We start from the raw sequence: 51183 nt of genomic DNA on the forward strand, positions 1-51183 counted from the left end.
TGACTTGCGGGAATGGCGAGGCCAGGTGCGTGAACAGGCTGCCAGCCTGGTTCGTCGGCAATTCCTGCTGCATGGTGCGGCGCGTGGGCGTGAATTGCGTGAGCAGACCATGCGGCAAGTGTCGTTTCGGGATCTACGTGAGTTTCGAGAAGTCAAAACGCTGGTTCGCAAGATGGCCCGACGATTGGCCAGCGCTCATCAGCGCCGTTTGAAAATTGCCAAACGGGGTCAGCTGGATGCCCGCCGTACCCTGGGGCGCAGCATTCGGCATGATGGCGTGCCGGCCACTCTGGTGTGGCGGCGTCGGCCTCCGCACAAGAGTCGGGTGATGGTGATTTGTGATGTGTCCAGTTCGGTAAGTGAGGCTGCTCGCTTTCTGCTCCAGTTTCTTTATGCGCTGAATGATGTCTTGCCGCGAGTGCGCAGCTTTGCGTTTGCGTCGCGCTTTGATGAAATCAGTGAAGACTTCCAGCGTTACTCGCCGGATGTGGCGGTGGCCAGGGTGCTGGATCGTCTCTCCGGTAGTGGTACCGATTACGGGGAAATGCTGGAGGGGTTCCTGGGGCTGTGCGAGGGGCAGCTGGATCGCCATACCACGGTGATTATCCTCGGTGATGCGCGTAATAATTATTTGCCTGAGCGGGCAGAGCTGCTGGGGCAGGTGCGCCGCAGGGTAAAACAGATCTGGTGGCTGAATCCGGAATCCCGCAACCAGTGGAATAGTGGTGATGCGGTCATGGCCAGTTATTTGCCGCATTGCCGTGTGGCCCGCCGGTGCGCCAACCTCAATGATCTGGAGCGTGTGGTAGATGGGCTGCTGGGTAGTTTGCGCGCCGAGTAACGTCTGTGATCACGCGCTGCGGCCGCCAGGCAGGCGTATATCCGGGTCTCGCAACACTTGCTTGAGGGTGCGCATCAGCCGTTCACTGTTAATCGGTTTCGCCAGGTGTCCGACCATGCCCGCATCGTGGCAAGCTTGAATCTTGTCGGGTACCGCGTGCGCAGTGAGCGCGATGATGGGCACTCGTGTCAGTCGACCCTCTTTTTGCAGTTTGATGATGGAACGGGAGGTTTCGAAACCGTCCATTTCCGGCATCTCGCAATCCATCAAAATTAAATCAAAGGGGTCTCTGGCAGAGAGCAATACCGCAATCGCCTCCATGCCGCTTTCGGCAACTTCTGTGGTATAGCCAAGCTTTTTGCACAGCCCTTCCGCCACCATCAGATTGATATGGTTGTCATCGACAATCAGCAGCTTGCCGCCCGAACGGGTAATGTCGGGAATGTCGCTACTGTTTTGCAGGTGGGCGCTGGCTTCGGTCTTTGGTAACGGGAGTCTGAACCAGAAACGGGACCCTTCATTACGGCGGCTATGGACGCCAATCTCACCGCCCATGATTTCCACCAACTGTTTACAGATGGCGAGCCCGAGGCCGGTGCCGCCGTAGCGGCGGCTGGTGGAGCTATCCCCCTGTTGGAAGTGATCAAACAGATTGGTTTGTTGTTCCGGGGTAATGCCGATGCCGGTATCCACTATCTCGAAGAACACATAGTCGGCATTGTCAGGGTCCCGTTGGGCCGTCAACGTGATGCTGCCGTTATCGGTGAACTTGACGGCGTTGCTGACCAGATTGACCAGGATCTGCCGTAGACGCACCTGATCGCCGATGCAGTAGTTGCCGAGGTTTTCATTCAGCTTGCTGGTGAGCACATTGGAATGCACTCGCGCTTTGTGCTGAAACAATGCCAGCGCATCGTTGATTAGTCCATGCAGGTCAAACCGGGCTTGTTCAATGGGCATCTTGCCGGCTTCGATCCGGGAATAATCGAGAATGTCGTTGATGAGGTTAAGCAGGCTGTTCCCGGATTGTTCAATGATATTCAGGTTGTGCTGTTGTTCATCATTCAGTGGTGAAGTCTTGAGCATGTCTACGGTGCCGATGATGCCATTGAGTGGCGTGCGGATCTCGTGGCTCATCACGGCCAGGAATTCACTGCGTGCGCTGAGTGCGCTGTTCAGTTCCCGGGTGCGCTCCTCCACTCGCTGCTCCAGGGCTTCTGTGGCTTCGCGCTGGATGCGCGCATTTTCGCTTTTCAGAACGGTCATCCGGTGTGCCAGCGCAAAGGACAGTAAAACGGCTTCAAGGAAAATGCCCAGCGGCATGGCGTTTTCCATCAGCCAGCCGCCGTCCACCAGCTGGAACGATTTCAGAATGTACAGGCTGGTGGCAATGGCCACAGACAGGAACGCCAGCAGGAAATAGCGGGCCGGGCTGTACCCCTTGAATACCAGCCACAGGGCTAACACGATCATGACAAACGGCCAGGGAAGAATGCCGATGGTGGTGGCCTGGATGCTGTAGTGAAAGCTAAGGAAAGTGAAAGGAATGGCCATGAAGGTGATGGCCGTAACCCCGGTGATCCAGCGGCTTACCCTGGGTAGACGGGTCCGCAATTCCAGAAAATACAGTACAAACAACAATGAAAATGTCAGTGTCAGCAGATTGAGAACCGGCAGCGAGTAGTGATTCCAGATCGGGGAATCCGGCCAGAGCCATTGGTAGCTGAGTCCCTCTCGAGTGAAGAGATTGAGCCCAAAAGTGCCGAGGTAGAGTACATAGAGCAAATAGCTGGGCTCGCGGATGGAAAGGAAAATCAGCAAATTGAAAAGGCACATGGCGATGATGGCGCCGTAGTAGATGCCATACATAATGGAGAACTGATTGTCCTGGCGACTGAATGCGACGGGTGTCTGGATGCTGACTGGCATCTCGATGACATTGTCGCCCTGGGCGCGCATCAGCAGGTAGCTGCGCTCCCGGAGCGGGAAGCTTTGCAGGCTGATCAGGTGATAATGACGGAATTCCCGTTGTTGGAACGGAATGCGGTCACCCATGCGTTGGTGATCAATCGCGTTACCCTCCCGATCGAACAGATAGATATCCAGATAATCCAGATGCGGGCGGCCAATGCGCAGGAACCAGTAGGGAAAGCGGGTTTCGTTGTCTACGGTGATCAGGAACCATTGCAGGCCGTTCTGGAAGCCCAGTGCAGGATAGGTGCTATCCAGTGATGTTCCTGCGCCGTTGCGCAAGGCGTGCAGGGCCGACGTTGGCGTCAAGCTGTGCTCGGGGTCGGCAAGCCAGCGCATCCCGGGGCCCCCCTGATACTCCTGCTGATCCTCTTTCAGGGTAAGGCTGTGGCCAAGCAGGGGCAGTAAAAGTGCCATCAGCATGAAACCGATGGGCAAGACGCGTCCCTTTGTCATTCCCGATCCTGTTATTTGCTGTTATCTGGATCTGTTCAGGGGCCTTGATGTGAGCGGCGTTGAGTCACTCTCTGCCCTGATCCTCTCTAATTTTACAGAATTTACCGGAATAACTGGAACATTGCTTCTGACCGGGTCTCGAAATAGGTGACTTAACGGAAAAGGAGTCTGAAATGAAAGTTATCATGCGCGGAGCGCTTTTGCTGTCCTGTTCACTGTTTGTCACCCAGGGAGCCTGGGCCGCGGGGCCTTACATCGGCGGCAACTACAGTCAGATCCAGTATGACAACGAAGAGTTTGATACCGACACCCTCAAAATTGACGCCGCCACGCTGAATGCGGGGCTGGAGCTGACAGAGTTTTTCGCCATCGAGGCGCGAGGTGGTGTGGGCCTGGATGAAGATTCCCAGGGAATCGCCGATTTCGAGCTGGATCATCTGTATGGCGGCTATCTGAAGCTGGGCTTGCCAATCAGTGAGACCGTGCGGCCCTATGTCATTGGTGGTTATACCAAGGCGAAAGGGACCGTGTCCGTGGATGGCGATATTGCCGGCGTCAGTTATTCCTACAGCGACTCTGAGAACTTTGAAGATGAGTCCTATGGTGCTGGCCTGGACATGAATATTACCGATACGCTTGGCGCGAATCTGGAATATATGCGCTATATCGATACCGATGAGGAAGAGATTTCCGGTATCAGTGTCGGGTTGCGCTCGGCATTCTGAGTGATTTCCCGCCAGGAGGGCGACAAGGTTGGACGCGCCTGGCGGGAACGCCTTCTTGCGTGACGTCAGGCGGTTGCGGCCTGAGATTCATTCAGCGCTTTTTCCAGGTTGGGGAGGAAGGCCGCGTTGACCCCCAGGTTCATCAAGGTCCAGTAGTGGCCGCTGACGACACGTTCTATCAGCAAGGAGCGCGGCGAGGGCTGAAACTTCATCATTTGTTCCAGCGGCGTTTTGCGGACCTGCTTCATGATGTCGGTATGCAGGCAGGAATTGCCAAAATCGTAGGGTTCACTGGAGAAGGCGCGCAGCAGTAACTCAATCCAGGTGGCATAAAACTGGTCGCTGACCTGGCTGTCCTGTTTGCGGGCTCCCAGCGTTTTCAGCAGGTTGTCCAGTTGTAGCCAGTTTTGCTGCAGTGCAGCCTCAACAATGTCGCGCAGCAGGTTGGCATCTTCACTGGGGAGTCGCTTTACGGCGCCAAAGTCATACATCACGATACTGCCATCCGGGCGGAAGGCGAAATTGCCAGGGTGCGGATCGCAGTGCACGGTGCGGTAGCGGAAAATCTGTTCGCCAATGGCATCAAACAGACGCTCGCCAAGCAGGTTGCGGGTGGTCTGGTCAAAGCCATTCTCATCGTTGACCTGCTCCAGCGGGGTGCCGGATTCCAGGCTCAGGGTCAGCACCTTTTCGCTGGATAAATCTTCGTAAACTGCAGGAATCACCAACCAGGGTTGATGTTGGTGAAACGTTTTGAACTGATTGAGATTGATCGCTTCCTGGTGATAGTTCAGCTCTTCTTCCAATTGGTTGCGAATCTCGCGAAAAACGCCGTCCAGAGCAGCTTCATCCACCTTGAGCAGGCTGCCAAGACGCAGGATGCGACGCAGATGTTTCATGTCGGAATCAATGGATTCCTTGACTGCCGGGTACTGTATCTTGACCACCACTGGATCGCCGTCATGGGTGGTTGCCCGGTGTACCTGGCCAATGGAGGCGGCAGCAAACGGTGTCTCTTCAAAGTCGGCGAACCGTTCGCTGATCGCGCCACCCAGCTCTCGTTCAAGCTGCCTGCGAATGACATGGAAAGGCATGGGAGCGGAGGCGTTTTGCAGCACTTTTAATTGGTCGCTGATTTCTTTCGGCAGGATATCCTGCATCTGCGATGCAATTTGCCCTACCTTCATCACCGCACCCTTCATCTCGCCGAGGGTGGCGGCGACTTCCTTGCCGATGTGTTGCATCAGCTTTTCCCGGTCTGCCGCCTTGGCGCTCTCAGACTGGAACAGGCCTTTCACCTGATGGCCTGCTACCCGAGTGGCAATGGATGTGGTCATGCCCGTCAGGCGGAAAAGACGTCCGGTGGTGGTGGTTGGGCGTTTGCGACGGCGCTGCTCTGCCATGATGTCTCTCGTAGCGATTTTATGTTGGCGTTGCTTGTCTTGGTCTTGTTATAGACCATAACTTAGCGCCGATGGGTGAAGGCTGTACAGGGTTGGACGGGCCAGATCTGGCAGGAGTGGCAGGTAACAGCGGACCGAAGGGAGAGGTGTGCTGGCGAATTGCCGCCGTGAATGGCGCAAAAGAAAGGGGCCAAGAAGGCCCCTAAAAGGAGAGTAACAACAAAAAAGGGTTCAGAATCAGCTACGGTTCTGACCGGCAGAAACCAGTTCATTGAACAGTTTCTCGCCTTCTTCACGTGCAGTGACAACGGCACCAAAGCCTGCCAGCACGAATTCGTTAGTGGCTTCGGCTTTCTCGCCACGCTCTTTCTTGCCTGCTTCTACCAGCTTTTCGTAGAAAGCTTGACGCTTCTCGGGAGCGCTCTCCAGCAGCTCGCGAGCGGCCAGCAGGGCACCACGGCCAGCCAGCAGGGCTTTCGGCTTGCTTTCAGCTTCTTCGCCGAAAGCTTCAGTGCCGCTGGCGACATACTTGTTCAGCAGCTCTTCAGAGTTCTCTTCGGCCTTGTCATAGGCACCCAGGCCTGCCAGGTACAGTTTGTTGCCCAGTTCCTTGGCACGGTTAACCAGAGATTCGCTTTGTTCGCGCAGATCTTTCAGCTCGCCCATGATTCATGCATCCTTAAAATTTGTCCGGTGTAAGAAAAGGTGCAGCCGTTAGTGCGACCGCGTAGGGCAAAGAGTAAGAGGGAATGCGCGCGCGAGAGCTCTTGTTTGTCAGACAATTATACAGCCGGCTTATGGTTGTCATGGTTCAAGGTGTGATATCGATCAAAGTCAGTAAGCGAAGCTACGCATAGTCGTGATTTCTTCTCATGCGTAAACTGACCAGAAAGAACTGAGCTATCATTGAAAGTCTTCTGACCCTTCCCGGTGAGGGGGCTGTCTGAAGGTATCTCCGTATAACAGAGAGACAGGAATGATCGAAAAATTCATTGCCAAGGTTCCCTCGCGCATCTGGGCGGAAGGCCGTCCGGGAAAATCGAGGCTGTGGGAAGCCGAATTCAACGTGGCCTCCTGGGTGAGAGTGGCGGGGGCGCCGGGTCAGGTGCAGCTGGTGGTGCGCTACATGGATAAGGACAAGGAGCGTGCGGTACTAGTGGATACTGCTGACGTAAAAGGTGAGGGCAGTGCCCTGCTATCCGGTTCTATTCTGTTGAAGCTGAGTGCCGAGGTGGAGCAGGTTCAGGTTTCCCTGCGTTTGGCGGATCCTGCCATGACCTTTGTGGTGGAAGAATTGTTCATGCAGCGTCGTGGCTCTTCCCTGGGGGCGTCGGACAAGCTCATCTCCAACTTCTGAAGATGATCGGGTCAGCCCTGCTGGCAATATTGCTTTTCATCGGCCTGCCCGGCTGCGTGCTTGGCGGGCTTTGCTGTTTTCTGCGTCTCCGTCCCGCAGCTAACCGGGGCATCCAGGAGGGATTCCGGCCACTGTTGAAAATCCAGTCCGGTCAGCCGGTTGAGGTTTTCCAGTGCCGTGTCCGGTCGCAGTTTGCTTAGTGTCAATATCTTGCTCATGGCTTGATCCCCGCGTGTCTGCTTAGACAAAAGCGAGAACTGTGCCAGTCTTGCTTGTTTTGTTTCTTTTTTATAATCAATAACTTGGGTTTTGGCTGCCGGACGGGGTCTTCCGCAAGGGGCGGTGTCCGGCAGCATGTGACAATTTTTGTAACCCGGTTGTCAGTCCAGGAAAAAGTCCGGCAGGAGTTGGTTGTCTTCCAGATTAGGGTCTACCCGGTAGCCACTGAAGTCGCTGACGCCCGTGTCGCGAAGGATTTCTTCATCCACGAAAAACTGGCCGCTGGCGGCGGCAACAGGGCGGGTCAGGATCGCGTAGGCGGCGTCTGCCATGATGGAGGGCTGGCGGGCGGCCTGCACGGCAGGGACGCCGCCAAGCTGGTTCTGTACGGCAGCGGTATTGATGACCGTCTTGGGCCACAGTGCATTCACCGCCACCTTGCCTTTGTATTCGTCAGCCATCCCCAGCACACAGAGGCTCATGCCATATTTAGCCATGGTGTAGGCCACATGACGGCCAAACCAGTGAGGGGCCATGTTGAGAGGCGGAGCCAGATTGAGAATGTGCGGGTTCTCAGCCTTTCGGAGGTGAGGCAGGCACAGTTTGCTGGCCATGAAGGTGCCCCGGCTGTTGATCTGGTGCATCAGGTCATAGGACTTCATGCTGGTGGATTCGGTGCCGGTCAGGGAAATGGCACTGGCGTTGTTGACCAGAATGTCGATGCCGCCGAAGGCTTCAAGGGTTTTGTCCACTGCCGCCTGTAACTGATCCTCATGGCGGATATCGCCGACACAGACCAGCGGGTTGCCTCCGGCCTCCCGGATCTCCTCTGCTGCCGTATAGATGGTGCCGGGCAGTTTGGGGTGAGGTTCTGTGGTCTTGGCGAACAGGGTGATATTGGCGCCATCACGGGCGGCTCTAAGGGCGATAGCTTTACCGATTCCCCGGCTGGCGCCGGTAATGAACAGGGTCTTGTTGTGTAGTGTGTTAGTCATGGTGCTCTCCCGAAATCAGGCTGCAAACCTACCAAGCGCTTGGTTTATTGGCAATAGCGACCGCTACAAGTGTCCCATGGTCACTTGTCACATACTGAGCGGCAGGCTAAGGTGTCATGCTCGGTCATTTGAGGCCATGGCCGCCATAATCAGGATAACAGCGATGACAATATTGAAGATGGATCCGGCAGAGTATTCTGTCTCTGCGGAATATCTGTCCCTGATGCTGGACGTGCTGGCGCGTCGCGGTATTGCCAGCGAAGAATTGCTTGTGGGTACGCAGATTGAATCGGGTTGCTGGCGAGATCCCAAGGCACGCGTATCAGCCCAGGATTTTGAGCGCGTGGCTCGACGCGCTATCCGTATGACCGGTGAGCCCTGGATTGGCTGGGAGCTGGGGGCATCCATGACGCTCTCGTCCCATGGCTTTCTCGGCTATGCGGCCATGAGCAGCGCCACTCTGGGAGAGGCGCTGGAGCTGGCGGTGAAATATTTCCGTACCCGCAGCACCATGGTGCAGCTGGAAACCTTCAAGGATGGCGATATGGCGGTGCTGCAGGTGAATGAGCTGCTATCGCTGGGAGAGCTGACGCCATTGACCATGGAAAGCCTGTTTTCCAGCTTCCACTTTATGGGGCAGAAGTTGCTGCCGGGAATGGAGGTGTTGGGCGAACTGCGTTTCTCCTATCCCGAGCCGGACTATTTTGAACGCATGCGGCCGCTGATGCCGGTGCCGGTCTATTTCGATTGTGCCTACAACCAGATGCGTTTTCCGGTTGAGCGTATGGACTTTACACTGCAGTTTGCGGATCCGCGGCTGGCAAAAATGGCGGCGGATCAGTGCGAGCAGGAGATGGCAACGATCAAGGCGCCACCTGCATTGTTAGGCCAGGTGCGCCGTATCATTCTGGCCGGTGGAGGCCGCTTCCCCAGTGTGGAAGAGGTGGCCAGCGATCTGCACATGTCGTCACGAACCCTCAAGCGCAAGCTGCAGCAGCTGGGTACCAGCTATCAGGAGATCCTGGATGGCCTGCGCAAGGGATTGGCAGTGGAGTTCCTCACCCAGTCCGACCATACGGTAGATGAAATTGCCATGTCGCTGGGTTATTCGGATGCATCCAATTTTGCCCGTGCCTTCCGGCGCTGGACCAGTCGCAGCCCCTCGGATTATCGGACCTAGGACGCCAGCAGATGAACGCCAGACGATGTCTGGCGTCTGATCTCTGGCAGCGTATTCCTGGCAGGACGCTGCCTGCCCACTTATGGAGAAAATGATGGCGACACTGCACCCCCGCCTGGCAGCGGATACCCGTGCGCTTGGCGAGACGGATCTTTGCTGGTTGCGATGGATGAACGACCAGCGTTTTGCCTGGCTTATCGTTGTGCCCAAACGTGATGGGCTGCGTGAATGGCATCACCTGCCCGTTGATGAGCAGGTCCAGTTGCTGACCCAGGTGAATGCCCTGGCGGGCCAGCTGGAAACCATCACCGGGGCCGACAAGATCAATATCGGCGCGCTGGGCAATATGGTGCCCCAGCTACACATCCACGTGATCGCCCGTTTCGAAGGCGACCCCTGCTGGCCGGGTCCTGTCTGGGGGCAGGGGCAGCCGCAGCCATGGCCGGAGGATGCGCAACCCGACTGGCTCGGCCAGCTGGATCTGGCGCTGCTGGAGGGCGCGTGAGCGGCCTGCTGCCGGTTTCAGTGCAGTGTCCCTGCTGCTGGGAAACCATCGAGGTTTTGATTGATGGCTCGGTGGAAGAGCAGGAGTATGTGGAGGATTGTCAGGTGTGTTGTCGGCCGTTGTTATTTACTGTGCAGGTGCCGTTTGGCAGTGATGAGCCGGTGGTAGATGTGCGGCCGGAGAATGACTAGCTACAAGCTACAACGCGTCATCTTCCCGGGATTTGTAGAAACGATGTTCGCCGCGCACCAAGGTTTGCGTCGCGGCGCCACAGCGGTGAGTCAATGCAAGCCGTTCCCCGCGTTGTGGCTTGGAGCTTGAAGCTTGTAGCTACTTTTTCCGGTCGATGTGGCCCAGATCCCGCTCAGGAAACAGCGCATCCCGCACCCGCCGCTTTAGCTCGGTGATTTCCGGAAAGCCGCCATCCTCTTTGCGCTCCCAGATGCACAGCTCGTTGGCGGTGATGCGGAACACGCCGCCGGTACCGGGCTGCAGGGCAACCTCGTCCAGTTCATCGCTGAAGGTGTTCAGCAATTCCTGAGCGTACCAACCGCTTCTCAGCAGCCAGTTGCACTGGCTGCAATAGAGGATGGTGACTTTTTTCATCTGTTCAGGCCGGATCGTTGCCGAGCAGGAAGTCCTGCATTTTCGGGTCTTCCAGCATGCGGGTGATCGCACCGCTGAGGATCTCGTTGATCATTTCCTGATTGCGATTGGCCGTCGGGGTGAGGGGCAGGTCGTGCTTGACGCTGCTCTTGTAGGTGCCTGTGTAAGAGGTATCAGGGCGGCTGGCTTCGCCAGCGAGAATCAGTGAGATGGTGACAGAGTTCACCACAGAGCCTTGTTCCGGCACATAATCCAGCTGCTCAAGCCGGACTTCAAGGCGGGTGGCGTCCGCTTCAGGGTTGAAGGCGTTATAGCCCTGCTCCTGGAGTCCCTTGCGAACGGCGTCCTCGATTGCCGCTTTGACGTCGTTGGCAGGTTGTACCAGAGACGTTTCCTTGTAAACGCCGCCCCGGGTACCAAAGGCCAGCTGGTCACGGGAGTCTACAGCGAGTACCTGTACGGGTTGGTTCTGGCCAATGTTGGTGGTTTTTACATTGGCAACTGGCTGGATGTTGATGGACTGAGGGCTGAGTGCGCAACCGGCAAAGGTGGCGCTCAGGGTCAGCAGCAGGGCAGCACGCAGCATGGTGTCTCCTTGGTTGTTCGCGATATTGTCGAAAGTTCAGTAGGTGCGTTTGAGCGATTCTTCGGCAAGCCTGATGAGGGCTTCCTTGTAGGGAGAGCTCGGCACGTCGGCAATCGCATTCAGGGCCAGCCGGGTGTGCTCGGCGGCCTTGTCCACTGTGTATTGAAGACCGCCGCTGGCGCGAACAGTTTCAACAATTTCCTGCAGGTGATCGAGTCCGCCACTGCGAATGGCATCCTTGATCAGCTTCGCCTGGGCTTCGGAACCATTGGCGATGGTATGGATCAGCGGCAGGGTGGGCTTACCTTCGGCCAGGTCGTCGCCTACGTTCTTGCCCAGTTCGCTGGCGTCACCCTGATAGTCCAGCACGTCATCGATAAGCTGGAAAGCGATGCCCAGATGGCGGCCATAATCCGCAAAAGCGCCGGTGAAATCCTGATCATCGGTAAGACCAAGCACGGCACCGGTTTCCGCTGCGGACTCGAACATTTTCGCTGTTTTGTGATGGATCACCCGCATGTAGTTCTCTTCCGTGGTGTTGGGGTCACGCACGTTGATCAGCTGCAGTACCTCCCCTTCGGAGATGGTATTGGTGCTCTGGGAGAAGATATCCAGTAGGCGCGGATGGCGCAGGGCGACCATCAGCTGCAGGGCGCGGGAAATCAGGAAATCGCCCACCAGTACGCTGGCTGCGTTGCCCCACACGGCATTCACGGTGGGGCGGCCCCGGCGCAGATTGGACTCATCCACCACATCGTCATGGAGCAGGGTGGCGGTGTGCAGATACTCGATGATGGCTGCCACATCCACATGGCGATCGCCCTCATAGCCAGAGGCGCGGGCGCACAGGATGGCGAGCAGGGGGCGTAGGCGTTTGCCTCCAGACTGCACAATGTAGTCACCGACTTCACGAATCAGGGGGACATTGGAGTCGAGATGGTGGGTGATAAAGGTGTCTACGGCAGCAAAATCCTGCTCAACCGGGGCATAAATAGCCTTGAAATCCATGTACTTGAGTCCAGGCGGAATGAAGGTGGCGCAACAGCCGGCAATGCTAACAGGGGGGGGCTGGCAGTCAATGTATTCTGGTCCATTGTCATTATCTGATGTCAAAGCCGCGCGAACTCTGGGTTTGGAAGGGGAAATATCCCGCATAACGCATTGCGCAAGGTGGTTATTTGCCGTACACTTCGCGGCCCGATTTAACCCTCTGCCTGGCTTGCAAGTGGTTAACACCCGGAAACGGGTAGCGCCCGCCTGAGTGGAGTCGTGCTGGAGCACAGTGATGTACGCAGTAATCAAAACTGGTGGCAAACAATATCGCGTTGAAGAAGGCGACGTTGTACGCATCGAGAAAATTGAAGTAGCAACCGGCGAATCTGTGGATTTCGACCAGGTGCTGCTGGTATCCAACGGCGACGACGTTAAAGTCGGTCAGCCGATTGTGGATGGTGCCAAAGTGACCGCTGAAGTACTGGAACAGGGTCGTCACAAGAAAGTGAAGATCGTCAAGTTCCGTCGTCGCAAGCACTTCCGCAAGCAGCAGGGCCACCGTCAGTGGTACACTGCTATCAAAATCACCGGGATCCAGGGCTGATCCTTAGACACACATTCAAGAGGATTAAGACATGGCGCATAAAAAAGCCGGTGGTAGTACTCGTAACGGTCGCGATTCGCAGAGTAAGCGCCTTGGCGTTAAGCGTTTCGGCGGCCAGCTGGTAAATGCAGGCGAAATCATCGTTCGTCAGCGCGGCACCAAGTTTCACGCTGGTGTGAATGCCGGTATGGGTAAAGACCACACCATCTTCGCTACCGAAACTGGTCGTGTGAAGTTTGAGGTTAAAGGTCCGCTGAGCCGTCAGTACGTGGTTATCGAGCCTGTGGCCTGATCCATCTGGATCATCAAAAAGCCCCGCGAGGCTCTGCCCGCGGGGTTTTTTTGTATTTGAAACCGGGCTTTTGAGTCAGGTTTCGGTTGTCCCCAAAGTGAATGCATTGCCGTAGAATGGCACCGACCCGAAAGAGAGTTCTTTTCCATGCAATTTGTCGACGAAGCTACCATTGAAGTGCATGCCGGTAAGGGTGGCGATGGCTGCCTGAGTTTCCGTCGTGAAAAGTACGTGGAATTTGGAGGTCCTGACGGTGGTGACGGTGGTGCAGGCGGCAGCGTTTTTTTTCAGGCGGACAGCAACCTGAATACCCTGGTGGACTATCGTTACGAGCGTATTTTCAAGGCGCGCAACGGGGAAGGCGGCCGTGGCCGTCAGATGACGGGTAAATCGGCTGACGATGTCATCCTGCTGGTGCCGGTGGGTACTACAGTCATTGATGTGGATACCGATGAGGTGCTGGCGGATCTTACCGAAGCCGACAAGCCTGTGATGATTGCCCGTGCGGGCCGTGGTGGTCTGGGTAATATCCACTTCAAAAGCAGCACCAACCAGGCGCCGCGCAAGACCACCAAGGGCAAGCCGGGTGAGTCCCGTCGTTTGCGTTTGGAGCTCAAGGTGCTGGCAGATGTGGGGCTGCTGGGCATGCCGAATGCGGGCAAGAGCACCCTGATTCGTGCAATTTCTGCGGCCAAGCCGAAAGTGGCAGATTATCCCTTTACTACTCTGGTGCCGAACCTGGGGGTGGTGAAGGCGGATCGTCATCGCAGCTTTGTGGTGGCCGATATCCCGGGGCTGATTGAAGGCGCCGCCGAAGGGGCGGGTCTGGGGATTCGCTTCCTCAAGCATCTGGCCCGCACCCGGCTGTTGCTGCATGTGGTGGATTTGGCGCCCATGGATGAAAGCGATCCGGCGGACCATATTGATGCTATTGCGGACGAGCTGGACCGTTTCTCGCCGGCCCTGGCCGAGCAGGAGCGCTGGTTGGTCTTCAACAAGATTGATTTGCTGGCGGATGACGAAGCTCAAGCCAAAATCGATGCCATTGTGGAGGAGCTGGGCTGGCAAGGGCCGGTTTACGGCATTTCTGCTGCGGCAGGCGTGGGCTGCGAAGAGCTGGTTTATGCCCTGATGAATGCCATTGAAGATCGTCGTCGCCTGGAGCAGGAAGATCCTGAGTATGCCGCAGCTCAGCAGGAGCTTCGTCATCGCCTGGAAGAAGAGGCTCGTGAAAAGGTGCAGGAGCTCAAGGCGGAAGCGCGGCGTGCCCGGGACAATGACCGGGACGACGACGATGACGACCATGATGTGGAGATCGTCTACGAGCAATAGGCAGATTCAAGTTGCAAGTAACAGGTGGCAACAGGGCTGTTCTCTCCCTGTGCCTTGTTCGCTGCGGCTTTGTGGCTTTTCCTTGTAACTTGAAACTTTCAACTTGTAACTGATTCAAGGAGCGAAGGTGGCAGATCGCCAGCGTTGGGTTATCAAGATTGGCAGTGCCCTGCTGACCAATGACGGCAAAGGGCTGGATTGCGCGCTCATGCAGTCCTGGGTGGATCGCATGGTGGTGCTGCGCGAGTGTGGCATAGAAGTGGTGGTGGTTTCGTCCGGTGCTGTGGCGGAGGGAATGACCCGGCTGGGTTGGTCCCGTCGCCCTGATTCTGTTCACGAACTGCAGGCCGCTGCTGCCGTCGGGCAGATGGGGCTGGTGCAGGCTTGGGAATCCCGCTTCCAGAAACACAATCTGCACACCGCCCAGGTGCTGCTCACTCATGATGATCTGTCTGATCGAAAGCGCTACCTGAATGGCCGCTCCACCTTGCTTACCCTGTTGGGGTTCGGGGTGGTGCCGGTGGTAAATGAAAACGACACGGTGGTCACCGATGAGATCCGCTTTGGTGACAACGATACCCTGGCGGCTCTGGTGGCGAACCTGGTGGAGGCTGACCGGCTGGTGATTCTCACCGACCAGGAGGGGCTCTTTGATGCCGATCCGCGCAGTAATCCCGATGCCAGGCTGATTCGCGAAGCACAGGCTTCAGACCCGGCTATTGAGCGGGTAGCTGGTGGTGGCGGTTTGCTGGGGCGTGGTGGTATGGCTACCAAGGTGCGCGCGGCCCGGTTGGCGGCCCGCTCCGGGGCATTGACGACCATCGCTTCTGGCCGCAGTCCGGAGGTGTTGATCGAATTGTCGGATGGTAAGGGGCCGGGCACCACGTTGCTGCCAGATACTTCTCCGATGAATGCCCGTAAGCAGTGGCTGGCGGGGCATCTGCAGATGCGTGGCCGTGTGGTGTTGGATGCGGGTGCGGTACGGCGTGTCCGTGACGGCGGTTCCAGTCTGCTGCCGGTGGGGGTGGTCGATGTGTTTGGCCAGTTTTCCCGTGGCGAGATGGTGGCCTGCGAAACCGAGCAGGGAGAGCGTATTGCCTGTGGCCTGGCCAACTATGACGCGGCGGATGCGCGCCGCCTGTGCGGCAAGAAAAGCACCGAGATCGCCGATGTGCTTGGCTTCATGAATGAAGAAGAGCTGATCCATCGGGATAACATGGTTGTTCTGGATGCGGGTCAGGCTTAGGGCGTAGTTGCGAGTATAGAGAAGCGAGTATCGAAAACCTGTGCTGGCAGGTTTTGCCTTTCGCGACTCGAAACTCGCTTCTCGTTGCTGTCATTCAGACATAAAAAAACCGGCGCAAGGCCGGTTTTTTTATGTCCACCAAAGAGCTTAGGCAGCCATTGCCTTGATCTTGGTGTTCAGGCGGCTCTTATGGCGAGCTGCCTTGTTCGGGTGAAACTTGCCTTTGCGGGTAGCTTTGTCCAGCACAGATACCGCTTGGGTGTACGCTTCCTGGGCGGCACCTTGGTCGCCGGACGCAATAGCCGCGTTAACCTTCTTCAGGTATGTGCGCACCATGGAGCGCATCGCTGCGTTGTGCTGACGGCGCTTTTCCGCCTGACGCGCACGCTTGCGTGCTTGCGGTGAATTAGCCAAGGTCCTGCTCCTATCTTGAATTCTGAAATCGAAATTGGTTTGTGACTCAAGCCGTTACCGGCCGACGCGCACTGTTAAAACCGGGTTGATGGTCAAAAAACAGGCGTGCCACGGTCTAAAGACGCGCAACTATGCCGATCTGGATGGGTATTGTCAATGGGAAACGGCGCTTGAAACGATCATCGGTAGCGGCGTGGGTGGCCTTTCGCTACTCTTGCCCGATTCTACCTTTTAGGCGCAGAGCTGTGGCGCCCGGTTCGACGGAGACCCCATGACGCAAGCGCAACCCCCAGAGCAGTCCACCGCACCAAAACGGTCGGGATTACTGGCGTCAACGCTGGTGGTGGCTTCCATGACCATGCTGTCGCGGGTGCTGGGGCTGGTGCGGGATGTGGTGATTGCCCGCATGCTGGGGGCGTCGGCGGGGGCAGATGCTTTTTTTGTGGCATTGAAGATCCCTAATCTTTTGCGCCGCCTGTTTGCGGAGGGTGCGTTCAATCAGGCTTTTGTACCCGTGCTGGGGGAGTACCGAAGCAAGGGGAGTATGGCGGCGACCAAGCTGCTGGTGGATCGGGTGGCTGGAACGCTAGGTGGCACCTTGATGTTGGTGACCCTGCTGGGTGTGGTTGCTGCCCCTGCGATTATCTGGGTGTTTGCCCCCGGCTTTGGTGACGACCCGCACAAGCGGGAGCTGGCAGTGGAAATGCTGCGGTTGACCTTTCCTTATCTGTTCTTTATTGCCCTGACCGCCTTTGCTGGCGGCATTCTCAATACCTGGAACCGCTTTGCGGTACCGGCGTTTACGCCGGTGCTGTTGAATCTGAGCCTGATTGGTTGTGCCCTGTTCCTGACACCGTATTTCGCCGAGGAGCGCATGGCGGTGGCACTGGCGTGGGGAGTGTTGATTGCCGGTGCGGTTCAGCTACTGTTCCAGTTGCCGTTTTTGGCGCGCCTGAACCTGATGCCGGTGCCTCGCATGGGGTGGCGTGATCCAGGCGTGCGCAAGATCATGACCCTGATGATCCCGGCACTTTTTGGCGCCTCGATCTATCAGCTCAACTCCCTGGTGAATACGGTGCTGGCCTCATTGCTGCAGACCGGCTCGGTGACCTGGCTGTATTACACCGATCGCCTGATTGAGCTGCCGCTGGGCATTTTCGCGGTGGCGATTGGTACCGTGATTCTGCCGGGGCTATCGAAGCAGCACGCAGAGTCGGACCCGGAAAACTTTTCGAAAATGATGGATTGGGCCATCCGCATGGTGTTGCTGATTGGTCTGCCTGCAGCGTTGGCACTGGCGGTGCTGGCTGAACCATTGCTGTCTACCCTGTTTCAATATGGCGAGTTTGCGGCAGCGGATGTGGCGAAAACGGCGCAGTCCCTGCGTGCAGCCAGCGCGGGCTTGCTGGCCGCCATGTTGATCAAGGTGCTGGCCCCGGGATTCTACGCCCGTCAGGACACCAAAACGCCAGTGAAAATAGGCGTGTTGGCGATGGCGGCGAACATGGCCATGGCCGCGTTACTGGTGTGGGAGTGGCACCATGTGGGGTTGGCTGCTGCCATGGCGCTGTCCAGCTGGCTGAATGCCGGTTTGCTTTATATCGGTCTGCGCCGGGCTGGAGTGTATCGGCCCCAGGCGGGCTGGCTGTTCCACTGGCTGCGAATGGTGGTGGCGGGTGTCGGCATGGCTGCTGTGACCTGGTGGTTGTCCATGCAAACTTCGGTCTGGACCGAAGCCGGTGCCTTGCATCGGGTGGGCTGGTTAAGCCTGATCGTGCTCTCCGGGTTGGCGCTGTACGGTGCTGCGCTGCTGATTCTGGGCCTGCGGCCGCGTCATTTGCGGCGTTGATGCGGTGGTGTCTGCCGAGGAAGTGCTGGCAAGGCACAGAGAGTGCACGCAAGCCCTTCAACTCTGTATAATCGTGCGTCTTTTAAGGCGAGGGTGAGATGCGACTGATTCGCGGCATTCACAATCTGCGCGACAGGCATCGCGGCTGTGTGGCCACCATCGGCAATTTCGATGGGGTGCATCAAGGGCATCAGAAAATTCTCGATCAGGTGATCGCGGAAGCCCGCCGCCGTGGCAGCAAGGCCACGGTAATGCTGTTTGAGCCGCAGCCCCAGGAATTCTTTGCGCCAGATCAGGCGCCTGCCCGGCTGATGTCACTGCGGGACAAGCTGATTGCACTGCGTGAAGCCGGGGTGGATCAGGTGTTGTGTGTGCGCTTCGATGACCGCTTTCGCTCGCTGACGGCCGAGGCCTTCGTGCGTGGCTTGTTGGTGGAAGGGCTGGGCATCGAATATCTGGTGGTGGGCGATGATTTCCGTTTCGGCTGTGGCCGGGATGGCGATTTCGCCTATCTGCAACAGGCCGGTGAGCAGTTCGGCTTTGCGGTCACCGATACCGCCACCTGTGAAATCGACGGAGAGCGCGTCTCCAGCACCCGGGTGCGGGCGGCTTTGAGTGACGGCGACTTCGCGCTGGCAGAAGCCCTGCTGGGTCGCCCCTTCAGCATCAGCGGCCGGGTGCGCCATGGCGACAAGATCGGCCGTACCCTCAATCTGCCGACGGTGAATCTGGCGCTCAAGCGGTTGCGTTCGCCCTTGCATGGCATCTTTGCGGTGACAGTGGATGGCCGGCCGTTCTCCGCACAGCATGGTGCCGCCAACATGGGCACTCGGCCTACGGTGAACGGCACGGAGAACCGGTTGGAAGTGCATCTTCTGGATTATTCGGAAGAGGGCGGCAAGGACAGCCTTTACGGTGAGCACCTCACCGTGTCATTCCGTCACTATGTGCGGGCGGAAGAAAAATTTGCGGATCTGGATCAGCTCAAGACTGCTATCTGGCAGGATGTGGAAGCGGTTCGTTCCTACTTTGAAAAGCGTACTTAGCAAACAGCGGTATTTATGACGGACTACAAGGCAACGCTTAACCTTCCCCATACCGACTTCCCCATGAAGGCCGGTCTGTCCCAGCGTGAACCTGCGCGTCTGAAAGAGTGGCAGGAAAAAGAGCTCTATCAGAAGATTCGCGCGGCCTTTGCCGGTCGTCCCAAATTCATTCTTCACGATGGCCCTCCCTACGCCAACGGCAATATTCACATCGGCCACGCGGTGAACAAGATCCTCAAGGACATGATCGTCAAGTCGCGCACTCTGGCGGGTTTTGATGCTCCCTATGTGCCGGGTTGGGACTGTCACGGTCTGCCCATCGAGCTGATGGTCGAGAAGAAGGTGGGCAAGGCGGGCCACAAGGTGGATGCGCGCACCTTCCGTCAGAAATGCCGCGAGTACGCCAGCAAGCAGGTGGAAGGCCAGAAGGCGGATTTCAAGCGCCTAGGCGTGTTCGGTGACTGGGAGAACCCCTACCTGACCATGGATTATGGCTTTGAAGCCAATATCATCCGTGGTTTGGGCAAGATCGTGGACAACGGCCACCTGCAGCAGGGCTTCAAGCCGGTGCACTGGTGTCTGGACTGTGCCTCCGCGCTGGCCGAAGCGGAAGTGGAATACTACGACAAGGTCTCCTTCGCCATCGATGTGGCTTTCCCGGTGGTAGACGTGGCGGACTTTACGGCGCGCAGCGGTATCGACGCGAAAGCGCCCAGTCTGGTGATCTGGACCACCACGCCCTGGACCCTGCCGGCCAACCGGGCGGTGTCCGTGCATCCGGAATTGGACTACGTGCTGCTGTCTGCCACTCAGGATGGCGAGGCGCGCGAACTGCTGGTGGCAGAAGCGCTGGCCGATGATCTGGTGGAAAAGTGGGGCCTGGAAAATGTTGCCCGCTCCGCCCAGGTGAAGGGCGCCAAGCTGGAAATGCTGTCCCTGCAGCATCCGTTCCTGGATTATCAGGTGCCGGTGATCCTCGGTGAGCACGTGACCACTGATGCCGGTACCGGCCTGGTACACACTGCCCCCGGCCACGGTGCCGACGATTTCGTGGTAGGCCAGAAATACGATCTGGACCCCATCAGCCCGGTGCTGGATAACGGCAAGTTCCGAGAGGATCTGGACGTGGTGGGCGGCCTGCATGTGAGCAAGGCCAATGAGCCGGTGATCGAGGCCCTGAAAGAAAAGGGCGTGCTGGTGAAATTTGCCAAGCTGGAACACAGCTATCCGCATTGCTGGCGCCACAAGACACCGCTGATCTTCCGCGCGACGGCGCAGTGGTTCGTGTCCATGGACAAGAACGGCCTGCTCAAGCGTGCCCAGCAGGAAGTGGAAAAAGTGCAGTGGCTGCCGGAATGGGGCAAGGCCCGCATCGACGGCATGCTTGCCGACCGGCCGGACTGGTGTATCTCCCGTCAGCGTACCTGGGGTGTGCCCATTGCCCTGTTCGTGAACAAGGAAACCTCCGAGCTGCACCCGGATACCCCGGCGCTGATCGAGCAAGTGGCTCAGCGCGTCGAGAAGGAAGGTATTGATGCCTGGTTTGATCTCGACCCGGCGGAGCTGCTCGGCGATGAAGCAGATCAGTACAGCAAGGTAGTCGATACCCTGGACGTGTGGTTCGATTCCGGTGTGACCCACTACTGTGTGCTGGATCAGCGCGAGCAGCTGCGTGCCCCGGCGGACCTGTATCTGGAAGGCTCCGATCAGCACCGTGGCTGGTTCCAGTCGTCCCTGCTGACGAGTCTGGCGATCCGCGATGCGGCTCCTTATGAGACGGTGCTGACCCATGGTTTTACTGTGGATGAGCAGGGTCGCAAGATGTCCAAGTCCATCGGCAACGTGATCGCGCCGCAGGAAGTGTGGAACGACCTGGGTGCTGACATCCTGCGTTTGTGGGTGGCCGCGACCGATTACCGTGGCGAGATGTCCGTGTCCAAGGACATCCTCAAGCAGATGGGCGACAGCTATCGTCGTATCCGTAATACCAGCCGTTTCCTGCTCTCTAACTTGAGCGGTTTTGATCCTGCTGTGGATGCGCTGCAGCCGGAGCAGATGCTGGCGCTGGATCGCTATATTGTGGATCGTGCCCTGCAGCTTCAGGACGAGATCAAGGGGCTGTACGACGGCTATCACTTCCACCAGATCTACCAGCGTCTGCATAACTTCTGCGCACTGGATCTGGGTGGCTTCTATCTGGATATCATCAAGGACCGCCAGTACACCACCCAGGCGGATTCGGTGGCGCGCCGTTCCTGTCAGACCGCGCTGTATCATATTGCCCAGGCGCTGGTGCGCTGGATGGCGCCGATCCTCAGCTTCACCGCCGAAGAGATCTACGAGAACCTGCCCGGCGAACGTCTGGATTCCGTGTTCCTGGCGGAGTGGTATGACGGCCTGTTTGCCCTGGGCGATGTGGCCATGGGGCGGGATTTCTGGGAGCAGGTCCAGGAAGTGAAGCAGGGGGTCAACAAGGCCATCGAGGGAGCCCGTCGCGACAAGGTGATCAAGGGCGGGTTGGGCGCTGAGGTGACCCTGTTCGTGGATGCGGACAAGCAGGCGTTGCTAGAACAACTGGGTGACGAGCTGCGCTTTGTGACCATCACCTCTGCTGCCACTCTCAACCCATTGACGGACGCTCCGGCTGAACTTGAAGAGGGCGCTGCTGGTCTGAAGGTTCTCGTAACAGCATCCGAGAACACGAAGTGTGTGCGCTGCTGGCACCATCAGCCCGATGTGGGTTCTCATGCCGGGCATGAAGAACTGTGTGGCCGTTGTGTCAGCAATGTTGATGGCGATGGAGAAGTTCGTCACTACGCCTGATCATGCCGTAGGGCGGAAATGGGTGTCGGCCTATCTCCGCCTTGGTGCCCAACGAATGAACAAGGTAGCGAATCAATGAAGTCAGCCAGGATTCCTGGGCAGTTGGTGTGGCTATGGCTCACCACCGTGGTGATCGTGCTCGATCAGATCACCAAAAACATGGTTGTAGGGCGCTTCTCGCTCTACGAGCGGCTGGAAGTCTTTCCGCATTTCAATCTGACACTGGCTTATAACACCGGCGCGGCATTCAGTTTCCTGGCGGATGCTGGCGGTTGGCAGCGTTGGTTCTTTACGGCTATCGCGGTGGCTGCGTCAGTAATGATCCTGATCTGGCTGGCGCGTCTGACCAAAGCCGAAACCCTTCAGGGGATTGCGTTGGCCCTGATTCTTGGGGGGGCGCTGGGTAATTTCTATGATCGCCTGGTGCTCGGACATGTGGTGGACTTCCTGGATTTCTACTGGGGCAATTACCACTTCCCTGCGTTCAATATTGCCGATACCGCTATCACCATTGGTGCAGGCCTGATCATTCTCGATATGCTTCTGGGAGCGAAAAAGACCAATGACTGAGATTCTGCGCGCAGGCCCGGAAACCGTAGTGACCTTGCATTTTGCGGTGCGCCTGATGGACGGTACCGAGATGGACTCCACCTTTGGTGGCGAGCCGGCGTCCTTCGTCTGGGGTGATGAATCCCTGTTGCCGGGCTTTGAAAGTTCCATTCGCGGCTTGAAAGCCGGCGACAAGCGAAGCGTCTTTCTGGAGGCCCAAAAAGCCTTCGGCGAGTATAACGACGAAAACGTTCAGCACTTTACCCGCGAGACCTTTGTCCAGTATGACACTCTTGAGCCGGGAATGGTGCTGAGCTTCGCCGATGCTGCCGGGGGGGAGTTGCCGGGTGTCATCAGCAAGGTGGAAGAGGAGTGGGTCTACGTGGACTTCAATCACCCTCTGGCTGGCCGCGACCTGACTTTCGAGGTGGAAATCGTCGCGGTGGAGCGCTACGCCCCGGAACAGCCCGTTACTCTGAATTAACGGAGGATTGATGCCTCTGAACTGACGATGAATGTGGAGGCATTAACCGTTAGACTCGAGGTATAAGCCTTTCGCTGTCAGGCGTTATTCAGTTGCGCCTTAACTTTCACTGTTGACTGTTCACTGCCTTATGGAAATTCGTCTCGCCAATCCCCGCGGTTTCTGCGCTGGCGTAGATCGCGCTATCGATATCGTCAACCGGGCTTTGGAGGTCTTTGGGCCGCCTATCTATGTGCGTCATGAAGTGGTGCACAACCGTTTTGTGGTGGATGACCTGCGTCAGCGAGGTGCGGTATTCGTGGAGGAGCTGCACGAAGTGCCGGATGATGCCATTGTCATTTTCAGTGCCCACGGGGTCTCCAAGGCGGTACAGCAGGAGGCGGCGCGGAGAGATCTCAAAGTCTTCGATGCCACTTGTCCGCTGGTGACCAAAGTGCACATGGAGGTGATTCGCTACGCCCGCGAAGGCCGCGAAAGCATTCTTATCGGCCATGAGGGGCACCCCGAAGTGGAAGGCACCATGGGGCAATACGACACCTCTCATGGTGGCGACATCTATCTGGTGGAAGATGAAGCGGACGTGGCGGCCCTGAAGGTGCGCGATCCGTCGAAACTGGCCTTTGTCACCCAGACTACCCTCAGCGTGGATGACACGGCCAAAGTCATCGATGCCTTGCGCCAGCGCTTCCCTGACATCCATGGTCCCAAGCGCGAAGACATCTGCTATGCCACCACCAATCGGCAGGATGCGGTGCGGCAGCTGGCGCTGGAATGTGATCTGGTGCTGGTGGTGGGCTCGGTGAACAGCTCCAATTCCAACCGTCTGCGTGAACTCGCCGAGCGCTGCGGGACTGAATCCTATCTCCTGGATGAGCCTGGCCAGATCGAAAAGGCTTGGCTGAAGGGCAAGAAATCAGTAGGGGTCACCGCTGGTGCCAGTGCCCCGGAAGAGCTGGTGCAGCAGGTTATTGCCACACTGAAATCATACGGCGGCAAGGATGCCGAAGAGATTCCAGGTCGAGAAGAGAATATTCGTTTTTCCATGCCCAAGGCGTTGCGCCCGTAACGCCTGTCCCTCTTTTGGTACCGTCTAAAGTGCAACTTTTAACCTAATACTTTTGTATAGGAATAAAGTTGCGCTGGTCTACGACTATAGTGTGAGGGTGCTCACACCCGAAAGTACCAAAAGTCATTAATTTTCAGCAGCTTATACCGTTTGGCGCCACTGGTTGCCCGTCCATCACTCCTGCATTGATGGTTGACACCGGCTTGTTAAAGTTAATTCAACTGGAAAGGGGTGTCGATGTGAGAACAAGTGGAAAGCGGACATTTCAGGCGGGTTTTACGCTGGTGGAAGCTATGGTGGTGCTGATGATATTCGGCGTCGTTGCCGCAATTGCCATGCCATCGATGGAGCGCTCTGTCACTCAATCACAAGTTAAAAAAGCAGCTCGAGACTTGGCTATGACTATTAATACAGCCCGTGCTTATGCGGTCAGTCGCAGGGAATCTATTGTTATTGAGGCCGACGGAGGGGATAGCGGTAACGAGTGGGGAAACTCGGGTTGGGTATTGCGATTGCCTGCCGGTGTTGATGGTGACCAAGCCTTTGAGACCCCGAATAAGATTCTGGTTGATGAAACCAAAGCAGATGTCGACTCTTTCTCCATTGGTGCGGATGGCCGTATTTACAATGCAGCGGGCACGGCAGTTATTGCACAACTGAACTTTGAAATTTGCCCCACTGTGACGACTGGAGTCGTGGGGAGGAAGCTTGAAGTGAACGTCTTTGGAAAGGTCCGGATATCGGATAAGAGGGACTGCTGATGCGAGCAAATAAAGTGCCAGGCATTTATCGGCAGGGTGGTTTTAGCATGCTGGAAGTGCTTATGGCTGTGCTGGTTATGGCTGTTGGCGTGCTTGGCTACGCAGGGTTGCAGCTACGGGCTCTGGATTCAACCAATCAGGCTTATGCAAGAAGTCAGGCTACATTGCTGGCGCAAGCTACAGTAGAAAGGATACTTGCTAACCCTAGTGAGTACGCCTATTACATCGATTCTGATAATTGGCCGACCACTGTTCCGTCATCAACAGTAGATGACAGTTGTAATAAAGCGGACTGCTTGCCTGATGCTGTTGCAAAGTGGGATGTAGCGCAACTTCGATGGCAAACTTGGAATTTATTGCCTGCGGGGAGGGTAGATGTCTCTCCTTGTATAGGAAGTCAATTGCAATGTGTGAGGGTTGCATGGAATGAGACTTTGCCGAGCGAGTGTGAGGACGCTAACGCTGTGGTCGCTGGCATCGATTGCTTTGTTGTAGAGGTGCTGCCATGAAGCGGTTGGTTAAAGGTTTTAGCCTTGTTGAACTACTAATTGCGCTTGTTATCGGTCTGGTTGTCAGTATGGTCGCGGCACAGATATTTACTGCGAATCTGAGGAGTTCAGAAACTCAGCGTGTCATGACTGAAGTTCAGGAGTCAGGCCGTTATGCTTTGCAGATGCTGGCTTCAGATATTCGGAGAGCAGGGATGCCCCGCTCTGACGCCTCTCTAGCGGAAGGTAATGCGGGGTATATCACCACCCCCATTGTTTTTGGTGTCGATGCTAGTCAGGAGGGTGGGAATACTGATGCCGACAATGACCAGATTGCATTTCGTTTCTACGGTGTTTCCGACTGTGAGGGAGAAACTGCTGCTGGAGCTACCTTTGATGACCCCGCGCTAATCGTTAATACCTACTATATCCAGAAAAATGCGGACGGAATTAATGAACTCTTCTGCCGAGGCGATGTAAATGCAGCAACGACAGGAGCAGCGATGATTAGCGGGGTGGATAGTTTTCAGGTTCAGTATGGTCTTGATCGCCCTATGACTGCGGGTGAGTCGCGGCTGGATCGTGTTGCTTTCGCAGGCCGCTATGTAAATGCAGATCAAGTTACTGCTGCTGAGTCTGTAGTGAGTGTACGAGTGGCGCTGTTGATCAGTGCAGAGGTCGATAATTTGCCAGACCTGAAAAATGATCAAGTCTTCCAGGTACTGGATAAGACGCTGACTAATGGAGAGGGGGTCTTGCAGGAAGCTAAAATGCGACGCCTTTTCATGTCTACGGTTAAGCTGAGAAATTTGCCGCAACAAGGGGTTCTTCCTAATGACATCCTTATCTAATCAACGAGGTGCTGCTCTGTTGGTGGCGCTGATGATTTTGTCCATCGTTTCAATTTTGGGTGTGGTTGCAATGCGGACGAGTATGTTTAACGCCAAGATTACAACTACTGCGCAAGTGTCGACGATTACTTTTGATGGCGCTGAATCCGCTTTGTCAGCTGTCTATAACGAGGCTGTTTTCATGCCGCAGACGGATCCGGGCTCCATTATTTTTCAGCTGGTCAATGGGTACCAGAATGGGGTGAGTGAAGTCATTGATCGTTGTATCGGTAAGAACAAGGGCGAGCTTTTTATGGCCAAGGCATGTGGTCAAAGTGATGTTGCTGACTCCAGACAGCTATTGCGTGCAGGCTCCAGAACTGTGATGAAAGGCTTTTCTTCTGCGCCTTACCTAAGTTCTATCAGTTCCTCTGGAGGCTCAAGCGTTAACTTTGTTTGGTATGAGTTTATGTCTATCGGTAAGGGCGAAGTCGCAGTTTTTGATGCAGAACAGCTCAATGAGCAGCATTTTGCCAAGATTGGGATAGCGTTCTAATAAAGGCCTTTGGGCTGAGCAGCGGAATTGCCGGGGAATGATAATGAAAACGCGTAAACAAATTTTTCAAAGCACCGCGTTGGCGATGGCGATATTGCTCGCTGCGCCTGTGATAAAAGCGGAAGATACTGAGATTTATTTCAATACAATTGATGGTGACAATACAGCACCCGTGAATTTGGTATTGCTACTGGATACATCAGGAAGTATGTCGAACACTGTATGTGTGGATGATGCCTGTAGCAGCAAGAATGCCAAAATGTCTGAGTTGCAGATCGCCTTGCGTCGAGTGATTGATACCCTTGGCTCAAACGCGAGAATTGGCTTGGGGCGTTATAACAAGAGCAATGTGGGGGGGCGTCTTGTTTATCCAGTCAGGGGGCTGGATGAAGTCGATTCGGATGGCGCTGTGCGTAGTTCCGTGCTCAGAGATTCCGGTGATGGATTTCAGTACAGCGGGAAGGCTGTGAATTTAGGTACAAATGATATACCTCTGCCTAACGGTGGTGCGGACAATGGGCGGGTAGGTTTTCTTTTTGAGGACTTGGATGTTCCTCGTTATGCCAAAATTACTAAGGCTTACATCGAGGTTCAATCGAGCGAGTACACATCGGATAACATTAATATCGATCTGGCTTACGAGGATGTAGGGAGTTCTGAGCCTTTTTCCGTCACGGATATCCAGTCTCGCACCTGGGTTGGTGGTTATGGTGGTCCGCTCAATACGACTTGGGGGTGGGGGGAGCTCTATCAGATCGATGCGACCAAGCTTGTCCAGGATGCGGTGGATCGTGCGAGCTGGTGTGGCGGTAATGATTTGGCGTTGAGTATGACTAACGCTACGCCAGGGGATACTACGACTCGTCTGATTAAAGCTTTTGATGATCGAGCAGGTGCTCCACCGGCTTTGGTGGTTGAGTGGGATTACAATGTGAACCCGGCGACATTGAATGCGGGCGACCCTAATTACAATGACTCTCTGTCCTGTGGTTCTGGGATTAAGGCAAACATTGGTAGCCCGCTGGACGATGGTGTCGAATATGGTTCGGGCGGCGTGGATCTGGAAGATAAGTATCTGGAGCTCAGAGCCAGTGATTTTGGTGCAGGTTTACGGTTTCCTCGATTAGCTCTAGATGGCAGGGTCGCACTGCCGAAGCCTGATGTGATCCAGTCTGCCTATCTTTATGTCCGTGGCCGGACAAATGATAGCTATGTAGGTGGAGATTTTGTTGTGCAGGGACTGGTCAACGGAGTTGATGCCTCTACAACACCACCAACCCCCCTTTATGTCGATGAATTTACGACAGCAACCAACAATATTTCATCACGCCCAGTGAGTGCCGCGAAGGTGGTGCACACGATTACTGGTAATTTCAGGCAGTGGCATAAAATTGATGTGACTACAGTATTGCAGGAAATTATATCTAACCAGTATTGGGTTAAAAACGGTGACTTTGGCTTAGCATTGAGCCTGCAGGGCACAGGTTCGCAGCAGTACCAGATTTACGCTTCAGAGTATGGTGCAGCCTCGGCACCCTATATTGAAATTCAGGCGCTGAGTGCTGAAACAGCTGCTTTCCTGCCCCGCGTTCGGGACCGACTCAAGGAAAAAATCAATGCTCTTACCGCGGATGGTGGCACCCCCACTATGGAGAGTTATTCAGAGATGGGGCGTTATCTGCTTGGGGAGGCGCCGCGCTATGCTCAAAACTATGATGATTCAGTAGAGTATGTCGATCCTAGTACCAAAAAGCGTTATTTATCTCCGTCGGATCGGTATCCCTTTGCACGAAGCTGTACCTCTAATCATATTATTACCCTGTCAGATGGTATGCCGACCAATGATGGTGACCACGAAGCGGTGGAGAGTTTAACGGGCAGTCGCGATTGTACTAGTGGTGCAAGCTCTCAGGATCAGCGTAGCTATAACTGTCAGATACAGCTCTCAACTTGGCTGTTTGATGGGACCAAGAATGGTTTGGGGCAGCCGATCACCACGCACTCAATCGGGTTTGATGTGCCGCCAGACTTGCAGGAAAATTTCCGGAATGTGGCTAGGGCTTCAAATGGTCAATACGCCTCTGCCCGAAATGCCCAGGACCTTGAGGCTGTTTTTTCGGAAATTATTAACAGTATCACCGTCGAAAATACTTCCCTGGCTGCGCCAGGGGTTGCGGTGAACCAGCTTAGCCGGCTGGATTTCTTGGATCAGACTTACTTCTCAGTTTTCAAGCCAGATGCCTCGTTTTCTGTCTGGGAAGGAAATATGAAGCGTTATCGTATTTCCAGCGATGGAGCGGGAGGAGTTCAGATCTACGATCAACGCGGGCTGCAGGCGATTGATCCGAATACCGGTTTCTTCAAGGATACTGCTACCAGCTGGTGGGGAACTGCGGAAGATGGCGCAACGGTCGGCCTGGGTGGAGCGCGCAATCAGGTCACTCCAGATACCCGACGTTTGTTTGTGGCGACCTCGTCGCCATCGGCAGGTGGTAGTACAACGGCGACGACGGCAACCGGTTCAACCCTTACTGAATACACTGCGTATGACAAAATATCGAAGGTGAATCTAGGTTTGCCTAGCACAGCTAGTGACCTTCAGCATCAGCAGATGTATGCGTACCTTATGAATACTTGGGGCGATCCACTGCACTCTGTTCCAATTCTTGTTAACTACGGCTTCAGTGGTTCTTTTGAAGATGCAGTAGGAAATCCCGATCAGCAGGATAACACCATCTTTGTCAGCACAAATGATGGCATGCTGCACGCTGTAGATGCGAAAACGGGTAAAGAGCAGTCAGCTTTTATGCCTTATGAAATTTTACAGCAAACAGCTGAGAGATATGGTGAGCCTAAACTTCTTCAGCCCGATAACAGGAGAACGACGTATGGATTGGATAGTTCTTGGACTGTATGGCGGAAGGGAGAAAGCAATGCTAGTGCTAAGGCCGTATATGCTTTTGGTGGAATGCGTCGGGGTGGCAAGAATTACTATGCATTGAATTACACTGACAGATCTTCGCCGAAGCTGATGTGGGTAGCTAAGGGGGGGAGCGGGTCATTTGCTGAGATGGGGCAGACTTGGTCTGAACCGACTTTTGGGTTTATCCAGGTAAGTGGCAATAAAATTCCTGTGCTGGTCTTTGGCGGGGGGTATAGTCCTGATGATCATGATGATGTCACGACTGTTAGCTCTAGTGATAAAGAGGGCAATGCTATTTACATGGTCAACGCCATGACTGGAGCCTTGATTTGGAAGGTGTCAGGTGGTGACCTTAAGTGGTCGATTCCTGGCTCGGTCGCGACGATCGATTACAACTTCGATGGTGTGATTGATTTTCTGTATGCGGCTGACTTGGGGGGGCAGATCATTAGGGTAGATCTAAAACAGAACCCGGGTTCCATTGGCGATCTGGTGCAGCGGACTGAAGTGGTTGCCAAGCTGGGGGCCAGTGAGTCGAGCGGGAAGTTGAACCAGCGTCGTTTCTATGAGGCTCCAGCTGTGCAATTGGGTTATAGAGATGGAAAGCAAAGCTTCCAGATTATGATTGGTAGTGGTTATCGGGCGCATCCGCTGGACGAGCAAACGCAGGATCGTATTTATGCGATCGATGACTATGAGCCGATTAGTCACATTGCAGATTCCTATCAAGATCAATCAGCAGTGACACATGGTGATCTTTTAGATGTGACTACGGATTACTCTCCCTCTCTAACAGGGAAGAAAGGTTACTACATCGACTTGGATCGGTCTGTGGGAGAGAAGGTGCTCTCTACGCCTTCATCGTTGTTTGGCTTGGCCTATTTCACTACATACGTTAATGAGAGTGATGACCTCAATGAGTGTCAGTCTATCCCTGGTGGTGGGCGGGCATATATTGTTAATGCAATTGATGGCAGTCCTGCAGCAGATTTAAATAATGATGGGCAGGTAGACAACCCTAATTCACGCTACGAAGAGCTTGGTAATCAGGGTATTCCTCCAACCCCTCAGATTTTCATTCCGCCGTCTACCGATGATGGTGATGATGATAGTGGAGGAGAGGATGATTGGATGCTTAATGCTGATGTTGAATGTCCTTCTATCGAATATGCGGTGCTGATTGGTACGTCCATCATTACCGGGAATGGGATTAGTTCATGTGGGGTTGAAAAACGTCAATGGCGTGAGCTGGAGTCTGAGCAGCAAGCAGCTGAAAGGTTGAAAAAATATAGCGGAGCGGCAACCCCATGATGAACATGAGAAAGTCAAAAGCGTTTACTTTAATCGAGTTGCTTATAGTGATTGCGATTATCTCTGTTCTAGCAGCGATTTCTTTCCCTAGTTATGTTGCTTATATGGAGAGAACTCATCGTTTGGATACCCAGTCCAGCATGTTGGATTTGGCTTCTTCGCTTGAGATATATCGTTCACAAAATCTGTCATATCAGGGGGCAAAGGTGTCTGATCTCGCCCCTTCTTTGGCAAATAATCAGTTTTACACCATTGTGCTTAGCCCTGACCCTTTGCCGGCTGGCTCCCAGGACTATGAAATTACTGCAACACCCAAAAGTACCGAACGAATGAAGGGAACTGGAGCTATGAAATTAAACAGTAATGGTGAGTCTTGCTGGGATGAAACCAGTGATACTAGTTGTACCTATGGGACTCATAGCTGGAATTAACCCTGATGTTCCATGCACTGTGAGTGTGGCGCGGGTGGCAGACCGGTTTTCAGTCGCCCGCGCCAGTTCATGATCAGTGTGGTTCCGAGGTTCTTGTCACAGATCAAGAAGTGTCCGTTCTGAAATTGCAGGGCTCCCTGAGCGTTGTAGTATAGGTAATCCTGCTTTCCCCAACCGTTCCTGATGATCCTCTGTTGCTCGCCGGTTTCCAGTATTTGCAGTGTCGGTTCACTGGCATCCTGTTGGTGGTTGTCGTTGCTGTCGTGGAAAACGACCAGTGGCCCTTTCTGAAATCCATTGCAGGCCGTGCTTTTATCGCAAACATGAATGCCTCCCCGGCTCACTGATTCGGCGCGGGCGTATTGCAGAAAACCGGCTAGGGCGTTGCGTTTGGCAATTAATCGCTGTTTGGGAAGAAAGTTATTGCTGAAGCCATGGCTCAGAATCAGCAGGACTGAGAGAATGGTAACGGTAACTAGTAGCTCAACGAGCGTGAATCCTTTCATCTGAAGTCTCCTTTGCCTCGAATTATTAGTGCAACGGAGATAAGGGGAAATGAGGTGATTGATTAAGTGGCCGTAATTCATCACGTAAACCCTGCGGAGACATTCTGCGTGATCGGCGCAGGAATCGTAGGACAGCTTACCGCTCTGGCCTTATTGGATAGGGGGTGGCGCAGGGGAATTCTTGTCGAGAACGCTATGCCTCCTGCATCTCTGGCCGGTGGTGGAATCCTTAGCCCGATGTTTCCCTGGCGTTACACTGCGGAGCTAAATCGATTGGCGGAGCCGGGTTGTCACGCCTATGCGCGGTTGTCAGAGCGGCTGGCAGCAGCAGGATGTATTGGTAATGACGAGTTTTTCCGCTCGGGTATCTGGATGGAGCTTCTACCAAATGAGGCAGAAGCTCTGGCCGATTGGCGTGAATATACCCTGCAACATTACAGGTTAGAGCCTCGGTTTCTGAATGAAGAGAATCGGGAAGGCGTTTATTTTCCGGATCTGGGGTCAATTCGAAGTACGGGGATTATGCGGGGGCTGCGCCAGTACTTGATCTCCAGAGGGGTGCGTTTTTGTCGTGGTGATGCCGTGGGGTGGCAAACGGGGCTTCACGGGCTGGAAGTGCGATTGCAACATGGCAGCGCAATTCATTGTGAGGTTCTTGTGGTTGCGGCTGGCGCAGGAGCGAAAGCGTTACTACCCACCGGGACAGAGCAGTTTCCCGCAAAAGGTGAGATGTTGATGTATCGTCTGGGCGCTGACGCTCCCAAAGAATTGATTCTGGCGAGAGAGGGATATGCGATCCCCCGCAGTAATGGTGATACGGTGGTGGGTTCAACTCTTCGTATAGGAGATGATACACATTACCCGACGGTAACTGGGCGCTATCACCTGCAGCGCCTGGCTGAGACGCTACTATCTCAATGTCGGGGGCGGAAGCCTGATGCTCATTGGGCTGGGGTCAGGCCCGGTTTGGGCCGGGACTATCCCTACATTGGCCGGGTTCCTGGTGAGAAAAACGTGTATGCGGCCATTGGCCATTATCGAAATGGACTGGTCTGTGCTCCCGCAAGTGCAACGTTGCTGGCGCAAATCATCTGTGGGGATGTCTGTGATCTGAATTCCGACGATTATTCGCTGCCGTCATCACGGTCCAATTCAAGCTTTTTGAGTCGATAACGCAATGAGCGGAAAGTCATGCCCAGTTTCTTGGCTGCGGCGGTACGATTCCAGTGGGTGGCATCGAGGGCTTTGAGGATTTCCTCGCGCTCGATGTCCTGAAGAAATTCTTCCAGCGGCTGTGCGGCATCTCTTTCGGGGAGGGTGGAGTTATCTGCATCGCTATTGACCGTGCCGGTAGCTAAAGAGGTCGCATGTAGATGCAGGTTTTCCGTCTCAATGACCATGCCGTCGCATAGGGTCATTGCTCTTTCCAGCGTGTTTTCCAACTCGCGTACATTGCCGGGGAACGGGTAGTTACATAAGGCTTTCAGTGCCGGGCCGCTGATCTTTGGCGGGCTGGTTTCCCACGCGTTACTCAGCCGCAGCAAGATGTGATCTACCAGCGCAGGAATGTCCTCTTTTCGCTCTCGAAGCGGAGGGACATGCGCTTCAATGACATTCAGGCGATAAAATAAGTCTTGGCGAAAGCGCCCTACGGTCATTTCACTGGCTAAATCCTTGTGGGTGGCGCAAAGGATACGCAGGTTGACCTGGAATTCGCGAGCTTCACCAACCGGTCGGACACTTTTTTCCTGAATGGCTCGGAGCAGTTTGACCTGCATATGCAGGGGTAGATCAGCCACTTCATCCAGAAACAGGGTGCCGCCGTCCGCTTCGCGGAACAGGCCTTTGCGGTCCTCTACCGCACCGGTAAAGGCGCCTTTACGGTGGCCAAAGAACTCACTCTCCATCAGCTCGGAGGGGATTGCCCCGCAATTCACTGCCACAAAGGGTTTTTCCCGCCGAGGGCCGAGAGCATGAATCATGCGAGCTATGCGCTCCTTGCCGCTACCGGACTCCCCGCTAATGTAGATTGGGGCCTGGCTTCTGGCCAATTTGCGCACCTGTGACTTGAGGTCTTGCATGGCGGGGCCATTGCCAATCAGGTTGTCTTCTTCCTCGTGAGGTTCTTCGCTATTGCTGATCCCAAGCCCATCTTCGATTAGCTGGCGCAGCCGGTCCAGCGCAACGGGTTTGGAGATAAAATCATAGGCCCCCAGTTTCATGGCCTCTGTCGCGGTTTCCATATTGCCGTACGCGGTGATAACCGCTGTCGGCATTTCAGGGCAATGCAGGGAGATATGTTGAAGCAGCTCCAATCCGGTGCCATCACCGAGATTCATGTCGGTGAGACAAAGATCGTAGCGTTCACTTTCCAGCTTTGACTTTGCTGCCCCCAGGGATTCGGCTGCGGTTGCCTTGAGTTTCATGCGGCCGAGGGTAATGACCAGCAATTCACGCAAATCCGCTTCGTCGTCTACAACCAGTACATGGGGGGTGTCGGCACTCATAGTCGAACTCTGTTATTGAAATTGTCGATGCGGGTGGGCAAAGGTTATCACAAAGCTGGCGCCTGTCTTGGTCTCTTCCAGATCAAGCGTCGCCTGGTTGGCTTGGCATAGCTCCCGGCAAAGGTACAGGCCCAGGCCATTGCCATCCGAAGCAGTGGTATAGAATGGTTCAAAAAGATATCGGGCGGCTTCTTCACTGATGCCTGAGCCATTGTCGCTGATACGTAGCCACGGCAGGCCGGTCCGGTCATGGGTGCCGCAGCTTAGGGTGACCTGCGTGTTGACCCCACCATGCTTGAGAGAATTGGAGATCAGGTTATCGACGACCTGGATCAGCTGATTGGGATCAAAGCGCACCTCGACTTCTTCTCCACAGGCTAACCTGACTGAATCACAGCCTTTCATCGACCAGTTGCCAAGAATGGGCTGCAAGACAGAAGAGAGCACAAATCGTTCTGCGTTCCCCTTCCCGCGTCGCGACAAGTCGAGGACATCATGGATGATGCCGTTCACCCGGGTGACGTGGTTGCGAATAATAGAGAGGAGTTGCTGGTCCTCTTCACTGGGCTCGCCATCCAGCAGCAGATCGGTGGCATGGTTGATAGCGCTTAACGGATTGCGAATCTCATGGGCGAGAGTGGCAGAGAGTCGTCCCAGCGAAGCCAGATTAAGCTGCTGCGCTTCCTGAGCCACTTTCGAGGTATCTTCAAGGAAGAGCAGAGTGAGGCTTTCATGGCCCGTGTCCAAATGCGCGAAACGTGGACTAAGATTCGGGCTTTGTTCGGAGACGCGTAGAGAGGCTAGCGGCAACATGGGGTTGTCTTGCCAGCGCTCATGACGACTGACCAGCCCCTGAGGAAGTCGCTTGCTCAACATTGGTGACTCGAACAGGTTATTGGCCGACTGGTTAGACATCAGAATGCGGTATTGGTCGTCGAATACCATGACGCCGGTACGCATACGTTGCACAATTTGCTGATTAAGCGCCTCAAGCCGTTCAATTGCTACTCGCTGGCTTCGGGCAATTTGCTCGCTGTGTTCGAGGCGCTGAGCGATCTGCTGAATAATCAGCGACACCATAAAAAAGGCAATGCCCAGCAGTCCGGATTCAGTGAGCAGGAAGGGAGATTCCAATTGCTCCTGAATGGAAAAATAGAATTGCTCGAACATGGCCGACAAGGTGGCCAGTGCTGCGATCAGGAATCCAAGTCGTCCGCGTAGCAAAATGTTGCCGGCTGCTACGGTGACCAGTAACAAGACAGCCAGTCCGCCTTCCAGCCCCCCCTGTGCATGAACGACCAGTGTGAGCATGATCAGGTCGGTGATTAGTGCAATGGGCTGCGCCCAGCGAGGGAACGCGCGCTGATGGCGTTTAAAATCCAGGGTAGTAGAGGCGAGTGTTAGCCCCAGGTAAGCAAACAGTGTGGTCTGAAACAGGATTGGCGAATGTTTGCCAATCAGCGGTAATGCTGGAGCAAAATGCAGCAGAAGTAGCGCGCAGGCGATAGCAATCCGGTAGACATTGTAGATGCGGGCGGGCGTCCAGCCCTGGTTAGTGGTCATGGTGGTCCAGATACAATCGTTGATGTTCCTGGCTGCAGAAATGCTTGCCGCTGTGACTGAAGGCCTCGTGATCAGGCACATGTATACCGCACTGGGCGCATTTACGCATCAGCTCTTGCCGCTGCTGGCTGGCAGCAGGGGAGTCAGCTTGTTGTGAGCGGGAAAGCAGGTTCTTGAATACCCTCCAGGCTATGTAAATCAGTGCCGCAATGATCAGCAGTCGAATCAGCCCCATCCCTTTCTCCTTGTTTTATGCATCCTGAAGCATTCATGGATCGCGGGCTAAAGAGTACAATCAGCGCTCATTTCATGAAAGGCCGGTCGAGATGCGAATTATCATGGCCCAGCAGAATGCGCTGGTGGGGGATATTGAGGGGAATGCACAACGGGTCATCGCGGCAGCAGATGAGGCAAGGCGTCTGTTGGGCGCGGATCTGGTGGTGTTCCCGGAGCTGATGCTGACCGGTTATCCGCCAGAAGACTTGCTGTTGCGTCCCAGCCTCAATAGCCGTGTAGATGCGGCCTTGGCGGAGATTGGAGAAGCGGTCAGTGTGCCGGTAGTGCTGGGTTACCCGGCGGTACGCAATGGTCTGCGTCGTAATGCTGCGGGTGTGTTGTTTCCAGGCGACGCGGTTCCCAGTCATGAATATTTCAAACAATGCCTTCCCAATTATCGGGTGTTTGACGAAAAACGTTATTTTCAGCGCGGCGACAGCCCTTGCACCTTTGAGTTGGGAGGCTGGACTTTTGGCCTCACGATCTGTGAGGACATCTGGCACGGTGAGCCGGCTAGCCAGTTGCAGCAGGCCGGTGCTGATGTGGTGCTGAACCTGAACGCTTCCCCTTTTCGGGTAAACAAGGTCGAAGAGCGGTTGGAGCAGGTGCAGGCTCGCAGCCGCGAGACGGGCATGTCGATCCTGTACTGTAACCTGGTCGGTGGGCAGGATGAGCTGGTCTTTGATGGCGCTTCATTTGCCTGTAATTCCCGTGGAGAGCGCTGCGTTCAAGGGGGGAGTTTCAATGAGGCTCTGATCCCTGTGGATCTACAATGCGAGGATGGCAGTTGTGATCCGGTTGGAGAGCTGTTGCCTTTACCAGGGGTTGAGCAGGGGATCTATCAGGCTCTGGTTCTGGCCACTCGGGATTACGTCAACAAGAACGGCTTCAAGGGCGCTTTGCTGGGTTTGTCTGGCGGTATCGATTCGGCGCTGACGTTGGCGGTGGCCGTGGATGCGTTGGGCCCTGACCGTGTAGAGGCGGTCATGATGCCATTTCGTTATACCTCGGCGATGAGCCTTGAGGATGCGGAAAAGCAGGCGCGTACCCTGAGAGTAAAATATCGAGTGATGCCGATTGAACCTGCCTTTAATGGTTTCATGGGAATTCTTGATGAGGCTTTTGCCGGTCTGGAGAAGGATACGACAGAAGAAAATTTGCAGGCTCGCTGTCGTGGCGTGATTTTGATGGCGCTGTCCAACAAGAGCGGTTCCGTGGTGCTCACTACAGGCAACAAGAGTGAGATGGCGGTGGGTTATGCCACTCTCTACGGGGATATGGCCGGCGGTTTTTCTGTCCTCAAGGACGTTTTCAAAACCATGGTTTTCCGATTGGCCTGGTGGCGTAATCAGCAGGCGGGTAGCGAAATTATTCCTGAGCGAGTGATTACCCGACCACCCTCTGCGGAACTGGCGCCGGATCAGGTGGATACCGATTCTCTGCCGGATTATGACGAGCTGGATGCGATTCTGCAGCGTTATGTGGAACAGGACATGAGCGCCGAAGCGGTTATCCGTGACGGTTTTGACCGGGATAACGTCTATCGGGTGGTCAAACTGACTGACCGCAATGAGTACAAACGTCGCCAGGCCGCCGTCGGCCCCCGCGTCAGCCGCCGTGCTTTCGGCAAGGACCGCCGCTACCCGATCACCAACGGCTGGCGACCGGGAGACTAAAGGCGCTACGAGCTTCCAGCTGTGAGCTTGGAGGAAGATCAAAATCAAAAAAGGGTGGCCCGAATCAGTATCGGAGCCACCCTTTTTTTAGCTAGAAGCTAGAAGCTAGAAGCTAGAAGCTAGAAGCTAGAAGCTAGAAGCTCAAAGAAGGTCAAACGTCAGCAGACTAAGAATGCCGTTGTCCTCATCTGGCCACCAAGCCAGGTCGACCTGTTGTTCCTTGTCCAGGTATTGACTCTCAGGGAAGCTGAGCGCCAATACGGCGCGACTTTTCTCTGCCAGTTCTGGGTATTCCAGACGCTGATAACCTTTCGTCATGATGGCGAGGGCTTCCTCCACGGCGGGGGTCTGCTGGTAATGCTTCACCACATACTGGGCCCGATTGATGGAAGCCACAATGGCGCCGCGGCGGGCATAGTAGCGGGCCACATGTAGCTCCTGGCGAGCCAGCTGGTTGCGGATATGAACCATGCGGGAGCGAGCATCCGGAGCGTATTCGCTGTCAGGGAATCGGTTCACCAAACGTTCGAAATCCCGGAAAGCATCCTTGGCGGCATCCATGTCCCGGGCTGATCGGTCAGAGCTGACCATGTTGTCGAACAAGCCTTTTTCCATGTTGAAATTGGCCAGGCCGCGCATATACAACGCATAGTCCATGCGCGGGTTGGCTGGATAATTTCGCTCAAAGCGCTGTGCGGCAACCACGGTGGCCGGGTAATCCACTGACATGTAATAGGCGTAGATCAAATCCAGCCCGGACTGCTCAGCGTAATCGCCATAGGGAAAGCGGACCTCAAGTTCTTTGAGCTGGTCGATAGCAGTCAGGTAATTCTTGGACTCAATGGAATCGTGAGCTTCCCGATACTGGGCGGCTTCTGTGAGTTCCGGGGCGTCTTTGTTGCTGGCGCAGCCGGCAAGCAGCAACAGGCCCAGTAGTGGCCAGAAAAAGCGTGGCATTCTTTCCTCGTCGGACGGGTTACAATAGCGCGTTACAGGGTAAAGTACCGCGACATTTAAACACAGGTTGGATTATGGGACATCTTGGCGGCGAGAAAATTCAACGTACCGAGCAGGTGCGTGCAGAGCAGGCGGGTCAGCGGGTGGATCAGGCTGCAGCTGAGCTGTTTGACGGATTTTCCCGTTCCCGGCTGCAGGGCTGGATCAAGGATGGCGTGCTTACCGTCAATGGCAAGAAGGCCAAGCCCAAAGACAAGCTCACCGGTAATGAGGCGCTCAGTCTGGAAGTGGTGATCGAGCCGGAATTGGAAGATCAGGCCCAGGCTATCTCCCTGGATGTGGTCTACGAGGATGAGGACCTGATTGTTATCAACAAACCTACCGGTTTGGTGGTGCATCCGGCGGCAGGCCATGCGGACGGTACCTTGCTGAACGGCTTGTTGCACCATGATGAGCGCCTCAACAGCCTGCCCCGGGCGGGTATTGTGCATCGCCTGGACCGGGATACCACCGGGCTCATGGTGGTGGCACGGTCACTGGAGGCGCATACCAGTCTGGTGTCCCAGCTGCAGGACAAGAGCCTGTTTCGCCAGTATGAGGCTATTGCCGTGGGCGTGATGACCGGTGGCGGCAAGGTGGATGCACCCATAGGGCGTCACCCGGTAGATCGCAAGAAGCAGGCGGTGGTGAAAGAGGGTGGTAAGGAAGCGGTTACTCACTACCGTGTAATGGATCGCTATCGAGCGCATACCCGAATACAGGTAAAACTGGAAACCGGTCGAACCCACCAGATCAGGGTTCACATGGCTCACCGTAACTATCCCCTGGTCGGGGATCCACTCTATGGTGGTCGTCTGAAGTTTCCTGCCGGCGCGACGGAGGAGTTGCGTCAGGCCCTGCGCCGGTTTCCTCGCCAGGCGCTGCATGCCCGTACCTTGGGCTTGATTCACCCCGCCAGCGGGGAATATTGTGAGTTTCAGGCACCGTTGCCGGACGACATGCTGGGGCTGATCAAGGTCCTGGAAGACGACGCGGCCAACGCATGACACCCACCGTGCCCGAGGCACCCGAAGGCGGCTCCCATGACCTTACCTGATCGTTCAGACTGGCTTTGGCCCGACTGGCGTCCCCATCCGGCGGTGCGGGTGGCGGTGACCACCCGTGCCGGCACTCATTCCCCGAAACCCTGGGAGGGTTTCAACCTGGGACTGAATTGTGGCGATCAACCCGGCCGCGTTGAGCAAGCCCGTCATCATGTGGAAAAGCAGCTGCAGGCCGATCACCCTGCGGCCTGGTTATGGCAAGTCCACGGCAAGCGCGTGATTCGTGCCGACGACCAGGACAACGAAGCGGACGGGGTGTGGACTGATCAGCAACGCTGGCCCTGTGTAGTGCTGACCGCCGATTGTCTGCCGGTGTTGCTGGCCCGGCAGGACGGCGCGGCAGTCGCTGCGGTGCACGCCGGCTGGCGTGGGCTTCAGGCCGGGATTATCGCTGAGGGCGTGAGCAAGATCGCTCCCAATGGCGAACCGGTCAGTGCTTGGCTGGGCCCAGCCATCTGCGGCAAATGCTACCAGGTGGGTGACGAGGTCTACCGCGCCTTTGCAGATACCAATCCCGCCTTCAAAACCGCCTTCAGCCAGGACGCCACACCCCACCACTGGCGTTTCTCAGTAGCCCACGCCGCCATGACCGAACTGGCCAGCCTCGGCGTCGACGATGTACAGGGCGGCGAGCTGTGCACCGCCTGTGACCTGGAACGCTTCTATTCCTACCGCAAGGAAGGCGAGACGGGGCGGTTTGCGTCGTTGATCTGGCTGGACGAGAGCAGTTAACAGTGAATAGTGAACAGCTCGCGACATGGGGTGTTTTGTCTTGAGAGCGTAGAGGCCGCGTCCACAGGTTGGGTGCGGCCTCTGACGTTTTAGAGCCTGATACGCGTCCTCGCGCCGCTGTTAACTGTTCACTATTCACTGTTAACTGCCCTTGAATCTGGCCCAATCGGACCCATCTTAGGTCCAGTTGATTGATTTCCGGTGATCACCGGGTGCTTGCCGTCAGGGAGTATCCGGGTGGATCGACCCCGGACAAAGGAGAGCCAAGACAATGCGAATGGACAAACTCACTGCGCGTTTGCAGGAAGCCCTTTCTGACGCGCAATCCCTGGCCGTGGGGCAGGGCAACAGCACCATCGAACCCGTTCACCTGATGCTGGCGCTGATGCAGCAGCAGGGAGGGGTGGCCAAACCTCTGATCGAGAAAACCGGCGCGAATCCTGCCGATGTGATCACTGCACTGAACATGGCTGTGGACAAGCTGCCCACGGTGAGCAACTTCAATGGCGATGTGACCATGGGGCAGGGCACTGGTCGTCTGCTCAATCTGGCTGATCGTGAAGCGCAACAGAATGGTGACCAGTATCTTTCATCGGAAGTGGTGTTGCTGGCGGCCTGTGAAGACGGTGGTGAGCTAGGCAAAATTCTCAAAAATGCCGGCGTTACCAAGAAGGTGCTGGCAGAAAAGATTGCCGAGGTGCGTGGAGGGGAAACCGTGAACGACCCGAATGCAGAAGACAAGCGTGAGGCGCTGGACAAGTACACGGTGAACCTTACCGAACGCGCTGAGTCCGGCAAGCTGGATCCGGTGATTGGTCGTGACGACGAGATTCGTCGCACCATTCAGGTGTTGCAGCGTCGTACCAAGAACAACCCGGTTCTCATCGGTGAACCCGGTGTGGGGAAGACCGCCATTGTTGAGGGGCTGGCCCAGCGCATCGTTAACGGAGAGGTGCCGGAAGGTCTCAAGGATAAACAGGTCTTGTCGTTGGACATGGCGGCGCTGATTGCCGGTGCCAAGTACCGTGGCGAGTTTGAAGAGCGACTGAAAGCGGTCCTCAACGAGCTGGCCAAACAAGAAGGTCGCATCATCCTGTTCATTGATGAACTGCACACCATGGTCGGAGCCGGCAAAGGCGACGGCGCTATGGATGCGGGGAATATGCTCAAGCCTGCGCTGGCGCGTGGCGAGTTGCACTGCGTCGGGGCTACCACGCTGGATGAATATCGTCAGTACATTGAAAAGGATGCGGCGCTGGAGCGTCGTTTCCAGAAAGTATTGGTGGACGAGCCTACCGTGGAAGACACCATTGCTATCCTGCGCGGCCTGAAGGAGCGCTATGAAGTGCACCATGGTGTAGACATTACTGACAGTGCCATTGTGGAGGCGGCCCGACTGAGCCACCGCTACATCACAGATCGCCAGCTGCCAGACAAAGCCATCGATCTGATTGATGAGGCGGGCAGCCGAATCCGTATGGAAATCGATTCCATGCCGGAAGAGATGGATCGTCTGGATCGTCGCCTTATCCAGCTGAAGATGGAGCGCGAAGCGCTGCGCAAGGAAGACGATGATGCCAGCAAAAAGCGCCTCGACAAACTGGAAGAAGAGATCAGCGAACTGGAAAAACAATACGCTGATCTGGATGAGATCTGGCAGGCAGAAAAGGCGGCGTTGCAGGGCGCTGCCGAATACAAGGCCGAGCTCGAGCAGGCCCGTGTGGAAATGGAGCAAGCTCGTCGCGCCGGCGACCTGAACAAGATGTCGGAATTGCAGTACGGCCTGATTCCCGAATTGGAAAAGAAAGTCCAGCAAGCGCAGGATCAGGAAGAGCAGGTCCAGGCAGAAACCCAGCTGTTGCGCAACAAGGTCACCGAGGAAGAGATTGCTGAAGTAGTGTCCAAGTGGACCGGCATTCCGGTATCGAAAATGCTGGAAGGCGAGAAGGAAAAACTGCTGCGCATGGAAGAGGCGCTGCACCAGCGGGTAGTGGGTCAAAATGAAGCGGTGGAAGCGGTGGCCAATGCGGTGCGTCGTTCCCGTGCCGGTTTATCCGATCCCAACAGGCCCAATGGCAGCTTCCTGTTCCTCGGCCCCACCGGGGTGGGTAAAACCGAGCTGTGCAAGGCGCTGGCCAACTTCCTGTTTGATACCGAAGAGGCCATGGTACGCATCGACATGTCCGAGTTCATGGAGAAGCATTCCGTGGCACGGCTGGTGGGGGCGCCTCCTGGCTATGTGGGTTACGAAGAAGGCGGTTATCTGACTGAGGCTGTGCGTCGCAAGCCTTACTCTGTGGTGTTGCTGGATGAGGTAGAAAAGGCTCACCCGGATGTGTTCAACATTCTGCTGCAGGTGTTGGATGACGGACGCTTGACTGATGGTCAGGGGCGCACCGTGGATTTCCGCAACACCGTGGTGGTGATGACGTCCAACTTGGGCTCGGATCTAATTCAGACCTTGTCCGGCGAAGGTAATTACGAAGCGATGAAGTCTGCGGTAATGGAGGTGGTGGGTAACCACTTCCGGCCTGAGTTCATCAACCGGGTGGATGAAACCGTGGTGTTTCATCCTCTGGAGAAAGATCAGCTCAAGGGCATTGCGTCTATTCAGTTGGACTACCTCCGCAAGCGTCTGGCCGAGCGGGAGATCCGTCTGGAGATCAGCGAGGGCGCGCTTGGCAAGTTGGTAGATGCAGGCTTCGATCCGGTCTATGGCGCACGTCCGCTGAAACGGGCGATCCAGCAGCAGCTGGAGAATCCGTTGGCTCAGGCGCTCTTGAAAGGGGAGTTTGGGCAGGGCGATGTGATCAGGGTCGATCTGGACGGAGATGCATTCCGTTTTAGTGCCTGATGGAAAGGCAAAGGCCGCTCATTGAGCGGCCTTTGCAGCATTAAAATCGGCAATTAAAGCTTGTCACATTTCTCAAGAGCATCGCGAGCCTCGCTCATCATTTTTTCCCGGACTTCCTGGGTGATCACTTCCTCTTCCCCGGTTTCCGGGTTCTTCTGACGGACCGTCGGTTTGTTGGTCAGTATTTCCAGGTTCTTGCGGTGCTGGTCGCAGCGCTCCTGATTCACTTCGTCAGGTTTTTCCGCCAAGCGTTTGGCTTCTTCGGCTTCAGCTTCCTGTGCTTCCCTGGCTTGCTTGGCCGCCTGGCGGCGTTCGTTAAGTGCTTCGATTTCCTTTTCCTGACTGGAGCTTGCGTTCGCGCGGGTGTTGACCTCACTGGCCTGCCGGTCTTGTGGTGGCTGGGCCCCGTAGTGGGTGACCCCATTTTCATCCACCCATTTATAGAACTTCTCGGCCATGCTGGAAGAGGAAAAGGCAAGCAGGGTGATTCCAAGGATCAGGCTGAATCGTGTCATGGTGTCAGTCTTCTTATTGAAAAGGGTGCGTAATCAGACTTTAGCATGACGTGATAGCGGGCTTTTCTGCAAGCTCAAGCCGACAAAGGGCTTTGATTAGTCGCACATTTCTGACAAAATCAGGTTTTTCCGGAGATCGGGACCCGCATTCGCTTACCGGCGTTTGTGTGGCCGGGACCCGGGGCATCGTTACCGCGATGTCCGGTCAGCAGTATCACTGCACTCTCGTCCCGCTGTGGGAGCCTCCGGAGGTCTCTGTTTGATGAGCGGGAGGACTCTCATTTTCTCTCCCGTTTTATCCCCAGTGCCTCCAGATTGCGTCTCTTAGCCTGCGTCTTTGTCGGCCACCTCCGACAGGACTTCAGAATACCCAAATACGGTGTTCTCTCTGCAGGTCTCCAGCAAAAGCAAAGTCGTCCCGTTGTGCATGTTGCGCATTGGGGGTAATGCATTCTGATTTGAGGAAGCAACCGTGGAAATGTTATCCGGCGCGGAAATGGTGGTCCGTGCGTTGCAAGACGAGGGGGTGGAGTACATCTTCGGGTATCCCGGAGGGTCTGTACTGCACATTTATGATGCCCTGTTCCAGCAGGACAAGGTAAACCATATTCTGGTGCGTCACGAGCAGGCTGCGACCCATGCGGCTGACGGTTATGCCCGTGCTACCGGCAAACCTGGCGTGGTCATGGTGACCTCTGGCCCTGGCGCTACCAACGCGATTACCGGTCTGGCCACCGCTTTCATGGACTCGATTCCCATGGTGGTGCTGTCCGGTCAGGTGCGTTCCGACTGGATTGGCGACGATGCCTTCCAGGAAACCGACATGATCGGCGTGTCCCGTCCGGTGGTGAAGCACAGCTTCATGGTCCGCGACGCCAAGGACATCCCCGAGATCATGAAGAAGGCGTTCTACATTGCCACCACAGGCCGTCCCGGCCCGGTTCTGGTTGATATTCCCAAGGACCAGACTGCGCCGAACGTGAAGAACCCCTACGAGTACCCGAAAAAAGTGAAGATGCGCTCCTACGCGCCGGTCAGCCGTGGCCATTCCGGTCAGATCCGCAAGGCGGTGGAAGAGCTGATGAAGGCCAAGCGCCCGGTAATTTACGCCGGCGGTGGCGTGGTACAGGGTGAGGGCAGCGAGCTGCTGACCAAACTGGCGCACCGTCTTAACTTCCCGGTGACCAACACCCTGATGGGGTTGGGCGGTTTCCCGGGTACCGACCCGCAGAACGTCGGCATGCTCGGCATGCATGGCACCTATGAAGCCAACATGACCATGCACAATTCCGACGTGATCCTGGCGGTGGGTGCGCGTCTTGATGACCGGGTGACCAACAACGTGAAGAAGTTCTGCCCCGGTGCCAAGATCATTCATATCGACATTGATCCGGCTACCATCTCCAAGAACGTGATGGCGCATATTCCCATTGTTGGTCCGGTGGATCAGGTGCTGGAAGAAATGCTGGCCGCGTTGGATGAGCACGGTGGCGAGCCGGATCAGAAGGCGCTGGAACGCTGGTGGGAAGAGATTGCCGGCTGGCGCAAGGTTCACGGCATGCGTTATGAAACCAACGAAGATGGGCCCATGAAGCCCCAGCAGGTGGTTCAGGCGCTGTACAAGGCCACCAACGGTGATGCCTATGTGACCTCTGATGTGGGTCAGCACCAGATGTTTGCGGCCCAGTACTACCAGTACGACAAGCCCCGTCGCTGGATCAACTCCGGTGGTCTCGGCACCATGGGCTTCGGCCTGCCGGCGGCCATGGGCGTGCAGTTTGCGTTCCCGGACGCCACCGTGGCCTGTGTCACCGGTGAAGGCTCCATCCAGATGAACATTCAGGAGCTCTCCACCTGTCTGCAGTACGGCCTGCCGGTGAAGATCATCAACATCAATAACCAGGCGCTGGGCATGGTGCGCCAGTGGCAGGACATGCAGTACGGTGGCCGCCACAGCCAGTCCTACATGGAGTCCCTGCCTGATTTTGTGGCGCTGGCCGAGGCCTATGGTCACGTGGGCATGAAGGTCACCAAGTTTGAAGACCTGGAAGGTGCCATGAACGAAGCCTTCGCCCTGAAGGATCGTCTGGTATTCATGGATATCTATGTGGATCCCACCGAGCACGTGTACCCGATGCAGATTGCAGACGGTTCCATGCGCGACATGTGGCTGAGCAAGACGGAGCGGACCTGATGCGTCGAATTATTTCTATTCTCATGGAAAACGAGCCGGGCGCACTGAGCCGGGTCATCGGTCTGTTCTCCCAGCGTGGCTACAACATCGACTCCCTGTCGGTGGCGCCCACCGAGGACACCACCCTGTCCCGTCTGACGCTGACCACCTACGGGGATGACCTGAAGATCGAGCAGATCACCAAGCACCTCAACAAGCTCATCGAGGTGGTGAAGCTGGTGGATCTCACTGAAGGGGCTCACATCGAGCGTGAGCTGATGCTCATCAAGGTGAAGGCCACCGGTGCCCAGCGTGCCGAGGTGAAGCGCAGTGTGGACATCTTCCGCGGCCAGATCGTGGATGTGACCAGCACGGTCTACACCATTCAGCTCACCGGCGCCTCCGACAAGCTGGACGCCTTCATCGGCGCTATTGGCGAAGCCCAGGTGCTGGAAGTGGTACGTTCCGGTGTCTCCGGCATTTCCCGTGGCGAGAAGGTGTTGAGCTTGTAAGCACGCTTGACGCTGGATGCCAGACGAAAAAGCCGCTCCCCGAGCGGCTTTTTTGTGGCCGCTGTGAGAGCTCTCTGTGCCCTTCAGGGTATGCCTGCAAGCGATCCGAGCCTCAGCGAGGTACAGGAGCAACTCGAAACTCGCCCTTATTCCGTCACCTGCGACCAGAATGCATTGATCAGCGGTTCTTCCAGTCTGCGCTCTTGGGTAAATAGCCCCACCTCATAAGGGGCCAGTGCGGGCTGCACGTCCAGTGGCCGAATCCGGGCCGCCAGTGGACTGTTGTCCAGCACGATCTTTGGCACCACACCCACCCCAAAGCCCAGACTCACCATGCTCACAATGGCTTCGTTACCGCTCACCTGCGCATAGATGTGCGGCTTCACGCCCAGCTGGCGAAACCAGCGATCAGTGCGTTCTCTCGCCAGACCTTCTTCGGAAAGAATCATGGGAATGTCTTCCCATTCGTCCTTCGTGGCCATGCCCCCGAGCCGTTCTGCCAGCTGCGGCTGACTGGCGGGGGCAATGAACAGGAGTGGGGAGCGGGCAATGGGGCGGAAGGCGATGCTAGCGGGCAGGTGGTCCGGGCGGGCACCAATGGCAATGTCTTCCTCGCCCTGCTGTACCCGATGCACGGCCTGGGCCGGGTCGCCGGTATGTAGCTTGAGCTCGATGCGCGGGTATTGGTGACGAAAGCTGCTGAGGATGTCATAGAGAAAGCTGTAGCTGGCGGTCACCGAGCAGTACAGGCTCAGTTCTCCCTGCAGCACCCGGCGGTCTTCCTGCAGGGCGTGACGCAAGTTGTCCCAACGCGTCAGGGTGTCGCGGGCATATTCCTGGAAGCGCTGACCTTCCCGGGTGAGGGTCACGCTGCGGTTGTCCCGGTAGAAGAGCGGGGCGCCCAGTTCGTCTTCCAGCTGCTGTACCGTACGGCTCAGGGTAGAAGGGCTCACATGGCACATGGTGCTGGCGCGGCCGAAGTGCAAGGTGTCCGCCAGGGTCAGGAACAGGCGCAGGGGCTTGGTGTCCATTGGATGATTCCGCCTTTATTCGGTATTGCGAAAAATGGAATGCAATGTTTCAAATATATCATTTTACGCAATACGGAGAATAGCCTAGAGTGACTGGCCTGATCGAGGCGTCGCCCGGCGGCTCGTCACCGAATTTCCGTTACCAGAACGAGTCAGAGCTATGAGCATGCAAGTGTATTACGACAAGGATTGTGATCTTTCCATCATCCAGGGCAAGAAGGTTGCCATCATCGGTTACGGCTCCCAGGGCCACGCCCACGCCTGTAACCTGAATGATTCCGGTGTTGATGTGACCGTGGGCCTGCGTCCCGGTTCTTCTTCCATTGCCAAGGCCGAAGCCCATGGTCTGAAGGTTAGCGATGTGCCTTCCGCTGTTGCGGCTGCTGACGTGGTGATGATCCTGACTCCCGATGAGTTCCAGGCACAGCTGTACAAGGCCGAAATCGAGCCGAACCTGAAAGAAGGCGCCACCCTGGCGTTCGCCCACGGTTTTGCTATCCACTACAACCAGATCGTACCGCGCGCTGATCTGGACGTGATCATGATCGCCCCGAAGGCACCGGGTCACACCGTGCGTACCGAGTTCACCAAGGGTGGCGGTATTCCTGACCTGATCGCCATCTTCCAGGACGCCTCCGGCAACGCCAAGAACGTGGCCCTGTCCTACGCCTCCGGTGTGGGCGGTGGTCGTACCGGTATCATCGAGACCACTTTCAAGGATGAGACCGAAACCGATCTGTTCGGTGAGCAGGCGGTACTGTGTGGTGGTGCGGTAGAGCTGGTGAAAGCCGGTTTCGAAACCCTGACCGAAGCTGGTTACGCGCCGGAAATGGCTTACTTCGAGTGTCTGCACGAACTGAAGCTGATCGTCGACCTGATGTACGAAGGCGGCATTGCCAACATGAACTACTCCATCTCCAACAATGCGGAGTACGGTGAGTACGTGACTGGCCCGGAAGTGATCAACGACGAATCCCGTGCTGCCATGCGCAACGCCCTGAAGCGCATCCAGAGCGGTGAGTACGCCAAGATGTTCATCGCTGAAGGTGCGCACAACTACCCGTCCATGACCGCAGCCCGTCGCAACAACGCCGCTCACCCGATCGAGCAGGTGGGTGAGAAGCTGCGTGGTATGATGCCGTGGATCAAGGCAAACCAGATCGTCGACAAGACCAAGAACTAAGGTTTTGTGACAATCTCAAAAACGCGGCTTCGGCCGCGTTTTTTGTTTACGGGGTGTGCGTTACACTAGCGCGACTACCAATGGGATGGACCACCATGCAGGACAACAACAAGACAACTACGAGCGAGCAGCCGGAAACCTTTGAGGTTGTGGAGGCGGAGCAGCGAACTGGTGCTCGCCACAAGGGCGTGTATCTGCTGCCGAACCTGTTTACAACAGGGGCGCTGTTCGCGGGGTTCTACGCCATCGTCTCCGCGATGAATGGCATGTTCGAGAACGCTGCCCTTGGCATTATCGTGGCAGGCATTCTGGATGGTATGGATGGCGGTGTTGCTCGTCTTACCAACACCCAGAGCAAGTTCGGTGCAGAATATGATTCGTTATCTGACTGTGTGGCCTTTGGTGTGGCCCCTGGACTGGTCGCGTATTCATGGGCGTTATCAGGTCTTGGCAAGTTTGGCTGGGTAGCCGCGTTTATTTATGTGGCGTGTGCTGCGCTCCGTCTGGCGCGATTCAATGTGCAGGCAGAGTCCACCGACAAACGTTTCTTTATTGGCCTGCCTAGTCCTACTGGTGCCGGGCTGGTGGCAACCATGGTCTGGTTAGGTGCCAGTCGAGGTATTGAAGGGGCTGATGTGTCCTGGATTGTCGCGTTAATGGTGGCCGGGGCCGGTCTGCTGATGGTGTCTTCTGTTAAATACCACTCTTTCAAGGAGTTCCACATCGGCCGGGTGCCCTTCAAGGTTTTGCTGGGTGTCATTATTGCGTTTGCGATTGTGTTTCTGGATCCGCCTTTGGTGCTGCTCAGCGTCGCGGTCATTTACGTGGCAGTGGGTCTTGTCATGTGCGCGTGGGGCTTCCGCAAACGGGCTTGAAACAATTGGGAAGTTGGTGCATCAAAAAGGGGTGTCTTCACGAAGACGCCCCTTTTTTTGTTTAGGCTGTCCATAGTTGGTCGAGTCAGGGAGTTGTCATGATCTTTCGCCACAAGAACCCGTTGGCCCCACGAAGCGATGAAATAACCCCGGAATCGGTTTACCTGAAACGCCGGGAACTGATGATGCTGGGCGGTTTGGCGGGTCTGTTCAGTGCCTTGCCTGCTTGGGCAAGGGAGGTGAATCCGGTTGATGAGGATGCGAGTCGCCCGCTGTGGTTGAAGGACCAGGTTGCTCGTGCCGTGACTGCTGGGCCGGATAGCGAGGATGTGCTCACTCCTTACGAAGATGTGACGGCTTACAACAACTTCTATGAATTCGGCACAGGCAAGACTGACCCAGCCGAGAATGCACACACGCTGAAAACAGACCCATGGACTGTCACTGTGGCTGGTGAGGTCGAAAAGCCGGGTGCCTATGCCCTTGAGGATCTGCTCAAAGGCTTGCAGCTGGAGGAGAGAATTTATCGCCTGCGTTGTGTTGAGGCCTGGTCCATGGTGATTCCCTGGGTGGGGGTGCCGCTGGCCAGCTTGCTGAAAAAATTGCAGCCAACCAGCAAGGCCAGATATGTCTCATTCACCAGTCTGGCCGATCCAAAGCAGATGCCAGGGGTGCGTTCGCCCTTTACAGGGATCGATTGGCCTTATCGAGAAGGTCTGAGGCTTGATGAGGCGATGCATCCACTCACCCTGATGGCGGTGGGGCTCTACGGCAGAACATTGCCTAACCAGAATGGCGCGCCATTCAGATTGGTTGTGCCCTGGAAATATGGCTTCAAATCCATCAAGTCTATCGTCCGCATTGAACTGACTGAAACCATGCCGGAGACAACATGGAACATGTTGGCACCGGACGAATATGGCTTCTATGCCAATGTGAACCCTGCCGTGGATCATCCGCGCTGGTCACAGGCTCGCGAACGTCGCTTGCCAAACTCCTTTTTTGATCCCAACTGGATGCCGACCCAGCCCTTCAATGGCTATCCGGAGGTGGCGAGCCTCTACAAGGGCATGGATCTGAGCAAGTTCTACTGATGAAGACGAAGCAATGGACCTGGATGGCGTGGCCCTTGGGTGCCATTCCGTTGGTTGGCGTCATTTATCAGGCGGCCGCTGGCTTGCTTGGGCCTGATCCTGCGGAAACACTGGTGGAGTTGCTTGGGTGGTGGGCTCTGGTCATGTTGCTGGCAAGCCTGACCATGCGACCGGCGGCACAGTTGCTTCACACTCCGGGGTTGGTGATATGGCGGAGAACCTTTGGTCTTTGGGCGTTTGCTTACGCCAGTATGCACTTTTTAGGGTGGGGTACGCTTTTGCTGGGTTGGGACCCGGACTACCTTGCTGAGGAGCTAACCAAACGCCCTTATATCGTTGTTGGCATGCTGGCCTGGCTGTCCCTGTGGCCTCTTGCGCTCACCAGTACCCGTAAATCTCGGCGCAGACTTGGTCATAAATGGGTGAAATTGCACCGTTTGGTCTTTCTTGCGCTGGTGTTAGGTCTCTTGCATCAGAGCTGGGTGCAGAAATCGGGCTATGGCGAGACGCTGATCTTCGTCAGCGTAGCGGTTATTTTGCTCTTGTACCGGTTGCTGCATGGGCGCAACATGGTTAACAAGTAGGCGAAAACCGGGGTTTTCGGCGCTTTTTTGCACTTCATGGTCAAAAGGTGACCGTTCGATAAAAAAGATGTGAAAAAGGTGTTGACGGTTCTCCGGAAATCTCTAGAATGCGCCCCCACAACGACGGCACACACGGCAACACGCCAACGGCGCAGTCGGGGAGATCAAGGTCTCCAAGCTCTTTAACAATCAGGCAAGCA

General features: G+C 55.8%; 49 protein-coding genes (1 of these 49 only partly in view). 33 read left to right on the forward strand and 16 right to left on the reverse strand.

The features are described from left to right. A protein-coding gene (locus tag Y5S_RS15575; RefSeq protein WP_035234320.1) for a vWA domain-containing protein crosses the window boundary here: on the forward strand, positions 1-841 show its 3' portion. It extends 527 nt beyond the left edge of the window; only the last 841 of its 1368 coding nucleotides appear in the window; its start codon lies beyond the left edge, outside the window; its stop codon occupies positions 839-841. Positions 842-850: 9 nt separating this feature from the next. Here the strand turns inward: Y5S_RS15575 and Y5S_RS15580 are convergent, their stop codons facing one another. Beyond that, positions 851-3268 (reverse strand): hybrid sensor histidine kinase/response regulator, encoded by a 2418-nt coding sequence (locus Y5S_RS15580; RefSeq protein ID WP_052041650.1) that lies wholly within the window; start codon positions 3266-3268, stop codon positions 851-853. A gap of 173 nt (positions 3269-3441) precedes the next feature. Between Y5S_RS15580 and Y5S_RS15585 the strand changes: the two genes are divergently transcribed. Then, positions 3442-3993, forward strand: coding sequence for a porin family protein (locus tag Y5S_RS15585; RefSeq protein ID WP_035234322.1), 552 nt, complete (start codon positions 3442-3444; stop codon positions 3991-3993). Positions 3994-4058: 65 nt separating this feature from the next. Here Y5S_RS15585 and Y5S_RS15590 read toward each other — a convergent pair whose 3' ends face one another. Together Y5S_RS15590 and Y5S_RS15595 are read right to left on the reverse strand one after the other, a co-directional pair. Beyond that, on the reverse strand, positions 4059-5396 hold the full coding sequence (locus Y5S_RS15590) for an ABC1 kinase family protein (protein WP_035234324.1): 1338 nt from the start codon (positions 5394-5396) through the stop codon (positions 4059-4061). Between the two features lie 237 nt (positions 5397-5633). Continuing rightward, a complete protein-coding gene (locus tag Y5S_RS15595) occupies positions 5634-6062 on the reverse strand; it encodes a phasin family protein (RefSeq protein WP_035234326.1) in 429 nt (142 codons plus the stop codon). 310 nt (positions 6063-6372) lie between these two features. Here Y5S_RS15595 and Y5S_RS15600 point away from each other — a divergent pair, with 310 nt between their 5' ends. After that, positions 6373-6753: a hypothetical protein gene (locus Y5S_RS15600; protein ID WP_035234328.1), complete on the forward strand. Its 381-nt coding sequence runs from the start codon at positions 6373-6375 to the stop codon at positions 6751-6753. Between the two features lie 11 nt (positions 6754-6764). On the opposite strand, the gene Y5S_RS19750 is transcribed toward Y5S_RS15600, so the two are convergent. Beyond that, on the reverse strand, positions 6765-7109 hold the full coding sequence (locus Y5S_RS19750) for a hypothetical protein (RefSeq protein ID WP_156107807.1): 345 nt from the start codon (positions 7107-7109) through the stop codon (positions 6765-6767). A 24-nt stretch (positions 7110-7133) separates the two neighbouring features. Continuing rightward, on the reverse strand, positions 7134-7967 hold the full coding sequence (locus Y5S_RS15610; RefSeq protein ID WP_035234331.1) for an SDR family oxidoreductase: 834 nt from the start codon (positions 7965-7967) through the stop codon (positions 7134-7136). Between the two features lie 163 nt (positions 7968-8130). Here Y5S_RS15610 and Y5S_RS15615 point away from each other — a divergent pair, with 163 nt between their 5' ends. The 3 genes from Y5S_RS15615 (at position 8131) to Y5S_RS15625 (ending at position 9843) form a co-directional block, all read left to right on the forward strand. Continuing rightward, a complete protein-coding gene (locus tag Y5S_RS15615; protein ID WP_035234332.1) occupies positions 8131-9147 on the forward strand; it encodes an AraC family transcriptional regulator in 1017 nt (338 codons plus the stop codon). Positions 9148-9241: 94 nt separating this feature from the next. Further along, positions 9242-9652 (forward strand): HIT domain-containing protein, encoded by a 411-nt coding sequence (locus tag Y5S_RS15620; protein WP_035234333.1) that lies wholly within the window; start codon positions 9242-9244, stop codon positions 9650-9652. After that, positions 9649-9843, forward strand: coding sequence for a CPXCG motif-containing cysteine-rich protein (locus tag Y5S_RS15625; RefSeq protein WP_035234334.1), 195 nt, complete (start codon positions 9649-9651; stop codon positions 9841-9843). Before Y5S_RS15620 ends, Y5S_RS15625 begins: the two co-directional genes overlap by 4 nt. A gap of 139 nt (positions 9844-9982) precedes the next feature. Here the strand turns inward: Y5S_RS15625 and Y5S_RS15630 are convergent, their stop codons facing one another. The 3 genes from Y5S_RS15630 to Y5S_RS15640 are packed head-to-tail and all read right to left on the reverse strand — an operon-like array spanning position 9983 to position 11852. Then, positions 9983-10258 carry a SelT/SelW/SelH family protein gene (locus Y5S_RS15630; RefSeq protein WP_035234335.1) on the reverse strand — a complete coding sequence of 92 codons (276 nt, stop codon included), beginning with the start codon at positions 10256-10258 and terminating at the stop codon, positions 9983-9985. Between the two features lie 4 nt (positions 10259-10262). After that, positions 10263-10844 (reverse strand): YajG family lipoprotein, encoded by a 582-nt coding sequence (locus tag Y5S_RS15635; protein WP_035234336.1) that lies wholly within the window; start codon positions 10842-10844, stop codon positions 10263-10265. Positions 10845-10880: 36 nt separating this feature from the next. After that, positions 10881-11852: a polyprenyl synthetase family protein gene (locus Y5S_RS15640; RefSeq protein ID WP_035234338.1), complete on the reverse strand. Its 972-nt coding sequence runs from the start codon at positions 11850-11852 to the stop codon at positions 10881-10883. Positions 11853-12129: 277 nt separating this feature from the next. On the opposite strand from Y5S_RS15640, the gene rplU reads away from it, so the two are divergent. The 4 genes from rplU to proB all read left to right on the forward strand — a co-directional run bounded on the left by rplU (position 12130) and on the right by proB (position 15311). Beyond that, positions 12130-12441 carry a 50S ribosomal protein L21 gene (rplU, locus tag Y5S_RS15645; RefSeq protein ID WP_035234340.1) on the forward strand — a complete coding sequence of 104 codons (312 nt, stop codon included), beginning with the start codon at positions 12130-12132 and terminating at the stop codon, positions 12439-12441. Between the two features lie 31 nt (positions 12442-12472). Next, positions 12473-12733 carry a 50S ribosomal protein L27 gene (rpmA, locus tag Y5S_RS15650; RefSeq protein ID WP_022986434.1) on the forward strand — a complete coding sequence of 87 codons (261 nt, stop codon included), beginning with the start codon at positions 12473-12475 and terminating at the stop codon, positions 12731-12733. 147 nt (positions 12734-12880) lie between these two features. Beyond that, the gene (gene cgtA / locus Y5S_RS15655) at positions 12881-14065 is read left to right on the forward strand and encodes an Obg family GTPase CgtA (protein ID WP_035234343.1); all 1185 of its coding nucleotides are present in this window, start codon (positions 12881-12883) and stop codon (positions 14063-14065) included. Positions 14066-14192: 127 nt separating this feature from the next. Beyond that, positions 14193-15311: a glutamate 5-kinase gene (proB, locus tag Y5S_RS15660; RefSeq protein ID WP_035234345.1), complete on the forward strand. Its 1119-nt coding sequence runs from the start codon at positions 14193-14195 to the stop codon at positions 15309-15311. Between the two features lie 147 nt (positions 15312-15458). Here proB and rpsT read toward each other — a convergent pair whose 3' ends face one another. Continuing rightward, complete coding sequence (gene rpsT / locus Y5S_RS15665) at positions 15459-15725, reverse strand: 30S ribosomal protein S20 (RefSeq protein ID WP_022986431.1); 267 nt, start codon at positions 15723-15725, stop codon at positions 15459-15461. A gap of 271 nt (positions 15726-15996) precedes the next feature. Between rpsT and murJ the strand changes: the two genes are divergently transcribed. From murJ to Y5S_RS15725, 12 genes are all read left to right on the forward strand, one after another. Next, the gene (gene murJ / locus Y5S_RS15670) at positions 15997-17574 is read left to right on the forward strand and encodes a murein biosynthesis integral membrane protein MurJ (RefSeq protein WP_035234347.1); all 1578 of its coding nucleotides are present in this window, start codon (positions 15997-15999) and stop codon (positions 17572-17574) included. A gap of 98 nt (positions 17575-17672) precedes the next feature. Next, on the forward strand, positions 17673-18620 hold the full coding sequence (gene ribF, locus Y5S_RS15675; RefSeq protein ID WP_035234349.1) for a bifunctional riboflavin kinase/FAD synthetase: 948 nt from the start codon (positions 17673-17675) through the stop codon (positions 18618-18620). Between the two features lie 15 nt (positions 18621-18635). Beyond that, the gene (ileS, locus tag Y5S_RS15680) at positions 18636-21443 is read left to right on the forward strand and encodes an isoleucine--tRNA ligase (protein WP_035234350.1); all 2808 of its coding nucleotides are present in this window, start codon (positions 18636-18638) and stop codon (positions 21441-21443) included. 75 nt (positions 21444-21518) lie between these two features. Continuing rightward, positions 21519-22013 (forward strand): signal peptidase II, encoded by a 495-nt coding sequence (lspA, locus tag Y5S_RS15685; RefSeq protein ID WP_035234351.1) that lies wholly within the window; start codon positions 21519-21521, stop codon positions 22011-22013. Further along, entirely contained in the window at positions 22006-22476 is a 471-nt protein-coding gene (locus Y5S_RS15690; RefSeq protein WP_035234352.1) for an FKBP-type peptidyl-prolyl cis-trans isomerase, read from the forward strand. The genes lspA and Y5S_RS15690 overlap by 8 nt, the downstream gene beginning before the upstream one ends. 130 nt (positions 22477-22606) lie before the next feature. Beyond that, the gene (ispH, locus tag Y5S_RS15695) at positions 22607-23542 is read left to right on the forward strand and encodes a 4-hydroxy-3-methylbut-2-enyl diphosphate reductase (RefSeq protein WP_035234353.1); all 936 of its coding nucleotides are present in this window, start codon (positions 22607-22609) and stop codon (positions 23540-23542) included. A gap of 188 nt (positions 23543-23730) precedes the next feature. After that, positions 23731-24303: a GspH/FimT family pseudopilin gene (locus Y5S_RS19240; protein WP_052041651.1), complete on the forward strand. Its 573-nt coding sequence runs from the start codon at positions 23731-23733 to the stop codon at positions 24301-24303. After that, the gene (pilV, locus tag Y5S_RS15705) at positions 24303-24812 is read left to right on the forward strand and encodes a type IV pilus modification protein PilV (RefSeq protein ID WP_035234355.1); all 510 of its coding nucleotides are present in this window, start codon (positions 24303-24305) and stop codon (positions 24810-24812) included. Before Y5S_RS19240 ends, pilV begins: the two co-directional genes overlap by 1 nt. Continuing rightward, the gene (locus tag Y5S_RS15710; RefSeq protein ID WP_035234357.1) at positions 24809-25642 is read left to right on the forward strand and encodes a PilW family protein; all 834 of its coding nucleotides are present in this window, start codon (positions 24809-24811) and stop codon (positions 25640-25642) included. Before pilV ends, Y5S_RS15710 begins: the two co-directional genes overlap by 4 nt. Beyond that, positions 25626-26177 carry a pilus assembly PilX family protein gene (locus Y5S_RS15715; RefSeq protein ID WP_035234359.1) on the forward strand — a complete coding sequence of 184 codons (552 nt, stop codon included), beginning with the start codon at positions 25626-25628 and terminating at the stop codon, positions 26175-26177. Before Y5S_RS15710 ends, Y5S_RS15715 begins: the two co-directional genes overlap by 17 nt. Before the next feature lie 43 nt (positions 26178-26220). Further along, positions 26221-30411: a PilC/PilY family type IV pilus protein gene (locus Y5S_RS15720; RefSeq protein ID WP_197055164.1), complete on the forward strand. Its 4191-nt coding sequence runs from the start codon at positions 26221-26223 to the stop codon at positions 30409-30411. After that, positions 30408-30842: a type IV pilin protein gene (locus Y5S_RS15725; RefSeq protein WP_052041652.1), complete on the forward strand. Its 435-nt coding sequence runs from the start codon at positions 30408-30410 to the stop codon at positions 30840-30842. Before Y5S_RS15720 ends, Y5S_RS15725 begins: the two co-directional genes overlap by 4 nt. Here Y5S_RS15725 and Y5S_RS19245 read toward each other — a convergent pair. Further along, the gene (locus Y5S_RS19245) at positions 30839-31348 is read right to left on the reverse strand and encodes a GspH/FimT family pseudopilin (protein ID WP_052041653.1); all 510 of its coding nucleotides are present in this window, start codon (positions 31346-31348) and stop codon (positions 30839-30841) included. The two genes, Y5S_RS15725 and Y5S_RS19245, sit on opposite strands and share 4 nt — an antisense overlap. A gap of 66 nt (positions 31349-31414) precedes the next feature. Between Y5S_RS19245 and Y5S_RS15735 the strand changes: the two genes are divergently transcribed. Continuing rightward, the gene (locus tag Y5S_RS15735) at positions 31415-32521 is read left to right on the forward strand and encodes an NAD(P)/FAD-dependent oxidoreductase (RefSeq protein WP_035234363.1); all 1107 of its coding nucleotides are present in this window, start codon (positions 31415-31417) and stop codon (positions 32519-32521) included. On the opposite strand, the gene Y5S_RS15740 is transcribed toward Y5S_RS15735, so the two are convergent. The 3 genes from Y5S_RS15740 to Y5S_RS15750 are packed head-to-tail and all read right to left on the reverse strand — an operon-like array spanning position 32473 to position 35653. Beyond that, positions 32473-33855, reverse strand: a complete 1383-nt coding sequence (locus tag Y5S_RS15740) for a sigma-54-dependent transcriptional regulator (protein WP_035234366.1) — start codon at positions 33853-33855, stop codon at positions 32473-32475. The genes Y5S_RS15735 and Y5S_RS15740 overlap by 49 nt on opposite strands. Before the next feature lie 12 nt (positions 33856-33867). Next, positions 33868-35418: a sensor histidine kinase gene (locus Y5S_RS15745; RefSeq protein WP_035234368.1), complete on the reverse strand. Its 1551-nt coding sequence runs from the start codon at positions 35416-35418 to the stop codon at positions 33868-33870. Further along, the gene (locus tag Y5S_RS15750) at positions 35408-35653 is read right to left on the reverse strand and encodes a PP0621 family protein (protein WP_035234370.1); all 246 of its coding nucleotides are present in this window, start codon (positions 35651-35653) and stop codon (positions 35408-35410) included. Before Y5S_RS15750 ends, Y5S_RS15745 begins: the two co-directional genes overlap by 11 nt. A gap of 91 nt (positions 35654-35744) precedes the next feature. On the opposite strand from Y5S_RS15750, the gene Y5S_RS15755 reads away from it, so the two are divergent. After that, entirely contained in the window at positions 35745-37370 is a 1626-nt protein-coding gene (locus tag Y5S_RS15755; RefSeq protein ID WP_035234371.1) for an NAD+ synthase, read from the forward strand. A 141-nt stretch (positions 37371-37511) separates the two neighbouring features. Here Y5S_RS15755 and Y5S_RS15760 read toward each other — a convergent pair whose 3' ends face one another. Continuing rightward, a complete protein-coding gene (locus Y5S_RS15760) occupies positions 37512-38327 on the reverse strand; it encodes an outer membrane protein assembly factor BamD (RefSeq protein ID WP_035234373.1) in 816 nt (271 codons plus the stop codon). A gap of 74 nt (positions 38328-38401) precedes the next feature. On the opposite strand from Y5S_RS15760, the gene rluD reads away from it, so the two are divergent. The 3 genes from rluD (at position 38402) to clpB (ending at position 43016) form a co-directional block, all read left to right on the forward strand. After that, entirely contained in the window at positions 38402-39373 is a 972-nt protein-coding gene (gene rluD, locus Y5S_RS15765; protein WP_035234375.1) for a 23S rRNA pseudouridine(1911/1915/1917) synthase RluD, read from the forward strand. A 36-nt stretch (positions 39374-39409) separates the two neighbouring features. After that, on the forward strand, positions 39410-40162 hold the full coding sequence (gene pgeF, locus Y5S_RS15770) for a peptidoglycan editing factor PgeF (RefSeq protein WP_035234377.1): 753 nt from the start codon (positions 39410-39412) through the stop codon (positions 40160-40162). Positions 40163-40433: 271 nt separating this feature from the next. Further along, positions 40434-43016, forward strand: coding sequence for an ATP-dependent chaperone ClpB (gene clpB / locus Y5S_RS15775; RefSeq protein WP_035234378.1), 2583 nt, complete (start codon positions 40434-40436; stop codon positions 43014-43016). Between the two features lie 53 nt (positions 43017-43069). Here the strand turns inward: clpB and Y5S_RS15780 are convergent, their stop codons facing one another. After that, on the reverse strand, positions 43070-43531 hold the full coding sequence (locus Y5S_RS15780) for a DUF4124 domain-containing protein (RefSeq protein WP_035234379.1): 462 nt from the start codon (positions 43529-43531) through the stop codon (positions 43070-43072). A gap of 472 nt (positions 43532-44003) precedes the next feature. On the opposite strand from Y5S_RS15780, the gene Y5S_RS15785 reads away from it, so the two are divergent. Together Y5S_RS15785 and ilvN are read left to right on the forward strand one after the other, a co-directional pair. Beyond that, entirely contained in the window at positions 44004-45725 is a 1722-nt protein-coding gene (locus Y5S_RS15785; RefSeq protein WP_035234380.1) for an acetolactate synthase 3 large subunit, read from the forward strand. Further along, positions 45725-46216, forward strand: a complete 492-nt coding sequence (gene ilvN, locus Y5S_RS15790) for an acetolactate synthase small subunit (RefSeq protein WP_035234382.1) — start codon at positions 45725-45727, stop codon at positions 46214-46216. The genes Y5S_RS15785 and ilvN overlap by 1 nt, the downstream gene beginning before the upstream one ends. A 146-nt stretch (positions 46217-46362) precedes the next feature. Here the strand turns inward: ilvN and ilvY are convergent, their stop codons facing one another. Next, positions 46363-47247: an HTH-type transcriptional activator IlvY gene (ilvY, locus tag Y5S_RS15795; protein ID WP_035234384.1), complete on the reverse strand. Its 885-nt coding sequence runs from the start codon at positions 47245-47247 to the stop codon at positions 46363-46365. Between the two features lie 166 nt (positions 47248-47413). On the opposite strand from ilvY, the gene ilvC reads away from it, so the two are divergent. From ilvC to Y5S_RS15815, 4 genes are all read left to right on the forward strand, one after another. Further along, positions 47414-48430 carry a ketol-acid reductoisomerase gene (gene ilvC / locus Y5S_RS15800; RefSeq protein ID WP_035234405.1) on the forward strand — a complete coding sequence of 339 codons (1017 nt, stop codon included), beginning with the start codon at positions 47414-47416 and terminating at the stop codon, positions 48428-48430. Positions 48431-48525: 95 nt separating this feature from the next. Beyond that, positions 48526-49305 carry a CDP-diacylglycerol--serine O-phosphatidyltransferase gene (gene pssA, locus Y5S_RS15805; RefSeq protein ID WP_035234387.1) on the forward strand — a complete coding sequence of 260 codons (780 nt, stop codon included), beginning with the start codon at positions 48526-48528 and terminating at the stop codon, positions 49303-49305. A gap of 98 nt (positions 49306-49403) precedes the next feature. Then, the gene (gene msrP / locus Y5S_RS15810) at positions 49404-50399 is read left to right on the forward strand and encodes a protein-methionine-sulfoxide reductase catalytic subunit MsrP (protein ID WP_035234389.1); all 996 of its coding nucleotides are present in this window, start codon (positions 49404-49406) and stop codon (positions 50397-50399) included. Continuing rightward, complete coding sequence (locus Y5S_RS15815) at positions 50399-50983, forward strand: protein-methionine-sulfoxide reductase heme-binding subunit MsrQ (protein WP_035234391.1); 585 nt, start codon at positions 50399-50401, stop codon at positions 50981-50983. Before msrP ends, Y5S_RS15815 begins: the two co-directional genes overlap by 1 nt. Positions 50984-51183 lie beyond the last annotated feature (200 nt).

This window comes from Alcanivorax nanhaiticus, assembly GCF_000756665.1.
Classification (GTDB): Bacteria; Pseudomonadota; Gammaproteobacteria; order Pseudomonadales; family Alcanivoracaceae; genus Alcanivorax; species Alcanivorax nanhaiticus.

What these genes read in the sequence shown, in the direction of transcription:
- ilvC (WP_035234405.1), top strand. Translation starts at nt 47,414, where the DNA reads ATGCAAGTGTATTACGACAAGGATTGTGATCTTTCCATCATCCAGGGC.
- Y5S_RS15760 (WP_035234373.1), bottom strand. Translation starts at nt 38,327, where the DNA reads ATGCCACGCTTTTTCTGGCCACTACTGGGCCTGTTGCTGCTTGCCGGC.
- Y5S_RS15580 (WP_052041650.1), bottom strand. Translation starts at nt 3,268, where the DNA reads ATGACAAAGGGACGCGTCTTGCCCATCGGTTTCATGCTGATGGCACTT.
- Y5S_RS15590 (WP_035234324.1), bottom strand. Translation starts at nt 5,396, where the DNA reads ATGGCAGAGCAGCGCCGTCGCAAACGCCCAACCACCACCACCGGACGT.
- Y5S_RS15610 (WP_035234331.1), bottom strand. Translation starts at nt 7,967, where the DNA reads ATGACTAACACACTACACAACAAGACCCTGTTCATTACCGGCGCCAGC.
- Y5S_RS15615 (WP_035234332.1), top strand. Translation starts at nt 8,131, where the DNA reads ATGACAATATTGAAGATGGATCCGGCAGAGTATTCTGTCTCTGCGGAA.
- rplU (WP_035234340.1), top strand. Translation starts at nt 12,130, where the DNA reads ATGTACGCAGTAATCAAAACTGGTGGCAAACAATATCGCGTTGAAGAA.
- rluD (WP_035234375.1), top strand. Translation starts at nt 38,402, where the DNA reads ATGGGACATCTTGGCGGCGAGAAAATTCAACGTACCGAGCAGGTGCGT.
- Y5S_RS15755 (WP_035234371.1), top strand. Translation starts at nt 35,745, where the DNA reads ATGCGAATTATCATGGCCCAGCAGAATGCGCTGGTGGGGGATATTGAG.
- Y5S_RS15630 (WP_035234335.1), bottom strand. Translation starts at nt 10,258, where the DNA reads ATGAAAAAAGTCACCATCCTCTATTGCAGCCAGTGCAACTGGCTGCTG.
- Y5S_RS15815 (WP_035234391.1), top strand. Translation starts at nt 50,399, where the DNA reads ATGAAGACGAAGCAATGGACCTGGATGGCGTGGCCCTTGGGTGCCATT.
- cgtA (WP_035234343.1), top strand. Translation starts at nt 12,881, where the DNA reads ATGCAATTTGTCGACGAAGCTACCATTGAAGTGCATGCCGGTAAGGGT.
- lspA (WP_035234351.1), top strand. Translation starts at nt 21,519, where the DNA reads ATGAAGTCAGCCAGGATTCCTGGGCAGTTGGTGTGGCTATGGCTCACC.
- Y5S_RS15640 (WP_035234338.1), bottom strand. Translation starts at nt 11,852, where the DNA reads ATGGATTTCAAGGCTATTTATGCCCCGGTTGAGCAGGATTTTGCTGCC.
- pgeF (WP_035234377.1), top strand. Translation starts at nt 39,410, where the DNA reads ATGACCTTACCTGATCGTTCAGACTGGCTTTGGCCCGACTGGCGTCCC.
- Y5S_RS15745 (WP_035234368.1), bottom strand. Translation starts at nt 35,418, where the DNA reads ATGACCACTAACCAGGGCTGGACGCCCGCCCGCATCTACAATGTCTAC.
- pilV (WP_035234355.1), top strand. Translation starts at nt 24,303, where the DNA reads ATGCGAGCAAATAAAGTGCCAGGCATTTATCGGCAGGGTGGTTTTAGC.
- Y5S_RS15740 (WP_035234366.1), bottom strand. Translation starts at nt 33,855, where the DNA reads ATGAGTGCCGACACCCCCCATGTACTGGTTGTAGACGACGAAGCGGAT.
- ileS (WP_035234350.1), top strand. Translation starts at nt 18,636, where the DNA reads ATGACGGACTACAAGGCAACGCTTAACCTTCCCCATACCGACTTCCCC.
- Y5S_RS15600 (WP_035234328.1), top strand. Translation starts at nt 6,373, where the DNA reads ATGATCGAAAAATTCATTGCCAAGGTTCCCTCGCGCATCTGGGCGGAA.
- Y5S_RS19245 (WP_052041653.1), bottom strand. Translation starts at nt 31,348, where the DNA reads ATGAAAGGATTCACGCTCGTTGAGCTACTAGTTACCGTTACCATTCTC.
- Y5S_RS15585 (WP_035234322.1), top strand. Translation starts at nt 3,442, where the DNA reads ATGAAAGTTATCATGCGCGGAGCGCTTTTGCTGTCCTGTTCACTGTTT.
- Y5S_RS15715 (WP_035234359.1), top strand. Translation starts at nt 25,626, where the DNA reads ATGACATCCTTATCTAATCAACGAGGTGCTGCTCTGTTGGTGGCGCTG.
- Y5S_RS15635 (WP_035234336.1), bottom strand. Translation starts at nt 10,844, where the DNA reads ATGCTGCGTGCTGCCCTGCTGCTGACCCTGAGCGCCACCTTTGCCGGT.
- Y5S_RS15750 (WP_035234370.1), bottom strand. Translation starts at nt 35,653, where the DNA reads ATGGGGCTGATTCGACTGCTGATCATTGCGGCACTGATTTACATAGCC.
- ilvY (WP_035234384.1), bottom strand. Translation starts at nt 47,247, where the DNA reads ATGGACACCAAGCCCCTGCGCCTGTTCCTGACCCTGGCGGACACCTTG.
- Y5S_RS15620 (WP_035234333.1), top strand. Translation starts at nt 9,242, where the DNA reads ATGGCGACACTGCACCCCCGCCTGGCAGCGGATACCCGTGCGCTTGGC.
- Y5S_RS15690 (WP_035234352.1), top strand. Translation starts at nt 22,006, where the DNA reads ATGACTGAGATTCTGCGCGCAGGCCCGGAAACCGTAGTGACCTTGCAT.
- murJ (WP_035234347.1), top strand. Translation starts at nt 15,997, where the DNA reads ATGACGCAAGCGCAACCCCCAGAGCAGTCCACCGCACCAAAACGGTCG.
- Y5S_RS15725 (WP_052041652.1), top strand. Translation starts at nt 30,408, where the DNA reads ATGATGAACATGAGAAAGTCAAAAGCGTTTACTTTAATCGAGTTGCTT.
- Y5S_RS15710 (WP_035234357.1), top strand. Translation starts at nt 24,809, where the DNA reads ATGAAGCGGTTGGTTAAAGGTTTTAGCCTTGTTGAACTACTAATTGCG.
- Y5S_RS19750 (WP_156107807.1), bottom strand. Translation starts at nt 7,109, where the DNA reads ATGCTGCCGGACACCGCCCCTTGCGGAAGACCCCGTCCGGCAGCCAAA.
- pssA (WP_035234387.1), top strand. Translation starts at nt 48,526, where the DNA reads ATGCAGGACAACAACAAGACAACTACGAGCGAGCAGCCGGAAACCTTT.
- Y5S_RS19240 (WP_052041651.1), top strand. Translation starts at nt 23,731, where the DNA reads ATGGTTGACACCGGCTTGTTAAAGTTAATTCAACTGGAAAGGGGTGTC.
- rpmA (WP_022986434.1), top strand. Translation starts at nt 12,473, where the DNA reads ATGGCGCATAAAAAAGCCGGTGGTAGTACTCGTAACGGTCGCGATTCG.
- clpB (WP_035234378.1), top strand. Translation starts at nt 40,434, where the DNA reads ATGCGAATGGACAAACTCACTGCGCGTTTGCAGGAAGCCCTTTCTGAC.
- ilvN (WP_035234382.1), top strand. Translation starts at nt 45,725, where the DNA reads ATGCGTCGAATTATTTCTATTCTCATGGAAAACGAGCCGGGCGCACTG.
- Y5S_RS15720 (WP_197055164.1), top strand. Translation starts at nt 26,221, where the DNA reads ATGAAAACGCGTAAACAAATTTTTCAAAGCACCGCGTTGGCGATGGCG.
- msrP (WP_035234389.1), top strand. Translation starts at nt 49,404, where the DNA reads ATGATCTTTCGCCACAAGAACCCGTTGGCCCCACGAAGCGATGAAATA.
- ribF (WP_035234349.1), top strand. Translation starts at nt 17,673, where the DNA reads ATGCGACTGATTCGCGGCATTCACAATCTGCGCGACAGGCATCGCGGC.
- Y5S_RS15595 (WP_035234326.1), bottom strand. Translation starts at nt 6,062, where the DNA reads ATGGGCGAGCTGAAAGATCTGCGCGAACAAAGCGAATCTCTGGTTAAC.
- ispH (WP_035234353.1), top strand. Translation starts at nt 22,607, where the DNA reads ATGGAAATTCGTCTCGCCAATCCCCGCGGTTTCTGCGCTGGCGTAGAT.
- Y5S_RS15780 (WP_035234379.1), bottom strand. Translation starts at nt 43,531, where the DNA reads ATGACACGATTCAGCCTGATCCTTGGAATCACCCTGCTTGCCTTTTCC.